The organism is Knoellia remsis (genome assembly GCF_003002895.1).
Lineage (GTDB): Bacteria > Actinomycetota > Actinomycetes > Actinomycetales > Dermatophilaceae > Knoellia > Knoellia remsis.
Window position 1 is genome coordinate 56,603 of the sequence record NZ_PVTI01000005.1, and the last position, 57,671, is coordinate 114,273.

47 protein-coding genes and 1 tRNA gene (2 of these 48 running past the window's edge) are annotated in these 57,671 nt (G+C 71.0%); 31 read left to right on the top strand and 17 right to left on the bottom strand.

Annotation, left to right across the window (positions count from 1 at the left end; translation table 11 throughout):
* On the top strand, positions 1–308 hold the end of the coding sequence (gene hisF, locus BCF74_RS04525) for an imidazole glycerol phosphate synthase subunit HisF (protein ID WP_106296767.1). The gene continues 466 nt to the left of window position 1, outside the view; the window shows 308 of its 774 coding nt (coding positions 467–774); its start codon lies beyond the left edge, outside the window; its stop codon occupies positions 306–308.
* 9 nt (positions 309–317) lie between these two features.
* Here hisF and BCF74_RS04530 read toward each other — a convergent pair whose 3' ends face one another.
* Positions 318–980, bottom strand: coding sequence for a TIGR03085 family metal-binding protein (locus BCF74_RS04530; protein WP_245889208.1), 663 nt, complete (start codon positions 978–980; stop codon positions 318–320).
* A gap of 36 nt (positions 981–1,016) precedes the next feature.
* Between BCF74_RS04530 and hisI the strand changes: the two genes are divergently transcribed.
* The 13 genes from hisI (at position 1,017) to BCF74_RS04595 (ending at position 16,494) form a co-directional block, all read left to right on the top strand.
* Positions 1,017–1,388, top strand: coding sequence for a phosphoribosyl-AMP cyclohydrolase (gene hisI, locus BCF74_RS04535; RefSeq protein ID WP_106296769.1), 372 nt, complete (start codon positions 1,017–1,019; stop codon positions 1,386–1,388).
* Positions 1,389–1,390: 2 nt separating this feature from the next.
* Entirely contained in the window at positions 1,391–2,968 is a 1,578-nt protein-coding gene (locus tag BCF74_RS04540) for an anthranilate synthase component I (RefSeq protein WP_106296859.1), read from the top strand.
* Entirely contained in the window at positions 2,965–3,699 is a 735-nt protein-coding gene (locus BCF74_RS04545) for a Trp biosynthesis-associated membrane protein (protein ID WP_106296770.1), read from the top strand. The genes BCF74_RS04540 and BCF74_RS04545 overlap by 4 nt, the downstream gene beginning before the upstream one ends.
* An 86-nt stretch (positions 3,700–3,785) precedes the next feature.
* The gene (locus BCF74_RS04550) at positions 3,786–4,019 is read left to right on the top strand and encodes an HGxxPAAW family protein (RefSeq protein WP_106296771.1); all 234 of its coding nucleotides are present in this window, start codon (positions 3,786–3,788) and stop codon (positions 4,017–4,019) included.
* Between the two features lie 5 nt (positions 4,020–4,024).
* The gene (trpC, locus tag BCF74_RS04555) at positions 4,025–4,846 is read left to right on the top strand and encodes an indole-3-glycerol phosphate synthase TrpC (protein ID WP_106296772.1); all 822 of its coding nucleotides are present in this window, start codon (positions 4,025–4,027) and stop codon (positions 4,844–4,846) included.
* Positions 4,843–6,099 (top strand): tryptophan synthase subunit beta, encoded by a 1,257-nt coding sequence (gene trpB, locus BCF74_RS04560; RefSeq protein ID WP_106296773.1) that lies wholly within the window; start codon positions 4,843–4,845, stop codon positions 6,097–6,099. The genes trpC and trpB overlap by 4 nt, the downstream gene beginning before the upstream one ends.
* Positions 6,096–6,959, top strand: coding sequence for a tryptophan synthase subunit alpha (gene trpA / locus BCF74_RS04565; protein ID WP_106296774.1), 864 nt, complete (start codon positions 6,096–6,098; stop codon positions 6,957–6,959). The genes trpB and trpA overlap by 4 nt, the downstream gene beginning before the upstream one ends.
* Before the next feature lie 79 nt (positions 6,960–7,038).
* Entirely contained in the window at positions 7,039–7,944 is a 906-nt protein-coding gene (gene lgt, locus BCF74_RS04570; RefSeq protein WP_425432800.1) for a prolipoprotein diacylglyceryl transferase, read from the top strand.
* 163 nt (positions 7,945–8,107) lie between these two features.
* Positions 8,108–12,652, top strand: coding sequence for a glutamate synthase large subunit (gene gltB, locus BCF74_RS04575; protein WP_106296775.1), 4,545 nt, complete (start codon positions 8,108–8,110; stop codon positions 12,650–12,652).
* Complete coding sequence (locus BCF74_RS04580) at positions 12,645–14,105, top strand: glutamate synthase subunit beta (RefSeq protein ID WP_106296776.1); 1,461 nt, start codon at positions 12,645–12,647, stop codon at positions 14,103–14,105. Before gltB ends, BCF74_RS04580 begins: the two co-directional genes overlap by 8 nt.
* 122 nt (positions 14,106–14,227) lie before the next feature.
* A complete protein-coding gene (gene pyk, locus BCF74_RS04585) occupies positions 14,228–15,697 on the top strand; it encodes a pyruvate kinase (protein ID WP_106296777.1) in 1,470 nt (489 codons plus the stop codon).
* 42 nt (positions 15,698–15,739) lie between these two features.
* Positions 15,740–15,825: transfer RNA gene (locus BCF74_RS04590), tRNA-Leu, on the top strand.
* Between the two features lie 78 nt (positions 15,826–15,903).
* Positions 15,904–16,494 (top strand): ANTAR domain-containing response regulator, encoded by a 591-nt coding sequence (locus BCF74_RS04595; RefSeq protein WP_106296778.1) that lies wholly within the window; start codon positions 15,904–15,906, stop codon positions 16,492–16,494.
* Between the two features lie 175 nt (positions 16,495–16,669).
* On the opposite strand, the gene BCF74_RS04600 is transcribed toward BCF74_RS04595, so the two are convergent.
* On the bottom strand, positions 16,670–17,455 hold the full coding sequence (locus tag BCF74_RS04600; protein WP_106296779.1) for a DUF554 domain-containing protein: 786 nt from the start codon (positions 17,453–17,455) through the stop codon (positions 16,670–16,672).
* A 115-nt stretch (positions 17,456–17,570) separates the two neighbouring features.
* Between BCF74_RS04600 and BCF74_RS04605 the strand changes: the two genes are divergently transcribed.
* Positions 17,571–18,143, top strand: coding sequence for a GNAT family N-acetyltransferase (locus tag BCF74_RS04605; protein ID WP_106296780.1), 573 nt, complete (start codon positions 17,571–17,573; stop codon positions 18,141–18,143).
* Positions 18,144–18,149: 6 nt separating this feature from the next.
* Here BCF74_RS04605 and BCF74_RS04610 read toward each other — a convergent pair whose 3' ends face one another.
* Entirely contained in the window at positions 18,150–18,596 is a 447-nt protein-coding gene (locus BCF74_RS04610; RefSeq protein ID WP_106296781.1) for a hotdog fold thioesterase, read from the bottom strand.
* Between the two features lie 95 nt (positions 18,597–18,691).
* Between BCF74_RS04610 and polA the strand changes: the two genes are divergently transcribed.
* Positions 18,692–21,394, top strand: a complete 2,703-nt coding sequence (gene polA, locus BCF74_RS04615; RefSeq protein ID WP_106296782.1) for a DNA polymerase I — start codon at positions 18,692–18,694, stop codon at positions 21,392–21,394.
* On the opposite strand, the gene BCF74_RS04620 is transcribed toward polA, so the two are convergent.
* Both BCF74_RS04620 and BCF74_RS04625 read right to left on the bottom strand, forming a co-directional pair.
* A complete protein-coding gene (locus tag BCF74_RS04620; RefSeq protein WP_106296783.1) occupies positions 21,388–22,626 on the bottom strand; it encodes a lipopolysaccharide biosynthesis protein in 1,239 nt (412 codons plus the stop codon). The two genes, polA and BCF74_RS04620, sit on opposite strands and share 7 nt — an antisense overlap.
* A 7-nt stretch (positions 22,627–22,633) precedes the next feature.
* On the bottom strand, positions 22,634–23,776 hold the full coding sequence (locus BCF74_RS04625) for a glycosyltransferase family 4 protein (RefSeq protein WP_245889209.1): 1,143 nt from the start codon (positions 23,774–23,776) through the stop codon (positions 22,634–22,636).
* A gap of 62 nt (positions 23,777–23,838) precedes the next feature.
* On the opposite strand from BCF74_RS04625, the gene BCF74_RS04630 reads away from it, so the two are divergent.
* Complete coding sequence (locus BCF74_RS04630; protein ID WP_245889210.1) at positions 23,839–24,603, top strand: class I SAM-dependent methyltransferase; 765 nt, start codon at positions 23,839–23,841, stop codon at positions 24,601–24,603.
* Entirely contained in the window at positions 24,600–28,712 is a 4,113-nt protein-coding gene (locus BCF74_RS04635) for an alpha-(1->3)-arabinofuranosyltransferase domain-containing protein (protein ID WP_170070128.1), read from the top strand. The genes BCF74_RS04630 and BCF74_RS04635 overlap by 4 nt, the downstream gene beginning before the upstream one ends.
* Here the strand turns inward: BCF74_RS04635 and BCF74_RS04640 are convergent.
* Together BCF74_RS04640 and BCF74_RS04645 are read right to left on the bottom strand one after the other, a co-directional pair.
* On the bottom strand, positions 28,654–29,757 hold the full coding sequence (locus tag BCF74_RS04640; protein ID WP_170070129.1) for an acyltransferase family protein: 1,104 nt from the start codon (positions 29,755–29,757) through the stop codon (positions 28,654–28,656). The genes BCF74_RS04635 and BCF74_RS04640 overlap by 59 nt on opposite strands.
* 86 nt (positions 29,758–29,843) lie before the next feature.
* Entirely contained in the window at positions 29,844–31,724 is a 1,881-nt protein-coding gene (locus BCF74_RS04645; protein ID WP_146132875.1) for a DUF2029 domain-containing protein, read from the bottom strand.
* 92 nt (positions 31,725–31,816) lie between these two features.
* On the opposite strand from BCF74_RS04645, the gene BCF74_RS04650 reads away from it, so the two are divergent.
* The 3 genes from BCF74_RS04650 to pgfA all read left to right on the top strand — a co-directional run bounded on the left by BCF74_RS04650 (position 31,817) and on the right by pgfA (position 34,714).
* Positions 31,817–33,508: an MmpA family trehalose lipid delivery protein gene (locus BCF74_RS04650; protein ID WP_146132876.1), complete on the top strand. Its 1,692-nt coding sequence runs from the start codon at positions 31,817–31,819 to the stop codon at positions 33,506–33,508.
* A gap of 10 nt (positions 33,509–33,518) precedes the next feature.
* Positions 33,519–33,659 carry a hypothetical protein gene (locus BCF74_RS17260; protein WP_170070130.1) on the top strand — a complete coding sequence of 47 codons (141 nt, stop codon included), beginning with the start codon at positions 33,519–33,521 and terminating at the stop codon, positions 33,657–33,659.
* A 71-nt stretch (positions 33,660–33,730) separates the two neighbouring features.
* Entirely contained in the window at positions 33,731–34,714 is a 984-nt protein-coding gene (gene pgfA / locus BCF74_RS04655) for a cell envelope lipid trafficking protein PgfA (RefSeq protein ID WP_106296789.1), read from the top strand.
* Between the two features lie 13 nt (positions 34,715–34,727).
* Here the strand turns inward: pgfA and rfbD are convergent, their stop codons facing one another.
* Both rfbD and rfbB read right to left on the bottom strand, forming a co-directional pair.
* Positions 34,728–35,588 carry a dTDP-4-dehydrorhamnose reductase gene (gene rfbD, locus BCF74_RS04660; RefSeq protein ID WP_106296790.1) on the bottom strand — a complete coding sequence of 287 codons (861 nt, stop codon included), beginning with the start codon at positions 35,586–35,588 and terminating at the stop codon, positions 34,728–34,730.
* The gene (gene rfbB / locus BCF74_RS04665) at positions 35,588–36,595 is read right to left on the bottom strand and encodes a dTDP-glucose 4,6-dehydratase (RefSeq protein ID WP_106296791.1); all 1,008 of its coding nucleotides are present in this window, start codon (positions 36,593–36,595) and stop codon (positions 35,588–35,590) included. Before rfbB ends, rfbD begins: the two co-directional genes overlap by 1 nt.
* Positions 36,596–36,658: 63 nt before the next feature.
* Between rfbB and rfbA the strand changes: the two genes are divergently transcribed.
* The gene (gene rfbA, locus BCF74_RS04670; protein ID WP_106296792.1) at positions 36,659–37,537 is read left to right on the top strand and encodes a glucose-1-phosphate thymidylyltransferase RfbA; all 879 of its coding nucleotides are present in this window, start codon (positions 36,659–36,661) and stop codon (positions 37,535–37,537) included.
* Positions 37,537–38,136 (top strand): dTDP-4-dehydrorhamnose 3,5-epimerase family protein, encoded by a 600-nt coding sequence (locus tag BCF74_RS04675; protein ID WP_106296793.1) that lies wholly within the window; start codon positions 37,537–37,539, stop codon positions 38,134–38,136. Before rfbA ends, BCF74_RS04675 begins: the two co-directional genes overlap by 1 nt.
* 152 nt (positions 38,137–38,288) lie before the next feature.
* Here the strand turns inward: BCF74_RS04675 and BCF74_RS04680 are convergent, their stop codons facing one another.
* Positions 38,289–39,092: a class I SAM-dependent methyltransferase gene (locus tag BCF74_RS04680; protein ID WP_106296794.1), complete on the bottom strand. Its 804-nt coding sequence runs from the start codon at positions 39,090–39,092 to the stop codon at positions 38,289–38,291.
* A gap of 202 nt (positions 39,093–39,294) precedes the next feature.
* Between BCF74_RS04680 and rpsA the strand changes: the two genes are divergently transcribed.
* The 3 genes from rpsA to coaE all read left to right on the top strand — a co-directional run bounded on the left by rpsA (position 39,295) and on the right by coaE (position 42,552).
* Complete coding sequence (gene rpsA, locus BCF74_RS04685; protein ID WP_106296795.1) at positions 39,295–40,797, top strand: 30S ribosomal protein S1; 1,503 nt, start codon at positions 39,295–39,297, stop codon at positions 40,795–40,797.
* A 104-nt stretch (positions 40,798–40,901) separates the two neighbouring features.
* Entirely contained in the window at positions 40,902–41,372 is a 471-nt protein-coding gene (locus BCF74_RS04690; protein WP_106296796.1) for a PPOX class F420-dependent oxidoreductase, read from the top strand.
* A 4-nt stretch (positions 41,373–41,376) separates the two neighbouring features.
* Positions 41,377–42,552 carry a dephospho-CoA kinase gene (gene coaE / locus BCF74_RS04695; protein ID WP_106296797.1) on the top strand — a complete coding sequence of 392 codons (1,176 nt, stop codon included), beginning with the start codon at positions 41,377–41,379 and terminating at the stop codon, positions 42,550–42,552.
* Between the two features lie 7 nt (positions 42,553–42,559).
* Here the strand turns inward: coaE and BCF74_RS04700 are convergent, their stop codons facing one another.
* Both BCF74_RS04700 and BCF74_RS04705 read right to left on the bottom strand, forming a co-directional pair.
* The gene (locus BCF74_RS04700; protein WP_106296798.1) at positions 42,560–43,606 is read right to left on the bottom strand and encodes a Gfo/Idh/MocA family protein; all 1,047 of its coding nucleotides are present in this window, start codon (positions 43,604–43,606) and stop codon (positions 42,560–42,562) included.
* Positions 43,607–43,710: 104 nt separating this feature from the next.
* Positions 43,711–44,922 carry an MFS transporter gene (locus BCF74_RS04705; protein WP_245889211.1) on the bottom strand — a complete coding sequence of 404 codons (1,212 nt, stop codon included), beginning with the start codon at positions 44,920–44,922 and terminating at the stop codon, positions 43,711–43,713.
* A 122-nt stretch (positions 44,923–45,044) separates the two neighbouring features.
* On the opposite strand from BCF74_RS04705, the gene uvrB reads away from it, so the two are divergent.
* The 3 genes from uvrB to BCF74_RS04720 are packed head-to-tail and all read left to right on the top strand — an operon-like array spanning position 45,045 to position 48,449.
* Complete coding sequence (gene uvrB, locus BCF74_RS04710; protein ID WP_106296799.1) at positions 45,045–47,159, top strand: excinuclease ABC subunit UvrB; 2,115 nt, start codon at positions 45,045–45,047, stop codon at positions 47,157–47,159.
* Between the two features lie 49 nt (positions 47,160–47,208).
* On the top strand, positions 47,209–47,553 hold the full coding sequence (locus BCF74_RS04715; protein ID WP_106296800.1) for an MmcQ/YjbR family DNA-binding protein: 345 nt from the start codon (positions 47,209–47,211) through the stop codon (positions 47,551–47,553).
* Positions 47,550–48,449 (top strand): oxygenase MpaB family protein, encoded by a 900-nt coding sequence (locus BCF74_RS04720; protein ID WP_106296801.1) that lies wholly within the window; start codon positions 47,550–47,552, stop codon positions 48,447–48,449. Before BCF74_RS04715 ends, BCF74_RS04720 begins: the two co-directional genes overlap by 4 nt.
* A 48-nt stretch (positions 48,450–48,497) precedes the next feature.
* Here BCF74_RS04720 and BCF74_RS04725 read toward each other — a convergent pair whose 3' ends face one another.
* Positions 48,498–49,400, bottom strand: a complete 903-nt coding sequence (locus BCF74_RS04725; RefSeq protein WP_245889212.1) for an alpha/beta hydrolase family protein — start codon at positions 49,398–49,400, stop codon at positions 48,498–48,500.
* A gap of 459 nt (positions 49,401–49,859) precedes the next feature.
* On the opposite strand from BCF74_RS04725, the gene BCF74_RS04730 reads away from it, so the two are divergent.
* Positions 49,860–50,846, top strand: coding sequence for a TerC family protein (locus BCF74_RS04730; protein ID WP_106296863.1), 987 nt, complete (start codon positions 49,860–49,862; stop codon positions 50,844–50,846).
* Positions 50,847–50,900: 54 nt separating this feature from the next.
* On the opposite strand, the gene BCF74_RS04735 is transcribed toward BCF74_RS04730, so the two are convergent.
* From BCF74_RS04735 to BCF74_RS17265, 4 genes are read right to left on the bottom strand one after another with little or no spacing between them, the layout of a single operon-like run.
* Positions 50,901–51,776 (bottom strand): EamA family transporter, encoded by an 876-nt coding sequence (locus BCF74_RS04735; RefSeq protein ID WP_106296803.1) that lies wholly within the window; start codon positions 51,774–51,776, stop codon positions 50,901–50,903.
* Between the two features lie 24 nt (positions 51,777–51,800).
* Complete coding sequence (locus BCF74_RS04740) at positions 51,801–52,505, bottom strand: MBL fold metallo-hydrolase (RefSeq protein ID WP_106296804.1); 705 nt, start codon at positions 52,503–52,505, stop codon at positions 51,801–51,803.
* 2 nt (positions 52,506–52,507) lie between these two features.
* Positions 52,508–53,200: a maleylpyruvate isomerase family mycothiol-dependent enzyme gene (locus BCF74_RS04745; RefSeq protein WP_170070131.1), complete on the bottom strand. Its 693-nt coding sequence runs from the start codon at positions 53,198–53,200 to the stop codon at positions 52,508–52,510.
* 5 nt (positions 53,201–53,205) lie between these two features.
* A complete protein-coding gene (locus BCF74_RS17265; RefSeq protein ID WP_170070132.1) occupies positions 53,206–54,387 on the bottom strand; it encodes a hypothetical protein in 1,182 nt (393 codons plus the stop codon).
* A 58-nt stretch (positions 54,388–54,445) separates the two neighbouring features.
* On the opposite strand from BCF74_RS17265, the gene uvrA reads away from it, so the two are divergent.
* Positions 54,446–57,671 carry the 5' portion of an excinuclease ABC subunit UvrA gene (gene uvrA, locus BCF74_RS04750; RefSeq protein WP_106296806.1) on the top strand. It continues 17 nt past the right edge of the window, so only the first 3,226 of its 3,243 coding nucleotides appear in the window; the start codon lies at positions 54,446–54,448; the stop codon falls past the right edge of the window.

Consider the following 57,671-nt stretch of genomic DNA (forward strand, 5'->3'; position numbering starts at 1 on the left):
GCACCGGTCTCGACGCCATCGAGTGGTGCGCCCGTGCAGCCACGCTGGGGGCCGGCGAGATCCTGCTCAACTCGATGGACGCCGACGGCACCAAGACCGGCTTCGACCTCGAGCTCATCGAGCGGGTGCGGCCGGAGGTGTCGATCCCGGTCATCGCGAGCGGTGGTGCCGGCGCCGCGGCCGACTTCCCGCCGGCCGTGCGCGCGGGCGCCGATGCCGTCCTCGCCGCGAGCATCTTCCACTTCGGTGAGGTGCGCATCGGCGAGGTCAAGAGCGCGCTGGCCGCGGACGGCATACCCGTCCGCTGAGCGAGCCGCCTAGAGACCGAGGTGGGCGGTGGCGAAGCGCGCCACCGCCTCGTCGGGTCCGCTCACCTCGACGTCGGCGACCCCGCGTCGTCCGTATGCCGTGAGCAGGACTTCCAGCGGCGCGCCCGTCACGCGGACGGTCGCCTCGCCGCCGCGCACGGTGAGCGGGTCGCGGCCGGGTGCATGCAGCTCGACGCCGTCCTCGACCCGTCGGAAGAGCAGCCGACCCATGCGGGACAGCAGTCCCCACACGGCCGCCTCGAGCTCGGCGGACGGTGTCCTCCTCGGGCCGGGTGCGCCGTCGCCGCGCAGGACGTCCTCGTGGTGCACGACCATCTCGGCGAGGTTGACGACCTCGTCCACGGGACCCAGCCGGGTCGGGTGCCACACGGGGGGACCCGTCCGCACGGTCTCGACGAGTTCGCCCCATGGCCGGGACGCGACCCGGGACTGCGCTCGTTCGGTGCGGTCGGCGAGGAACGGTACGACGATCCCGGCTGCGAGGTCGGGTCGCTGCTCGCGGACGACGAGGTGGGCGGCGAGGTCCCGGGTGGTCCACGGGGTGCACAGGGTCGGTGCGTCCGGCCCGACCGACGCGAAGGTGTCGCAGAGCGCGAGCCGCTCGGCGTGCGCGAGCGAGCCGGACGGCATACCGGGAAGAGCGGGAGACATGGACCCATCCTCGCGCCCAGACAGGTGCGCGGCACAATGGCCCGTGTGCCCGACCTCGACCCCAGCATCGCCGACCGGCTGAGCTTCGACGACCGCGGCCTCGTTGCCGCCATCGTCCAGCAGCACGACACCGGCGAGGTCCTCATGCTCGGCTGGATGGACGCCGAGGCGCTGCGACGCACCCTGACCGAGGGGCGGGTGACCTTCTGGTCGCGCAGCCGCGAGGAGTACTGGCGCAAGGGCGACACCTCGGGTCACGCCCAGCTCGTCCGCTCGGTCGCCGCCGACTGCGACGGTGACGCGCTGCTCGTGCGGGTGCACCAGGTCGGTGCGGCCTGCCACACCGGCGACCGCACCTGCTTCGACGCCGGGGACCTCGGTGCGACCGTCGGGCCCGAGGCGCCGTGATGATGTCCTCTGACGCCGCGCAGCCGAGCCCGGACCTGTCCTTCGGGACGACGTGGCCGTCGCTCGACGTGTTCTCGGTTCTCGCGCAGGACCGCCGCGTCATCCCCGTCGTCCGCCGGCTCATGGCCGACGCCGAGACACCGGTGGGGCTCTACCGCAAGCTCGCGCAGAACCGGCCCGGGACCTTCCTCCTCGAGTCCGCCGAGCACGGCGGCGTGTGGTCGCGCTACTCGATCATCGGGGCCGCCAGCCGGGCCACCCTCACCGAGTCCGGCGGTGAGGCGCACTGGATCGGCGAGCCGCCGGTCGGCGTGCCCACGACGGGCCCCGCCACCGAGGCACTGCGGGACACCGTGGCCGCTCTGGCCACCGACCCCGTGCCCGGCCTCCCGCCCCTCACCGGCGGCATGGTGGGGATGATCTCCTACGACGCCGTGCGGCGCTGGGAGAAGGTGCCGCAGGTGGCGCCGGACGTCCTCGGCGTCCCCGAGATCGCGATGATGCTCGCGACCGACCTCGCCGTCCTCGACCACAGCGACGGCTCCGTCCTGCTCATCGCCAACGCCGTGAACTACGACGCCACCGACGAGCGGGTCGAGGAGGCGTGGGCGGACGCCGTCGACCGCCTCGACGCGATGACGCGCGATCTCGGCGCCTCGGCCGAGAGCACGGTGGCCGTCGTCGACGCAGCCGCGGTCGACGAGGCACTCACGGAGGTCACGAGCAACCTCACCCGCGACGAGTACGAAGCCATGGTCGAGAGTGCCAAGGAGGACATCCGCGCCGGCGAGGTCTTCCAGGTCGTTCTCTCGCAACGGTTCTCGATGCCCTGCCCGGCCGACGCCCTCGACGTCTACCGGGCGCTGCGGGCCGGCAACCCGAGCCCCTACATGTACCTGTTCCGGTTCACGCGACCGGACGGGACGGCATACGACGTCGTCGGCAGCTCACCGGAGGCGCTCGTCAAGGTGACCGGCACCCAGGCCATCACCCACCCCATCGCCGGCTCCCGTCCGCGCGGCAAGAGTCCCGAGGACGACGTCCGGCTCGCCGACGACCTCCTCGACGACCCCAAGGAGCGCTCCGAGCACGTCATGCTCGTCGACCTCGGCCGCAACGACATCGGCCGGATCAGCCGGCCCGGCACCGTCGACGTCGTCGAGTTCATGGACGTGCGCCGCTACAGCCACGTCATGCACCTCGAGTCGACCGTCGTCGGCGAGCTGCGGGACGATGTCGCGGCCTACGACGTGCTCGTGTCGACCTTCCCGGCGGGGACGCTCTCGGGGGCGCCGAAGCCGCGGGCGCTCTCGCTCATCGAGGGCTACGAGCCGTCGCGGCGGGGCGTCTACGGCGGGGTGGTCGGCTACCTCGACTTCCATGGCGACCTCGACATGGCCATCGCCATCCGCACTGCGCTCATCGACAGTGGGACCGCCCACGTGCAGGCCGGTGCCGGCATCGTCGCGGACTCGGTCCCGCGCACCGAGCACGAGGAGTGCATCGCCAAGGCGACAGCCGTCCTGCGTGCCGTCGCCACCGGATCGGCACTGCGCACGACGACGGGGATGGGCGTATGACCCTGCTGCGCCGCCGGGGTGTCCTCGTCCTCCTCGTCGCGCTCGGTGCGCTCGTCGTCGTCGTGACCGCGTCGCGCACCTGGGTCGCGGGGACGGTCAATGATGCCGTGCTCGGTCGCCAGGCCGTGAGCGCGACCGGATCGGAGTCCGCGACGGGGGTCGTCGGCATCGCGCTCGTCGTCGCCGCCGGGGCGGTTGCCTCGGCTGCCGCGGGTCGCAAGGCGCGGGTCGTGGCACTCGTGCTGACCGGGCTGGCCGTCCTCGCCGGCCTGCTGAGCATCGGTCGGGTCGTCACCGACCCCGAAGGGGTGCTCGGTCCCATCGCCGCGGCCGCTGCCGGCCGGAGCGGATCGCTCGAGACGAGCGCGACCCTCGGGCTGTGGCCGTGGGTCGCCGCGCTGGGTTTCGTGCTGTCGGGCACCGCCCTGCTCACGCTGGCGTTCGCGGTGGCCGACCGACCCGCCGGGCTGTCGTCGCGCTACGACGCCCCGGCCTCACCCACGGGAGCCGAGGACGCCGAGCGCGCCAGGGCAGCCCGCGGGGCGAGCACCTGGGACCAGCTCACCGCGGGGGAGGACCCGACCGACGAGACCGACGCACACGCGGACAAGACCCACGCACACGCGGACGAGACCGGCATACGCGCCGACGACACTGACGCACGGGCCGACGACGCCGGCATACGCGCCGACGGCGACGAGACCGATGTCCACCGCGGCCCGCGAACCTGACACAATGACGAGCGAGCCCTGACCTGCACGCACGCACGCAGCGGGCACCCCACGAGACCCGCACCGACACCACACCGGAGGCACCCATGGCCGAGCAGCACGAGGACCACCACGGCAGCAGTACCGCCGCCTGGGCGCTCGTCGGCATCGTCCTGCTCGGGTCACTCATCATGTCGATCGCGGTGGCGTTCCCGAACGTGCCGCTCTTCATCGGCGGCGTCGTCGTCGTCATCCTCGGTCTCGTCGTCGGCAAGGTGCTCGCCCTCGCCGGTTACGGCGTCGACGGCCAGGTCGCCCGCCGCGACACCAACTCGGCCTGAGCCCCATGACCACCGTGCTCGACGCCATCGTCGCCGGTGTGCGTGAGGACCTCGCCGCGCGCCAGGAGCGCGTCGCCCAGTCCGAGCTCGAGCGCCGCGTCGCCGAGCGGGGGGCCCCGATCGACGCCGAGGAGCGGCTGCGCGCTGACGGCCTCTCGCTCATCGCCGAGGTCAAGCGGGCCAGCCCGAGCAAGGGTGCCCTCGCGGACATCGCCGACCCCGCAGCCCTCGCCGCCACGTATGCCGAGGCCGGAGCCACCGCCATCAGCGTCCTCACCGAGCAACGCCGCTTCTCGGGCTCGCTCGACGACCTCGACGCCGTGCGCGACGCCGTCTCGATCCCGGTGCTGCGCAAGGACTTCATGGTCACCGACTACCAGCTGTGGGAGGCACGCGCCCACGGCGCCGACCTCATCCTGCTCATCGTCGCGTCGCTCACCGACGACGAGCTCGTCCGGATGCACACCCTCGCCCAGGACCTCGGCATGACGGCCCTCGTCGAGGTCCACGACGAGGGCGAGACCCAGCGCGCGGTCGACGCCGGCGCCCGGGTCATCGGCGTCAACGCGCGCAACCTCAAGACGCTCGAGGTGCACGCCGACACGTTCTCCCGTCTCGCCCCGCTCATCCCGCCGGGGGTCGTCCGGGTGGCCGAGTCGGGCATCTCCGGTCCCGAGGACGCCGCGATGTATGCCGCCCAGGGCGCCGACGCGGTGCTCGTCGGGGAGGCGCTCGTCCGCGGTGACGACCCGGCCGCCGCAGTGCGCGCCATCGTCGAGGCGGGCACGTCTGCGGCACAGGGCGTCTCGCGCGCCCCGCAGCGATGACGGCCGGACGTTTCGGCGACTTCGGCGGACGTTACGTCCCCGAGGCGCTGATCCCGGCCCTCGACGAGCTCGACGAGGCCCGACGCTCGGCGATGGCGGACCCGACGTTCCTCGACGAGCTCGACCGGCTGCACCGCACCTACACCGGCCGGCCCAGCATCATCACCGAGGTGCCGCGATTCGCCGAGCACGCCGGCGGCGCCCGCATCATCCTCAAGCGCGAGGACCTCAACCACACCGGCTCGCACAAGATCAACAACGTTCTCGCCCAAGCCCTCCTCACCAAGCGGATGGGCAAGACCCGCGTGATCGCCGAGACCGGCGCCGGCCAGCACGGAGTCGCCACGGCGACGGCCGCGGCACTCATGGGCCTGGACTGCACCGTCTACATGGGCAAGGTCGACACCGAGCGTCAGGCGCTCAACGTCGCCCGCATGCGGATGCTCGGCGCCGAGGTCGTCCCCGTCGACCACGGCAGCGCCACCCTCAAGGACGCCATCAACGAGGCCCTGCGCGACTGGGTCGCCGCCGTCGACACGACGCACTACCTCATCGGCACCGTGACGGGTCCGCACCCGTTCCCGGAGATGGTGCGCGACTTCCACCGCATCATCGGCGTGGAGGCGCGCGAGCAGGTCCTCGAGCACACCGGCCGCCTGCCCGACGTCGTCGTCGCCTGTGTCGGGGGCGGGTCCAACGCCATGGGCATCTTCCACCGCTTCATCGAGGACGAGGGCGTGCGCCTCGTCGGCGTCGAGGCCGGGGGAGAGGGCCTCGAGGGGCGGCACGCGGCACGCTTCGCGTCGGCGACGCCCGGCGTCCTCCACGGGGCGATGAGCTACCTCATGCAGGACGAGGACGGCCAGACCGTCGAGTCGCACTCGGTGTCGGCCGGCCTCGACTACCCCAGCGTCGGCCCGGAGCACTCGTACCTGCGCGACACCGGCCGCGCGGAGTACGTCTACGCCACCGACGACGAGGCGATGGAGGCGTTCGCCCTCCTCTGCCGCACCGAAGGCATCATCCCGGCGCTCGAGTCCGCCCACGGCCTCGCCGGTGCGCTGCACCTCGGGCGCGAGCTCGGCCCCGACGCGATCATCCTCGTCAACCTCTCCGGGCGTGGGGACAAGGACATGCACACCGCCGCCGAGTGGTTCGGGCTCGTCGACGACGTCGTCGAGGACGACGAGATCGTCCCGCCCGGTGAGTCCGACGACCCGGGCGCGACCGGTGACGGGAGGACCCAGCTGTGAGCACCGAGGTGACGGCCTCCGCAGAGCCGGGCACCGGCGACACCGACCGGGGTGTCGCCTCGGTCATCGAGCGCTGCCGCGCCGAGGGTCGCGCTGCCCTCGTCGGCTACCTGCCCGTGGGCTTCCCCGACGTCGAGACCTCGATCCGCGCCATGGTCGCCATGGTCGAGTCCGGTGTCGACATCGTCGAGATCGGGTTGCCCTACTCCGATCCGGTCATCGACGGCCCGGTCATCCAGCGCGCCACCGAGGCGGCGCTGCGAGCCGGCACCCACGTCGTCGACGGCTTCCGCGCGGCGCGCGCGGTGCGCGACGCCGGCGCGCCACCGCTCGTCATGAGCTACTGGAACCTCATCCTGCGGCGTGGCGTCGACCGGTATGCCGCCGAGCTCGCCGCCGCGGGTGGTGCCGGGCTCATCACCCCCGACCTCATCCCGGACGAGGCTGCCGACTGGATCGCGGCGAGCGACCGCGAGGGACTCGACCGCGTTTTCCTCGTGGCGCCCAGCTCGACCCCAGAGCGGCTGTCCCGGGTCACGGCCGCGAGCCGCGGCTTCGTCTACGCCGCGTCGACGATGGGGGTCACGGGCGAGCGCGCCAGCGTCGGTCCCGCGGCGCGCGACCTCGTCGAGCGAACTCGCGCGCTGACCGAGCTGCCCGTGTGCGTCGGCCTCGGGGTCTCGAACGGCGACCAGGCCGCCGAGCTCGCCGAGTACGCCGACGGTGTCATCGTCGGCACCGCCTTCGTGCGTGCCCTCACGGGCGACGGGCAGGACGGTGACGTCGAGGCCCGGCTCGAGGCGGTGCGCGAGCTGGCCCGGGACCTCGCCCGCGGGGTGCGGGAGCGCCGGCAGTCGTGACCGTCGGGCGCAGCAGCGGCCGGCGTGGCAGTGGCGGGCGCCCGGTGGGCTCACAAGGACGGAGGCCATGATGGTCCCCATGACCACGCTGGCCCTCGCGGCGCTCCCGGCCGACATCCCGAGCCCGACGACGGGAGCGATCAACCTCGGCCCGTTCCCGATCCGCGGGTACGCGCTGTGCATCCTCCTCGGCATCGTCGTCGCCGTGTGGATCACCGACCGCAGGATGCGCACGCGCGGAGGTGAGCCGGGGCAGGTGCTCGACGTCGCGGCATACGCGGTCGTCGCCGGGATCATCGGCGGCCGGCTCTACCACGTCATCACGACGCCCGACCCGTACTGGGGGCCGGACGGCAACCCGGTCGACGCGCTCAAGATCTGGCAGGGCGGCCTGGGCATCTGGGGCGCCATCGCCCTCGGCGCGCTCGGCGCCTGGATCGGGTGCCGCCGCGCCGGGGTGAGGTTCCTCGACTTCGCGGACGCCGCTGCGCCGGGTGTCGCCGTCGCGCAGGGCATCGGCCGCTGGGGCAACTGGTTCAACAACGAGCTCTACGGCGCGCCGACGGACAAGCCGTGGGGCCTCGTCATCCACGAGTGGGACCAGGGCGCCGGTCGGGCCGTGCGCGATGCGGAGGGCAACGCCGTCGTGCTCGGCACCTACCAACCGACCTTCCTCTACGAGTCGGTCTTCGTCCTGCTCCTCGCGGTCGCGCTCCTGCTCATCGAGCGGCGCTTCCGGCTCGCGCGCGGTCAGCTCTTCGGGTTGTACGTCGCGGGCTACCCGATCGGGCGGATCATCATCGAGAAGATGCGCACCGACGAGGCCGAGCTCATCCTCGGGCAGCGCCTCAACGTGTGGACGAGCATCCTCGTCTTCCTCCTCGGGCTAGCCATCGTCTGGTACACCGGCCGACGCGCCCGGAGGACGCCCGAGGACGCGGCCGCGGACACGGAGGACCCGGCCCCGCAACCATCCACGATGTGAGATTCATCCGCTCGCATTGCAAGATGACTGTGGGCTAGCATCCATCCACACGTGGCCACCGCTGTCCGCGTCCGATGCCCTCCCTGAGCCGGAGCCGCCCTTCGCCCGAGCCGGCGAGGGCGACGTCCGGACCTGACCTCCCCGAGGACGGTGACCCGCCGCCATGTCTCCGACGCGCTTCTCCGCCCACCCGGCCGACGTCGGCCTCTACCGCCGGTCGAACGAGCACGACGCCTGCGGCGTCGCCATGGTCGCCACGATGCGCGGCACGGCCGGTCACGACATCGTCGACCACGCGCTGACGGCGCTGCGCAACCTCGAGCACCGCGGCGCCACCGGGGCGGACCCGCTCGTCGGCGACGGTGCGGGCATCCTCACGCAGGTCCCGGACGAGTTCTTCCGCGGCGTCCTCGACGTCGAGCTGCCGCCGGCCGGGTCGTATGCCGCGGGCATGGCCTACCTGCCCCAGGACGACGCCGAGCGCGCGGCCGCCGAGGAGCGCATCGGCGCCATCGCCGCGGAGGAGGGCCTCGAGGTCCTCGCCTGGCGCGACGTGCCGGTCACCCCCGACCTCGTCGGCGAGATGGCCCGAGCCTGTATGCCGGTCTTCCGCCAGCTCTTCGTCGCGGCGCCCGGCGGTGCCGTGAGCGGGATCGAGCTCGACCGGCTCGCCTTCTGTCTGCGCAAGCGGGCCGAGCGCGAGGCCGAGGTCTACTTCCCGTCGCTGTCGGCGCGCACCATCGTCTACAAGGGCATGCTCACGACCGGGCAGCTCGAGCCGTTCTTCCCCGACCTGTCCGACGAGCGGTTCGCGACCGAGCTCGCGCTCGTGCACTCGCGCTTCTCGACGAACACCTTCCCGAGCTGGCCGCTCGCGCACCCCTACCGGCTCATGGCCCACAACGGGGAGATCAACACCGTCAAGGGCAACCGCAACTGGATGCGCGCCCGTGAGAGCCAGCTCGTCTCCGACGCGTTCGGCGGCGACCTCGAGCGGCTCTTCCCGATCTGCACGCCCGACGCGTCCGACTCGGCGAGCTTCGACGAGGTCCTCGAGCTGATCCACCTCGCGGGCCGCTCGCTCCCGCACGCCGTCCTCATGATGATCCCGGAGGCCTGGGAGAACCACGAGGAGATGGACCCCGCCCGCAAGGCGTTCTACGAGTTCCACTCGACGTTCATGGAGCCGTGGGACGGCCCGGCGTGTGTCGCCTTCACCGACGGCACCCTCATCGGCGCGGTGCTCGACCGCAACGGCCTGCGCCCCGGGCGCTACTGGGTCACCGAGGACGGCCTCGTCGTCCTCGCGTCCGAGGCCGGCGTCCTCGAGCTCGAGCCCGACAAGGTGGTCCGCCGCGGGCGCCTCCAGCCCGGCCGGATGTTCCTCATCGACACGGCGTCGGGGCGCATCGTCAGCGACGACGAGGTCAAGTCCGAGCTCGCCGCCGAGCACCCCTACGAGGAGTGGCTGCACGCCGGCCTCATCACCCTCGACGAGCTGCCCGAGCGCGAGCACATCGACCACACCCCAGCGTCGGTCGCGCGCCGCCAGCGCACCTTCGGCTACACCGAGGAGGAGCTCAAGATCATCCTCGCGCCGATGGCTCGCACCGGTGGCGAGGCACTCGGCTCGATGGGCACCGACACCCCCGTCGCCGTCCTCTCGGACAAGCCGCGGCTGCTCTTCGACTACTTCACCCAGATCTTCGCGCAGGTGACGAACCCGCCGCTCGACGCCATCCGCGAGGAGCTCGTCACCTCGCTCGGCACGGTCATCGGGCCCGAGGGCAACATGCTCGAGGCAACTCCGGTGCACGCCCGTCAGGTCGTCCTGCCTTTCCCGGTCATCGACAACGACGAGCTCGCCAAAATCGTCCACATCAACGCCGACGGCGACCTGCCCGGCTACGCGACCCACGTCGTGCGCGGCACCTACCTCGTCGACGAGGGTGAGGCCGCCCTGCGCCGACGCCTCGACGAGATCCGCGCCGAGGTGAGCGACGCCATCGCGCGCGGCGCCCGGTTCGTCGTGCTCTCCGACCGCGACTCCGACCGCGACCACGCGCCGATCCCGTCGCTGCTCCTCACCTCGGCCGTCCACCACCACCTCATCCGCGAGAAGACCCGCAACACCGTCGGTCTCCTCGTCGAGGCCGGCGACGTCCGCGAGGTGCACCACGTCGCCCTGCTCATCGGCTACGGCGCGGCCGCGATCAACCCCTACCTCGCGATGGAGACCGTCGAGGACATGGTCCGCACCGGCGCCGTCACCGGCGTCACCGCGGAGCAGGCCGTCAAGAACCTCATCAAGGCGCTCGGCAAGGGCGTCCTCAAGGTCATGTCCAAGATGGGCATCTCGACCGTCGCGTCCTACCGCGGCGCCCAGGTCTTCGAGGCGCTCGGCCTGTCGCAGGAGCTCGTCGACGAGTACTTCACCGGCACCGTCTCGCAGCTCGGCGGCATCGGCCTCGACGTCATCGCCAAGGAGACCGCGGCCCGGCACGACTCGGCATACCCCACCGACGGCGTCATCCTCGCCCACCGCAAGCTGCGCGTCGGCGGCGAGTACCAGTGGCGCCGGGAGGGCGAGCCGCACCTCTTCGACCCCGACACCGTCTTCCGGCTCCAGCACGCGACCCGGCAGCGGCGCTACGACATCTTCAAGCAGTACACCCAGCGCGTCGACGAGCAGTCCGAGCGGCTCATGACCCTCCGCGGGCTCTTCGAGCTCGGCGGGGAGAACCCGCGAGAGCCGATCTCGATCGACGAGGTCGAGCCGGTGAGCGAGATCGTCAAGCGCTTCAACACCGGTGCGATGAGCTACGGGTCGATCAGCCAGGAGGCGCACGAGACGCTCGCCGTCGCGATGAACCGCCTCGGCGGCCGGTCCAACACGGGCGAGGGCGGTGAGGACCTCGAGCGCCTGCTCGACCCCGAGCGGCGCTCGGCGATCAAGCAGGTCGCGTCCGGCCGCTTCGGCGTCACGAGCGTCTACCTCACCCACGCCGACGACATCCAGATCAAGATGGCCCAGGGCGCCAAGCCGGGGGAGGGCGGCCAGCTGCCAGGACCCAAGGTCTACCCGTGGGTGGCCCGCACCCGGCACAGCACGCCCGGTGTCGGCCTCATCAGCCCGCCGCCGCACCACGACATCTACTCGATCGAGGACCTCGCCCAGCTCATCCACGACCTCAAGAACGCGAACCCGAGCGCGCGCGTCCACGTCAAGCTCGTCTCCGAGGTCGGGGTCGGCACGGTCGCGGCGGGCGTCTCCAAGGCGCACGCGGACGTCGTCCTCATCTCCGGCCACGACGGCGGCACCGGCGCCTCTCCGCTGACGAGCCTCAAGCACGCCGGCGGTCCGTGGGAGCTCGGCCTCGCCGAGACCCAGCAGACGCTCGTCCTCAACGGGCTGCGCGACCGGATCGTCGTCCAGGTCGACGGGCAGATCAAGACCGGGCGGGACGTCGTCATCGCGGCCCTGCTCGGTGCCGAGGAGTTCGGGTTCGCGACGGCCCCGCTCGTCGTCAGCGGCTGCATCCTCATGCGGGTGTGCCACCTCGACACCTGCCCCGTCGGCATCGCCACCCAGAACCCCGAGCTGCGCTCGCGCTACACGGGCAAGCCGGAGTTCGTCGAGACCTTCTTCGAGTATGTCGCCGAGGAGGTCCGCGAGCACCTCGCCGCCCTGGGCTACCGGAGCATCGAGGAGGCGATCGGCCAGATCCGTTCCCTCGACACGACCAAGGCCGTCGCGCACTGGAAGGCCGCCGGTCTCGACCTCGCGCCGATCCTCGCCGAGGTCGACAGTCCCGACGGCTCGGGCAAGCGGCACACGATCAGCCAGGACCACGGCCTCGAGAAGGCGCTCGACCACCAGCTCATCGCCGTGGCCCGCGAGGCCATCGACGACGGCACCCCGGTCACGGGCGAGTTCACGGTCCGCAACGTCAACCGCACCGTCGGCACGATGCTCGGCCACGAGGTGACCAAGGTCCACGCCGACGGGCTGCCCGACGGCACGATCGACCTCACCCTGCGCGGCTCGGCCGGCCAGAGCTTCGGCGCGTTCGTCCCCAAGGGTGTGACGCTGCGTCTCGTCGGCGACGCCAACGACTACGTCGGCAAGGGCCTGTCGGGTGGCCGCATCGTCGTCGCACCCGACCCGTCCTCGCCGCTCACGGCCGAGGACAACGTCGTCGCCGGCAACGTCATCGGCTACGGCGCGACGTCCGGTGAGATCTTCCTGCGCGGCCGGGTCGGCGAGCGGTTCTGTGTCCGCAACTCCGGCATCACCGCCGTCGTCGAGGGCGTGGGTGACCACGGCCTCGAGTACATGACCGGCGGGACCGTCGCCATCCTCGGACCGACCGGGCGCAACGTCGCCGCGGGCATGTCCGGTGGCGTCGCCTACGTCCTCGACCTCGACGGCGAGCGGGTCAACCGCGAGCTCGTCGACGTCTCCGGGCTGCGCGAGAGCGACGAGGCCGTCCTGCACGACCTCCTCGAGCGCCACCGTGAGCACACCGGCTCGACCGTCGCCGCGCGGCTCCTCGACGAGTGGGACACCGCCCGGGCGCGGTTCTCGCTCATCCTTCCCCGCGACTACCAGCGCGTCCTCGACGTCCGCGCCGCAGCCGAGGCCGAAGGTCTCGACCTCGACGGCACGCAGGTCTGGGACCGGATCATGGAGGCCTCCCGTGGCTGACCCCCAGGGCTTTCTCAAGACCCGCGAGCGCGAGCTCCCGGCCCGCCGACCCGTGCCCGTCCGCATCAAGGACTGGCGCGAGGTCTACGAGGAGCAGGAGCTCGGGCAGCTCCAGCGCCAGGCCGGTCGCTGCATGGACTGCGGAATCCCGTTCTGCCACAGCGGTTGTCCCCTCGGGAACCTCATCCCAGAGTGGAACGACCTCGCGTGGCGCGGTGACTGGCGCCAGGCCATCGAGCGGCTGCACGCGACGAACAACTTCCCCGAGTTCACCGGCCGCCTGTGTCCGGCGCCGTGCGAGACCGCGTGCGTCCTCGGCATCAACCAGCCGGCCGTGACGATCAAGCAGGTCGAGGTCACGACGATCGAGAAGGCGTTCGCCGACGGCGGTGTCGCACCCAAGCCGCCGGAGCGCCTCTCCGGCAAGACCGTCGCCGTCGTCGGCTCCGGTCCGGCGGGCCTCGCTGCCGCCCAGCAGCTCACCCGCGCCGGTCACACGGTCGCGGTCTACGAGCGGGCTGACCGCCCGGGTGGCCTGCTGCGCTACGGCATCCCCGAGTTCAAGATGGAGAAGTCGGTCCTCGACCGCCGCCTGCAGCAGATGCAGGCCGAGGGGACCCGCTTCCGCAACTCGGTGGACGTCGGCGTCGACGTCACGTGGGAGCAGCTGCGGGCCCGCTACGACGCCGTCGTCATCGCGATGGGTGCCACCGTGGCGCGCGACCTGCCCGTCGACGGCCGCGAGGGCGACGGCGTGCACCAGGCGATGGACTACCTGCCCGCCGCCAACCGCGTCGCCATAGGCGAGAGCGTCGACGGCCAGATCCACGCCCAGGACAAGGACGTCATCGTCATCGGCGGCGGCGACACCGGCGCCGACTGCATCGGCACCGCGCACCGCCAGGGGGCCCGCTCAGTGACGAGCCTCGAGATCATGCCGCAGCCGGGGGAGGAGCGCGCCGACGCCCACCCGTGGCCGACCTACCCGATGATCTACCGGGTCGCCTCCGCTCACGAGGAGGGCGGCGAGCGGTTGTATGCCGTCTCGACCCAGGAGGTGCAGCGCGACGAGTCCGGTGCGGTCACCGGCCTGCGGCTGCACGAGGTCGTCCGCGGCGAGAGCGGCTTCGAGTCCGTCGAGGGCTCCGAGCGGGTCCTGCCCGCGCAGCTCGTGCTGCTCGCCATGGGCTTCCTCGGTCCGCAGACCGAGTCCCTCGTCACCCAGCTCGGTGTCGAGCTCGACGAGCGCTCGAACGTCAAGCGCGGTCAGGACTACATGTCCTCCGTGCCCGGTGTCTTCGTCGCCGGCGACGCCGGCCGGGGGCAGTCGCTCATCGTCTGGGCCATCGCCGAGGGTCGCGCGGCGGCGCACCACGTCGACGCGTGGCTGTCGGGTGAGCCGTCGCGGCTGCCGCGCCCGGTCAACCCGACCGACCGTCCGCTCATGGTCTGAGCTGCGTCAACGGGACCACAGACGGAGGTATGCCGCGTGCGCGCCGCGCGCACGCGGCATACGGTCTCTCACGGTGTGAGCCGCGTCACCATGTAACCGGTTGCATCGATAGGGTTGCGCCCATGCGTCGCGCCAAGATCGTCTGCACCCTCGGCCCGGCGACCTCCACCCCCGAACAGCTGCGCGCCCTCGTCGCGGCCGGGATGGATGTCGCCCGATTCAACCTCTCCCACGGCGAGCACGAGGACCACGCGCGGGTCTACCTCGACGTGCGCCGGGCGAGCGACGAGACCGGTCACGCCGTCGGCATCCTCGCCGACCTCCAGGGCCCGAAGATCCGCACCGGCCGGTTCAAGGACGGTTCGGTCCTGCTCGAGGAGGGCGCCCGGTTCACCATCACCAACCGCGAGGTCGAGGGCACCAAGGAGATCGTCGGGACGACGTATGCCGGTCTGCCGGCCGACGTGTCCGCGGGCGACACGATCCTCATCGACGACGGCAAGCTCAACCTGCGCGTCGTCTCCTCCGACGGCACGGACATCGTCTGCGAGGTCGTCGAGGGCGGCGTCCTCAGCAACAACAAGGGCATCAACGTGCCCGGTGCCGCGATGAGCGTTCCGGCCCTGTCCGAGAAGGACGAGGAGGACCTGCGCTGGGCCCTCGACCTGCGGGTCGACATGATCGCGCTGTCGTTCGTGCGCAGCGCCGCCGACATCGAGCCGGTGCACAAGATCATGGACGAGAAGGGGATTCGCCTCCCGGTCATCGCCAAGATCGAGAAGCCGCAGGCCGTCGACAACCTCGACGAGATCATCCGCGCGTTCGACGGGCTCATGGTGGCCCGCGGCGACCTCGGCGTCGAGATGCCGCTCGAGACGGTGCCGCTCGTGCAGAAGCGGGCCTGCGAGCTCGGGCGCCGCAACGCCAAGCCGGTCATCGTCGCGACCCAGGTGCTCGAGTCGATGATCACCAACAGCCGCCCGACGCGCGCCGAGGCGAGCGATGCGGCGAACGCCGTCCTCGACGGCGCCGACGCGCTCATGCTCTCCGGTGAGACCAGTGTCGGCGCGCACCCCATCGAGGCCGTGAGCACGATGGCCCGGATCATCGAGAACACCGAGGAGCAGGGCCTGAGCCGGATCCGCCCGCTCGACACCAAGCCACGCACCAAGGGCGGTGCCGTCACCGCGGCCGCGGCCGAGATCGGCGCGCTGATCGGCTGCAAGTACCTCATCACGTTCACCGTCAGCGGTGACTCCGCCCGGCGGCTCGCCCGCGTCCGGCCGCGCATCCCGATGCTCGCGTTCACGCCGTTCCAGTGGACGCGCAGCCAGCTCGCGCTGACGTGGGGCGTCGAGACGTTCCTCACCCCGCCGGCGCGGCACACCGACCAGTTCGCGATGCAGGTCGACGAGGAGCTGCTCGCCTGCGGTCGGGTCGAGGAGGGCGACCTCGTCGTCATCGTCGCCGGCTCGCCGCCCGGCATCCCGGGCTCGACGAACGCGCTGCGCGTGCACCGCATCGGCGACGCGAAGAACCGCGTCGCACCGGCATACGAGGACGTCGCCGAGGTCGTCGTCGAGGACGCCTGAACCGGCGAGCACCCCGCAGCGCATTACACTGGGTGCGCCCTCGCCGGGGTGGTGGAATGGCAGACACGGAGCACTCAAAATGCTTTGCCCGCAAGGGCGTGCGGGTTCAAGTCCCGCCCTCGGCACCAAACCCTGTGGCCCTCGCGGCGGCTCTGCTGGCCTAGGCTGGCCCCGTGAGCGAGCAGACGTCCAGCGAGACCCCCGACATGCCCGAGAGCCGCACGGCCAAGCGCATCCTCGTCGCCGAGGACGAGGCGATCATCCGCCTCGACCTCGCCGAGATGCTCGGTGAGGCCGGCTACGACGTCGTCGGGCAGGCCAGCAACGGCGAGCAGGCCGTCGAGATGGCGACCGCGCTGCGCCCGGACCTCGTCATCATGGACGTGAAAATGCCTGTCCTCGACGGCATCTCCGCCGCCGAGCAGATCGGCAAGGAGCGCATCTGCCCGGTCGTCATGCTCACCGCGTTCAGCCAGACCGAGCTCGTCGAGCGCGCCCGCGACGCCGGCGTCATGGCCTACATCGTCAAGCCGTTCACCGCCACCGACGTCGTGCCCGCCATCGACATCGCGATGTCTCGCTGGAGCGAGCTCAAGACGCTCGAGTCCGAGGTCGCCGACCTCGGCGAGCGCCTCGAGACCCGCAAGGCCGTCGACCGCGCCAAGGGCGTCCTCATGGCCAAGCTCAAGATCACCGAGTCCGAGGCGTTCCGCTGGATCCAGAAGACCGCGATGGACCGCCGCATGGGGATGCGCGAGGTCGCCGAGGCCGTCGTCGCCGGCATGGAGAAGGCCTGACCACGGTCGCTTCGACGGCCCGACCGGCAGGTTCCCCCGCCTCCGCGCCGCCTCAGCATTATCGGGTGACCCGATAATCGCCTGCTCGACCCGACAAGCCTTCTCGGGTGGAGTGGGACGGTATCGGGTGACCCGATAATGCTGGGACTCCCCCGGCAGGTGGGGGAGACCGTGCTCACCGCAGGGCGACGACGACCTGGGTGAGCAGGGGAGCGACGACGAGGGCGGGCAGCATGTCCGCCACCGGCACGTCCTTGATCCGCAGCAGCCTCAAGCCGATGCCGGCGAGCAGCAACCCGCCGGTGGCGGTGAGCGCGAGGATGTGTGCCTCCGGCAGGATCGACCCGAGCAGCACCCCGACGAGGGTGAGTGCGCCCTGGACCACCGCGACGGACACCGCCGACAGCAGCACCCCGACGCCGAAGCTCGACGCGAAGGCCAGCGCGGCGAACCCGTCGAGCACCGACTTGAGCATGAGCTGGTCGACACCCCGACCGAGACCGTCCGAGAGCGAGCCGAGGATCGTCAGGGGCCCGACGCAGAAGAGCAGCGAGGCGGACAGCCAGCCCTCGATGAACTTCTCGCGCGCCGTGGGGCCGGCGGCGTCGTCGTGGTCGGCCAGTGCGGGCGACCGGCGTGAGAACCACGCCTCGATCGTGGCCGCGAGGCCCTCGAGCCGGTCGCCGATCCGCAGGAGCGACCCGGCGATGGACCCGATGAGCAGCGACCCGAGGACGATGAGCACCGGAGCGCCGGTCCCGGTCGCATCGGCGAGCGCGGCATCGGTGACGCTCACGGCCGACAGCCCCGCCATGAGCAGCGTCACGAGTCCGAGGCAGTCGGTGACGACCGAGCGGGTGCGGTCCGGGAGCCGGTGACCCACTGCCATACCGAGCAGCGCTCCCACGACGACGGTGACGACGTTGACGGCGGTGCCGAAGCCGATGAAGGGTGCGTCCACGCGCAAACTTTATGATTCACCGATCATTTCCCGCGAAGTCCTTCCGCGCACCGGGCAGGCCCCGTAGTGTCGGCACGTCAACCGAGCAGGGGGCTGTGAGGTCGAAGGAGGCGCCGTGGGGCGCAGCAATGTCGAGGTGGCCCCCGTCGAGAAGGCGGACCTGCCCGAGCTCGTCGGCCTCTGGCTGGCCTCGCGGGTCGACTCCGGTGTCCCGCTCGAGGTCGCGACCCGGTTCGCCGACGACGGACGCCTCGAGGCCGCATTGGACCGTGACGAGCTCACGGCCCACCTGGCCCGCCTCGACGGTCGCGCGGTTGGCTATGTCGTGACGAGCGAGAACCCGTTCGGTCTCCAGCCCGAGCCCGAGGTCGCGATCGAGCTGCTCTTCGTCGAGCCCGAGGCGCGTCGCCACGGCGTCGCGCGCGCCCTGCTCTCCACGGTCACGGCCCTCGCCGAGCGCGTCGGCTCCGACGTCGTCGTCTCCAACGTCCCCACGCAGAGCCGCGAGGCGAACCGCTTCTTCGCGCGCCTCGGGTTCAGCTCGGTCCTCGTGCGCCGCGTCGTCGGCACGACCCAGCTGCGCCGCCGGCTCACTCCGAAGCAGGCCACCGCGCGGACGGGTTCGGCCGTCGACCAGCTCATCCGCCGCCGCCGGTCACTGCGGGCTGTCGCCTCCCGCGCGAGCTGACCTCGCTCAGGCGCCGGGTGCGGCGTCGCGGATGAGGCAGGTGATGCGGGAGGTGCACACGCGCTTGCCGTCCTCGTCGGTCACGACGATCTCCCACGAGCACAGCGTCCGGCCGAGCGAGACGGGCGTCGCCACCCCGGTGACGAGACCGGAGCGCGCCGCGCGGTGGTGGGTGGCGTTGATGTCCGTGCCGACGACGATCCGGTCGACTCCGGCGTGGATCGCCGACCCGATCGAGCCCAGCGTCTCGGCAAGGACGACGGACGCGCCGCCGTGGAGCAGGCCGTAGGGCTGGGTGTTGCCCTCGACCGGCATCGTCGCGACGATCCGCGTCGGCGTCGCCTCGGTGACCTCGATGCCCATGCGGCGCATGAGCGAGTTCGGGTTGAGCTCGTTCATCTGCTCGACGAACGGCAGGACGTCGGTGTCGGGGGCGAGGTCGTGGGCAGTCATGGCGTCACTGTGTCATGCGGGGTATGCCGTCCGGTCGCCGATGTCCGCGAGGTCACGGTGTCGCGGTGTCGGGGGCGGGTCATAGGGTGGCTGGCGTGAGTCGCCTTCTCCTCCTCGACGGTCATTCGCTCGCCTACCGCGCGTTCTTCGCGCTGCCGGCGGAGAACTTCTCGACGAGCACCGGCCAGCACACCAACGGGGTCTACGGCTTCACCTCGATGCTCATCAACGTCCTGCGCGACGAGCAGCCGACGCACGTCGCCGTCGCGTTCGACGTGTCGCGCCAGACGTTCCGGTCCGAGGAGTACGCCGAGTACAAGGCGACCCGCTCCGCGACGCCGAGCGAGTTCCAGGGCCAGGTCGCGCTCGTGCGCGAGGTCCTCGACGCGCTGCGCATCAAGCACGTCGAGGTCGACGGGTTCGAGGCCGACGACGTCATCGCCACCCTGACGACGATGGCCGAGGCGGAGGACATGGAGGTGCTCATCTGCACCGGCGACCGCGACGCCTTCCAGCTCGTCACCGACAAGGTCACCCTGCTCTACCCGGTGCGTGGCGTCTCCGAGGTGTGGCGGATGACGCCGCAGGCCGTCGAGGACAAGTACCTCGTGGCTCCCGAGCGCTACAGCGACCTCGCCGCCCTCGTCGGCGAGTCCAGTGACAACCTGCCCGGCGTGCCCGGCGTCGGGCCCAAGACGGCCGCGAAGTGGCTCGGGCAGTACGGCGACCTCGAGGGCGTCGTCGCCCACGCCGACGAGATCAAGGGCAAGGCCGGCGAGAACCTGCGCGAGCACCTCAGCGGCGTCCTGCGCAACCGCCGCCTCAACCAGCTCGTGCGCGACCTGTCCCTGCCAGTGACGATCGCCGACCTCGAGCGGTCCACGTGGGACCGCGAGGAGGTGCACAAGGTCTTCGACGGTCTCGAGTTCCGGGTGCTGCGCGACCGGCTCTTCGAGACCTTCGACGCTGCGCCGGACGAGGCCGAGGGCGGGTTCGACCTCGACGCCTCCGTGCTGTCGTCGGCCGAGGTCGGGCCGTGGCTCGAGGAGCACACCGGCGGCCAGGACGCCGCGCCGACGGGCCTGCACGTCGTCGGCACCTGGGGACGCGGCACCGGCGACGTGAGCGCCGTTGCGCTCGCGACGGCCGGCGACGCGGCGGCATACGTCGACGTGACCGAGCTCGATGAGGCCGGCGAGAAGGCGCTCGCCGACTGGCTCGCCGACGAGAGCCGGCCCAAGGTCATGCACGACGCCAAGGGGCCGATGCACGCGCTCGCCGCGCGGGGTATGCCGGTGCGTGGCGTCACGATGGACACCGCGCTCGCCGCGTACCTCGTCAAGCCGGACCAGCGCAGCTTCGACCTCGCCGACCTCGTCGTGCGCCACCTCGGGCGCGAGCTCAAGGCCGAGGAGCAGCCCGGCGGGCAGGGGATGCTCGACCTCGTCACCGAGGACGAGGTGATCGGCCAGGACGCCATGGTGCGGGCGCGCGCCGTGCTCGACCTGTCCGGCCCGCTCGGGGAGCAGCTCGGGGCGACCGGCGGCACCGAGCTGCTGCGCGACCTCGAGCTGCCGCTCGTCGACATCCTCGCGACGATGGAGCGCACCGGCATCGGCGTCGACGAGGACGCGCTCAGCGCGCTCGAGGCCGACTTCGCCGCGAAGGTGCGCGAGGCCCAGCAGGACGCGTGGGACGCCATCGGAGGTGAGGAGATCAACCTCGGCTCACCGAAGCAGCTCCAGGTCGTCCTCTTCGAGACGCTCGGGCTGCCGAAGACGCGGCGGACAAAGACGGGCTACACGACCGACGCCGACGCGCTCAACGACCTCTACGCCAAGACCGAGCACCCGTTCCTCGAGGCGCTGCTCCGGCACCGCGACGCAGCCCGGCTGCGGGTGACGGTCGAGGGCCTGCAGAAGTCCGTCGCCGAGGACCAGCGCATCCACACGACCTACCTCCAGACCATCGCCGCGACCGGGCGGCTGTCGTCGACGGACCCGAACCTGCAGAACGTGCCGATCCGCACCGAGGAGGGACGGCGCATCCGTGAGGCGTTCGTCGTCGGGCGCGCGGGCGCGGGAGGTGACGGGACGGCATACGAGTCGCTGATGAGCGCCGACTACAGCCAGATCGAGATGCGGATCATGGCGCACCTCTCCGGCGACGCGGGGCTCATCGAGGCGTTCCGGACGGGGGAGGACCTGCACCGGTTCGTCGGTGCCCGCGTGTTCTCCGTGGCGCCGGAGGACGTGACGGCCGAGATGCGCAGCAAGGTCAAGGCGATGAGCTACGGCCTCGCGTACGGATTGTCGGCGTTCGGCTTGTCGAAGCAGCTGACGATCTCGACCGGCGAGGCGCAGGCGCTCATGGACGAGTACTTCAAGCGGTTCGGCGGGGTACGGGACTACCTGCGCGAGGTCGTCGCGCAGGCGCGCGGGACGGGCTACACCGAGACGATGCTCGGCCGCCGCCGCTACCTGCCGGACCTCAACTCGAGCAACCGGCAGCGACGTGACATGGCCGAGCGGATGGCGCTCAACGCGCCCATCCAGGGGTCGGCCGCCGACATCATCAAGCTCGCCATGCGCGGCGTCGACGGGGCGCTGCGGGACGCCGGTGCGAAGTCACACATGCTGCTCCAGGTCCACGACGAGCTCGTCCTCGAGATCGCGAAGGGTGAACGCGAGGACGTCGAGGCGCTCGTGCGGCGCGAGATGGGCGGCGCGATCGAGATGGACGTCCCGCTCGACGTGTCCGTCGGCGTCGGCCGCAGCTGGCACGAAGCCGCTCACTGAGACGCGGCCCGCGGAACCGCTGACGGGGCGGGCGTCGCAGGCGTCCCCACGCTCGTCAGCACCGCACCCGCGGCCGCGACCACGACAGCCGCGGCCACGAACGTCCACACGACCTCGTCCACGCTGCCGTGCCGCGTCGTGACGACGAGCAGCGTGGCCACGCCGACGGCGGCCCAGACGAGGTAACCGACGTGGTGCCGCCCGCGAGCGGCGCCCCAGTAGACGAGGACCTGGACCAGGGCCCACGCGCCACCGAGCGTCGTGAAGACCGGCACGAGAGAGGCGGCGTGTTCGTATGCCGTCCCGGCGGCGATGCGGATCAGGGGTGCCCGGAGCCACGTCGAGAGGGCGATGCCGACGGCGACGACGGCGCCCGTGCCGCCCAGGGCAAGCAGGAGCGGCCGGTGGCCTCTGGCTCGCGACATCCCCGGATAGAGGACGGTCGCGAGGAAGGCCGGGCCCCAGAAGGCGGCCTTGGTGAACAGGCTGAGGACGGCATACGTGCCCGAGTCGGTGGGGGAGAGGACGTGCCGGGCGACCAAGGTGTCGATCGTCGAGGCGACGAGGAGGGCGGACGTGCCCGCCATGCCCACGACGACCCTGCGCACCTGGTGCGGTCGGGCGTGACGGAGCGCTTCGGGCACGTCCGCGCGGACGAGCGCGAGGGCCGCCAGGGCCACGACCCAGGCACCCGCCGTGGTGAGGAGCATGACGCCGGTGACGCCCCACCCGGCCGCGGCGGCGAGGACACCTCCCGCCGTGCGGGCCAGGCTTCCCGCGACGTAGAGGACGGCCAGCGGGAGGAAGCGGTGAGCGCCCTGGAGGACCCCCTGCACGGCGAACGTGACGCAGGTGGGCAGGGTCGTGGCCGCCACGAGGAGCGCGGGAAGGATGCCGCCGAGGTGGAGGACGCCCGCGACGACGGGGCTGAGGACCGCCATGAGCAGTGCAACGCCGGCGCCGACGATCGCGCCCGTGCGCAGCGAGCTCGGGCCGGAGTCGGGGCGGCCGGTGGCCACACGCCATGCGGCGACGAGCTGGACCGACAGGGCGGCCACCCCGAGGATGACCACGAGACCGAGGAGCGAGGCGACCGCGCCGAGGTCGTCCGGGGCGAGCTCACGGTTGAGGACGAGGAAGAGGACGTAGCCGAGGACGTTCGCAACCATGCTTCCGGCGGCGACGGCTCCCGCCCCGATGGCGGTGCGCCGTCGGGTCCGTGATCCGGTCATCGCGCGCTCATGGCGCGGTCGTCATGCGCGCGTCGTCGGACGAGCTCAGGTGCTGCAGCAGGTCCTCCCACGAGTCGGTGGCGGCCGGCCAGGTGTAGGCCGCGGCATGCGCGGTGGCGGCCCGGGCCATCGTGGAGCGCAGCGGCTCGTCCACCAGGAGCCGGCGCACGGCCCGCGTCATCTCGTCGAGGTCCCTGACGAGAAGCCCGGTGCGCCCGTCGACGATGCTGTCGGACAACCCGCCCGCGTGGGAGTAGGCGACGGTCGGGACCCCGTGGCTGGCTGCCTCGACGACGCACAGGCCCCAGCCCTCCTTCACGCTCGGCGCGAGACCGACCCACGAGCGGGCGAGCTCGACGTGCTTCGTGTCCTCGTCGACGAACCCGAGGAGGTGGACGGCGTCGCTCACACCCGACCGCTCGGCGTGCTCGGCGATGCGGTCGTGCCACCACCCGTGCCCGACAACACGCAGGGAGAGGTGCGGGAAGTCCGGGCGAAGCCGGGCGAGGACGTCGATGGCGTGCTCGACCCGCTTGTGCGGGACGAGTCTCCCCAGCACGACGAGCGTGGGGTCGGGGGCCCGCTCGACGCCGAGCGCGCGTGGCACGTCGGTGCCGTTGTGGACGACGGTGACGTCGTCGGCGTCGACACCGAGCTCGGCCAGCTCACGCCGCGTCTCGTCCGAGACGGCGACGTACGGCCGGCCGCGGTAGAAGCGCGGACTGATCTGCGACTCGACGAACCAGCCGATGCGGCTGACGAGCGGCCCGAAGACGATGGGCCACTGCTCGCGGTGGACGTGGTGGCACAGCAGGACCACGGGGCTGCGTGTGGCCAGGGTCGAGAAGAACGGGACGCCGTTCTGCACGTCGACGACGGCGTCGTAGGAACCGTGCTTGCGCTCGTCGCGTCGCAGCGCGGCGAGGTTGCGCGGGTACACGCCGAAGCGGCCGCCCTGACGGCGGTAGGTGACGCCCCGGCGTACCTCGTGCGGGTTCGCACCCGGATGGGCCGCGCAGTAGATCGTGACCTCGTGCCCGCGCCCGGTGAGCAGCTCACCGATCGTCTCGATGTAGTGCTCGGCGCCACCGCCTTCGGGATGGGTCGAGTCCCGCCAGGAGAGGAAGGCAATACGCAATGACGACCTCACGCGGCGGATCAGGATCAGGGGGTGGTTGGCTTGGGACACTACCCCACAAATAAGGTGCCCTCGTGAGGATCCCGACGACGCTGCCGCCGACGGCGCCTCGTGGGTCTTTGCGCAGGTCGGTCGGCCTGTTCCGCGCCTTCCGTGTCGAGCAGACCGATCCCGACCGCTTCTACGGGCTTCTCGCGGCGGACTCCGTCGAGGAGGCGCGCCGATGGGTCGACCTGAGCGGCGCGAGCGTCCTCGACATCGGTGGCGGGCCGGGGTACTTCGCCGACGCGTTCACGGCGGCGGGTGCGCGGTATGCCGGCCTCGAGCCCGACGCGGGCGAGCTCACCGCGCGGGGCAGCGTCGGTGCGAACGTCGTGCGCGGCTCAGGCCTTCGGTTGCCGGTCGCGGACGCGTCGGTCGACGTCGCGTACTCGAGCAACGTGCTCGAGCACGTGCCGGACCCGGAGCTCATGGCCGACGAGATGCTGCGGGTGACCCGGTCCGGCGGCGTGGTGGTCCTGTCGTGGACTCCGTGGCTCTCACCGTGGGGCGGTCACGAGACGGCGCCGTGGCATTACCTCGGTGGTCGCCGGGCCGCGGACCGGTATGCCGGTCGCCACGGTCGTCGTCCCAAGAACGACTACGGAGTGAACCTGTTCGCCTGCTCGGTGTCCCGCATGATGCGTTGGCTGCGCCTGCGCGAGCGGGAGGGTGCCGTGGAGGTCGTCGAGGTCCTTCCCCGCTACCACCCCTCGTGGGCGAGGTGGGTCGTGCACGTCCCGGGCCTGCGCGAGGTCGCCTCGTGGAACGCCGTGATCGTGGTGCGCAAGTGCGGGTGACGGACGAGTCCGCGCGCGAGGAACGGTGGGTGTGGCGGGCGCGTCTCGCCGCGGTGTGCCTGCTCCTGACCGGCCTCGCCTTCCGGCAGCAACCGGGGCAGGTGGTCGCGGACACCAAGCTCGACCTCACGGTGTCGCCCTGGTCCTTCCTCGCGGACTCACTGCACCTGTGGGACCCGCAGAGCGCCTTCGGTCAGCTGCAGAACCAGGCCTACGGCTACCTGTGGCCGATGGGGCCGTTCCATGGCGTCCTGCTGTCGGCCGGGCTCCCGGCGTGGGTGGTCCAGCGGCTGTGGTGGTCGCTGCTGCTCTGCGTCGCGTTCGTCGGGTTCTGGAAGCTCGCGCAGGGTATGCGGATCGGTGGGCCCTGGTCCCGGCTCGCGGCCGCACTGCTGTACGCGCTGTGCCCACGGATCGCGAGCGAGCTGACGATCACGTCGGTCGAGGTCTGGCCCATGGCGCTCGCGCCGTGGGTGCTGTGGCCGCTCGTCGACCGGCGAGAGCGCTCGTGGCTCTGGCGGATCGGACTGTCCGCGGCGGCTGTGGCGATGTGTGGCGGCGTGAATGCCGTGGCCACCGGAGCGGTGCTCGTCCTGCCGACGCTGTGGTTCCTGACCCGCCGGTGGTCCTGGCGGACCCTCGGTGCGTTCGCCACGTGGCTGGCGGCCTCGGCGGTCGCGATCGCATGGTGGCTCGGTCCGCTCGTCCTGCTCGGTCGGTACAGCCCCCCCTTCGTCGACTGGATCGAGAGCGCCGGGGTCACGTCCTCGACGGCCAGTCCGTTCGAGGCGCTGCGGGGGACCAGTGCGTGGCTCGGGTTCCTGGCCACGCCGCTGGGACCGGAGTGGCCCGGTGGCTGGGCCTACGTCACTCTTCCCGTCCTCATCGTCGTCACCTCTCTGGTGGCGTCGACGGGTCTTGTCGGCGTAGGCATCCTGCGCACGGGAGAGAGTGCCTTCCTTGCTCTGGCGGTGATCGTGGGCCTTGGCCTCATGACGCTGGCCTGGACGGGACCGTTCGCCTCTGTGCTCGCCGACGGGGTCGCCGACGCGCTGGACGGTCCGTTGGCAGCGCTGCGGAACGCGCACAAGTTCGACGTTGTCCTGCGTATCCCGCTGCTGCTCGGCGTGGCGGTGGTGCTGACTCGCCTCGAGTCCCGGAGCCGGGCCCATCACGGTCTCCGGTCCCTCAGTCGGCTCGTGGTCGTCGCAGTCGTCGTGTCGGCAACGGCGCCAAGCATCGCGGCTGGACTGGCGCGAGACCAGGCGTACTCTGCGATCCCGGAGTACTGGCGCCAAACAGCGACGTGGCTCGATCGACAGCCGGGCACGGGCAACGTGTTGGTTCTGCCGTCCAGCTCCTTCGCTGACTTCGCCTGGGGATCGACGAAAGACGACCCGCTCCAGGCGCTGATGAAGCGACCGCTCGTCCTGCGGGACGCAGTCCCCCTCGGCTCCGCCGGTGCCACGCGCTTCCTCGACAGTCTGAACGAGTCCATTGGTTCCGGCCGGGCGACCCCTGGGCTCAGTACGACGCTGGCCATGGCCGGAATCGGGTTCGTTGTCGTGCGCAACGATCTGCGGCCGCAAGCGCAGGGTGATCCCGCGCAGGCCGTCCACGCTGCGCTCTGGGCTTCAGGTTTGAGCGTGGAGACCAGCTTCGGTCCCCTCATGGCCGACCCCCTGGAGAACGCTGACACCACGGTGGGGTACCGGACCCAGCTCCGGCGCCAGCTGGTCGACGTGTATCGCGTTCCCGGGGCGGTGTCGGCGAGCTTGACGCCGTGGTCCGAGGTCGGCCGGGCCTTCGGCGGGCCTGAGGACATCCCACGAATCCAGCGCGAGGTCGGGGCGTCGACGTTCGTTCTCGGGTCGGATGCGAGTGCGGCAGGCGTCGAAACCCCCGGTCGCTATGTCCTCACGGACGGACTTCGCCGTCGTGAGGTGAACTTCGGTGAGGTCACGGACAACACTTCACCAGTTCTCGGGGCCGATGAGTCGCCGCGACAGGACCGTCGCGTCACCGACTACGTCGCGGACCCTTTGGCCGCGCAGACGACGACCGCGTGGGACGGCATCCGCAGCGTGACGGCTTCAACCTCGGCATCGGACGTCGATGCGACCTTGCGAGCAGGTCCCTCGACACGACCAGCGGCGGCCTTGGACGGAGACTTCACCACTCGCTGGATCTCAGGGAACGCCGACGGAGGCGTGGGCGAGTGGCTGCGGGTCGAACTTGAGAAACCCGCTGTCGTGGCGCAGGCCGTGATCACCTTCTCGGACGACCCTCCGGTGTTCGGGGTGCCGAAAACGGTTCGCGTGACCAGCGAATCAGGGGAGAGGATTGTGCCGACCGGCGGCGCTCTCGGACCCATCACGGTGACCTTGCCTCCCGGCGAGACACGTTTCGTGCAGATCGAGCTCCTGTCCGTCGAGGGAGAGGCCAACAACGCCTTTTCCATTGCCGAGCTGGACTTGACCGGTGTGGACGCGCAGGAACTGTTGCAGCTGCCGGTCCCCACGCAGCAGCCAGACGACATCCTGCTCGCTGCAGGGCTGCCGGGGAGGGAGGGCTGTCTCGTTCTCGAGGGTCGGACGTTGTGCTCGCCGTCGTGGGAGCAGGCGCCCGAAGGCCCTTCGGCGCTGGTGCGCCGCCTGACTCTCCCGGAGTCCGGCCGCTACCGCATGTCGGGCACAGTCCGCGTTCGCCCCGGAAGCGCGGTGGAGGCCCTGTTGGCCCGCCCGGGTGCGAGTGCGACCGCCAGCTCGCGCCTCGTCTCGGGCGTTCTGGCCCGACCGGATGCTGTCTTCGACGGTGACGAGACGACGGCATGGGTAGCGTCCCGCTCGGACTTCTCTCCTTCGATGACGGTCACGCTGGCACAGTCCAGTGACATCGCGGGCTTGCAGTTCATCCGATCGTCCTCGGTGGCGGCGTCCGCGCCCAAGGTGGTCACACTCACCTTCGACGACGGCTCCAGAGTCCGTGGTGAGGTGGGTGAGGACGGCGTCCTGGAGTTCGAGGCACGAGAGTCCGCGACCGTGCGCATCGACTTCGGAGCGACCTATGCGCTCACGAACCTCGAACCCGGCAGCGGAGTCTCGACGTACGTCCCCGTGGGTTTCTCCGAACTCCGGGTCCTGGGCGCCAATGGACCAATCGGTCCGCTGAACGGCGGGTTGGCCACTGGCGCTCCCTGTGGCTACGGGCCGTCCCTGACCGTGGCCGGTAGAACGCATCCCACCGAGGTCCGTGGGACCTTGAGCGACCTCCTCGAGGACCGGCCGTTGACCTGGCGGACGTGTGACACGGGCGAGGTGGCACTGCCCGGTGGAGTGAGCGACGTGTCTGCCAAGGCGAGTGCGGAGTTCGTCCCGGACACTCTCAGCTTGACGGCAGCCGCGGCGCCGCAGTCGCCGTCGGTGCCCACCAAGCTCGAGGCGCAGCGTCCCTCAGCGGCACGACTGACGCTCGCTCTGCCTCACCGGACGGAGGCTTCGGTCGTCAGTGTCCCGCAGAACTACAACACCGGCTGGCGGGCCACACTGGATGGGGTGCAGCTCCAGCCCGTTCGCATCAACGGTTGGATGCAGGGATGGGTCGTGCCAGGGGGCGCTCCAGCCCAGGTTCGTGCCGAGTTCAGCCCCGACCGGACGTACCGATGGCTGCTGATACTGGGGGCCACTCTGACCTTGGGGCTACTGCTCTCGACCGCGGTCCTTCTCCGGACGAGGCGACGCGTGGCGCGATGGGCTGGTCCTCCCCCCGCGGTGGCCCCGCGCCACGCCGCAGTTCTCGGGATCGTCGCCTCGGGACTGGCGTGGTTCCCCATCGTGTCCGCCGTGTCGATCGGCCTGTGGATGGTGATTTCTGCTGGCCCTGGGTCCGCGCGGCGCGCGACCGCGATCGGCCTTGGTGCGCTCCCAGTGGTGGCTGCCTCCATCGTGGCCGTCGAGCCGTGGCCCGGGGGCCGCGCCAACCTGGACTCCTGGATCGTCCAGGCTGCTGTTCTGGTGGGGGTGGGCGCCACGAGTGCTCTCGCGTGGGGAGTCAGGAGGCAGAGACGACCTTCGACCCACGCGAGACACGCCGACGACCCCAACGCATGACGGGCCGCTCGAGCCAGTAGAAGCTCGCCGACGCCAGGGGGATCGTCAGTACGAGGGTCAGGCCCAGTCGTTCCCAGAAATGGCCGGTGAAGACTCCCAGGCCGGTGTGCTCGTCGATCAGCGCCAACACGATGACGTGGTAGGCGAAGACTCCGTACGAGATCGACCCCAGATACTTTGCCACCGGCCCGCCCAAGAGAATGCCCACGGTGGTGGACCGGCTGGGAACAATGGCGGGAACGACGATGAAAAAGCCCACGAGGCCGTAAGCGAGGCTCTTGAAGGCTGCCTCCGCAGCCGTCGGCTCCTCGAGCCCGTAGGGGCCTGCCACGGGGGAGGTCGCGATGACCAGGACGGCGGCGGCAAGCGCCCATGCCGTTCCCGGTCGGGCCGCGATCGCCTCGGCCGCGGACGGTCTCAGCAGGCCGAGCTCGCGACCCACTTGCCACGCGGCAAGCAGCATCCCCAGTGCGAACCATCCGAGGAACCCCGGCAGCCAGAGGCGCGCTTGGGGCTGGTCGTGGTTCACGGCCATCCAGATGGGAGAGGCCAGGACAGCGACGGCACAGATGCCCATGACTCGCCACACCCAGGCCGCGTCGCGCCGTCCGCGGCAGAGCACAAGCGCAATCACCGGAAGCGCGACATAGAAGGCCACCTCGGTTGCCAGGCTCCACATCTGGGTGAGCCCCACCAGGAACTGCTCGGAGACGTAGATGTGGATGAGGGTGGCGTGCTCGAGATAGGCGCTCAGTGGTGCGCCCTTGGTCGGCGCGAGGACCGCGGCGAGGCCGGTCGCGAGCCAAGCGACGGGCAGGATGCGGAGGGCGCGGTGCAGGAAGTAGCTCCTTGTCCGTGGACGGCGAGTGCGGGCGAGGTGAGCAACCGCATGTGGCCGAAAGAGCAAGAACCCCGAGATCACGAAGAAGACCGCAACCCCGACGTCGAGGCGGGCCAGGAGAGGACCGAAGGCGCTCGTCGTCGTGGTGCCGCTCTGGAACCCGACGTGGGTGAGCACCACCATCAACGCTCCGACTGCTCTCAAGGCATCGAGCATGGGGAAGCGGCGCGGCTCCAGGTCAGGGGCTGCCGGGACCGAGGGCTCGCGAAGGCGGGACCGAAGCTGAGTGGTCATCGCGGAGCCGGGTTGCCCACCGTGACGTCGCCGACGCACACCTGCGCCCATGGGTGGAGATCCTGGACGATGACAGAGGACGCAGTCCCCTGTAGCGGGACGATGACCTGTCCGGCTCCTTGGGTGAGGCGGACCGGGACCGAGTCGAGGCCGAGCGTGATGGTGGCGGACGTGTCGCTGTCGCTCACGTATCCGACTCGGACCACCCAGGTCCAGTCGAACACCCTGCTCTCCAGGGGAATCTCGATTCGGCCGTCCTCAGCGACGTAGCCGCAGCTGGTGCCGGGGACGCGCTTGGACACGGCCCCTTCGACCGTCATGGGGACGATGGACCCGTCGGTGGTGAGGTAGTACGGGTTCGTGTAGTAGGTCCGGTCGTACATGTCGCGTCTCTGCGCGGTCGTGGCGAACGGAGACAAGAACCGGCTCGTGCGGTTGTACTCGAGAGCGAGTGGACCAATGATGTCGACCGGCAGGGCTACGTCATAGATCTGGGCTTGCGCAGGCAGCGCACTGACGGAGGCCCGAGCCTTCTCAGTGAATGGTCGGTAGGGGTTGGCGGATTGAATCCGCGCATAGCCGTTGTAGGAGTTGAGGGAGAGCACGAAAACAGCGGTCGCAAGAAGAGATCCAGAGGTGATGCCGACGCGCCGTGCCAGTCCGGAGGGGAGCAACGTCGGCGACCTGTGCCACGGCCGCTGCTCGTTCGGAAGTGCCATCAGCACATATCCGACGGCGACGACAAGGGGGAGCGCAGCATCCGCGATGTAGCGCGGTTCCAGCCCAGCAGCCGAACCGATGACGAGAACTCGGCTGACGGCCAAGGTTGCCATTGAGGCAACCAGGTACGTGGCGAGTGACGCCCAAGCCCTACCGGCGCCACGCCGCACGGCGAACGTTGCGAGGACGCACAATGTCGCAACAACCCAGAAGAACCAGTCGAACGCTGGTGGCGACGAGGGGTAGCCAGTCCCGTAACTCACCGAGGTCCAGGACCATGGGCCGCCGAACGCGGCGGGCACGAAGTTCCGGAGCACCGCGAAGTAGGCGAAGGAGGAGAGGGTCGAAGCGGTCGGTGCGCCGATGGTTGCCGGGGTGTCGGATCTGCCGGCCGACCAGAGATAGATCCACACGAAACCCGCAGTAACTACTGCGTACCCGGCCCAGACGACCCAGGTCCGTCGGACCAACCGCAGGAGTGGACCGGGTCGGAGGCGAGTCTCGGGCACGAGTGCCAACGTGAACACCGCGACATACGGCAGGTACACGAGGAACTTCTCGAAGCTCACTGCTCCGAAGAGCAGCCACGCCGTCGCGCCGACGGCGTTCGCGACCCGCCCGTGGCGGACGTAGAGAACGTGATGTCGAAGGGCGCCGGCGATCATCGCCATGAGCGGGAGCCAGATGATCGCGGCGGAGAGCCACGTGAACGCGGGCAGGGTGAGCGGCGTGAGACAGTAGAGCGCGAACGGCACGAGGACGAGCGGTCGCCGCCCGAAGAGCGTGCACAGCAGCCGCCACACGAGCCACGCGACGACCACCTGCCCGGCGATGAGCAGGGCGACCGTCACGTTCCAGTCGAGCGGCGCGAAGTGCGCGAGCAGCCACATGACGGCGAAACCCACGGGCTCGAAGTGCCCCGTGTGGACGCGGGTGAGGTAGTCCCAGTCGAGGTCGTTCTCGAGCGCTCGGGTCGTGAGCATGAAGTCGTCGGTGATGAACCAGCCGTCCTTGAGGACGGTGAGCCGGAACGCCATCGTCACGGCGACGATGGTCAGCGCGGCGACCCGGATGGGATTGCGCACGACGAAACTGTCGGTGCCCTCCTCGTCGGAGGTGTCGTGGTCCGGGGGGACCGCCGTCACGGCTTCTGTCACCTGCACACCCCTTCATGCCCGCTCACCGGTTGGCAGCGGCGAGGCAAGAGTAGCCGCCCAGTGCACGGGCCCATGCTCGTTAGGCTGCGTCGGTGCGCCCGCCGCCCCCACCCCTCGTCACTGCCGGTGTCGCGGGTGCCGTCGTGACGGGAGTCGTCCTCGGACCGGCCCTCGGTCCCGGGCTCGTCCAGTCCTACGACCTCGTGTGGTCGCCCGACCCGACGGTCACACCGTTCGCCCTCGGTGTCGGCACTCCGGCGCCGCGGGCCGTGCCGAGCGAGCTCGTGGTGACACTGTTGGGCCTCGCCGTCTCCGCCGGAGTGGCGCAGAAGCTCGTGCTGTTCGGCATCCTGCTGCTCGCGGCGACCGGAGCGGCCGCGTTGCTGCTCTCCGTCCGGCCGGACGCCGGGCGGCTCCCCACCGTGACGACGGCGGTGGCCGCCTTGTGGAACCCGTTCGTCGCGGAACGTCTCGTCATCGGGCACTGGCCGGTTCTGTTGGGGTATGCCGTCCTGCCGTGGGCGCTCAGAGCCCTCCTTCGCGTTCCGTCAGCGGGCGTCCTGCCGCTCTGCGCCTGGGTCGTCGTCGCCGGCCTGGGTGGCGCGAACGCGTGGGTCGTCGTCGCCCCCCTCGTGGTCCTCGCCGCCGTCGCCCTCCGCATCGGGCTCGGGCCGGCAGCGACGCTCGCCGCCACCGCTCTGGGAAGCGCGGCCGTGTGGGCGGTCCCCGCACTCGCTTCGCGAGTGACCGGCGACGCCCGGGGTTTCGAGGAGTTCGCGCTGCGCGCCGACGGACCGGCCGGGCTCGTCGTCTCCGCCCTGGGTGGCGGAGGTCTGTGGAATGCGTCCAGCCACCCACCGGAACGGGCGGCGGGCCTGCTCTCCGTGGCGACCGCTGCCCTGCTCTGCCTCGGCGCGCTCGCCGTTGCCACCGACCGGACGACGCGCGGCCGCGTCGCCCTTGTCGGCGTCGCGGGCGCCGGCCTGGCCCTCGCGGTGCTCCCAGCGCTTGCGGGCCGTGCCGGGCTGTGGGACGTCGCGGCCGCCGTCCCCGGGGGAGCGCTCCTCCGCGACTCGCACAAGCTCGTCGCGGCGTGGGTCGCCGTGGCCGCTGTCGGCATCGGCGTCGGCGTCCACCGCCTCGTCTCACGCAACCACGCCCTGGTGCCGCTCGCGGCCCTTGCCCTGTTGGCCCTGCCCGCCATGCTCCCTTCGCTCGCGTGGGGAGTGGGCGGGCGCCTGTCGGCAGTGGCGGTCCCCGAGGACCTGAGCGAGGCGGCACGGGTGGCCTCCGGGGCAGGGGACGGCGCCGTTGCCCTGCTGCCGTGGGGCCAGTTCCGTCGCTACGAATGGAACGACCGCCGGGTGTCGCTCTCGCTCGTGCCCCGCATGGTCGACAGCCCCGTCGTCTTCGACGACTCGCTGCCGCTGTCGTCCGGCCGGGTCCGAGGGGAGGACCCCGTCGCGGCGGAGGTGACGGCCGCTCTCGACAGTGGGGCCGACCCGTGGCGCGTCCTGGCCGACCAGGGCATCCGGTACGCCGTCGTCGAGCGTGGCCCCGGCGTCGCCACGACGCCGGACCCGCCGAGAACCGCCTCGACCCTATGGTCGTCCGACAGTGCGCTCGTGGTGGACCTCGGACCCTCCGTCGACGGGCTCGACCGTGAAGCGACCAACAGTATCCTCGTCGGTTGGGGCATCGCCCTCGTCACAACGGTTTTCGTCCTCGTGGGGCTGGCGCGCCGTGTGCTCGAAGGCGCTGGTGGCAGGCGTACCAAGTGGTAACGTTCGCGCCATGAATCCCGCTGTCAACCGTGTGGTCGCGTTCGTCGTCGGCGTCATCCTCGCCCTCTTTGCGATCTTCGCAGCGGTCTCCGCTCTCTCGTCCTCGTCCTCGGCGAGCGACACCGAGGTCGTCCAGTACGACGCTCCCTGAGAGCTCGCCGGCGCCTCGAGGAGGCCGCCGAGGTCGGGACTGCCCGACACCACCAGTCACGAAGGAGTGAAATGCGTCGTCTCATCGGTCCGCTGGCATTCGGCCTGGCGGGCTTCCTGCTGTGTGCGGCGGTCCTCCTCCTGACCTGGGCGCCCGGCCAGCTCAAGCGCACGCCGACGGACATCAAGTCCGAGACGAGGCTGAGCGGCATGGGCAACGTCCTGCCGACCGGTGACGCGGCTCCGGTCAAGGCCATCAGCTACACCAAGGCCGACGGCGAGAAGTCCGACAGTGACGTCGTGGTCTTCGACACCTTCACCTGCCTCATCAAGGACCCGGACGGCACCGCGCCCGACTGTGTCGACGCGCAGGATCCGCAGCGGCGCCTCGTCAACGCCTCGACCGACCGGTTCGCGACCGACCGCCGAGTGGCGACCTCGGTCAACGAGACGAAGTACACCGGGAACTCCCCGGCCCACGAGGGGGTCGTCAACAAGCTCCCGTTCGACGTGGAGAAGAAGACCTACCCGTACTGGGACGGGCTGCTCGGCCGTGCGGTGGACCTCACCTACGAGGGCACCGAGCGAGTGTCCGGCCTCGAGACCTACAAGTTCCGCGCCGTGTCGCAGGACGAGCCGGCCGAGATCGCCAAGGGCATCCAGGGCACCTACAGCAGCGACAAGACGATCTGGGTGGACCCTGTCACGGGGTCGTTCATCAACCAGCGGGAGAAGCAGGTCCGCAAGACCGACACCGGGCAGACCGTTCTCGACCTCGACTTCGGCTTCACCGACGAGACGGTTGCCAAGAACGTCAAGGACGCGAAGGCCAACGGCTCCCGACTCGGGATGCTCGGCACGCTGCCGTGGATTCTCGGCGCCCTCGGTCTGGTCAGCCTCGCCGTCGGGATCGTCGCCTGGATGGCGGGCCGCGGTGAGACCGTTCCGGCCAGGCGCCGCGAGACCTACGACTCGACGGATGACATCTTCGGTGACCCCGACGACCTCGCGGCTGACACGACGACGCGCAGCCGGTCGGACCTGCACCGCCGCTGACCAGCTCGCGCCGTCAGTTTCTTCCGGTGCCCAACACCGTCGGTGCTGCACGCCGCAGCGCGTCCCGCCAGTCAGGCAGGCCCGCAATGCCCGCGCGCTCCCAGCGCACATGTGACAGAACGGAGTTCGCCGGTCGCTGCGCCGGGCGCGGATACGCGTCCGAAGTCGTCGGCTGCACCCGTTCCGGGTCCAGCCCGAGCTCCTCGAACACCGCGCGCGCGAACCCGAACCACGTCGTCGCGCCGGCACTCGTCCCGTGCCACACCCCACCGGCCGCCCCGCCGTCGACGAGTCGCACGATCCCGTCCGCGAGGTCGGCGGTCCACGTCGGCTGTCCGCGCTGGTCGTCGACGACGGACAGGGTCTCGCGCTCACCGGCGAGCCGCTGCATCGTCGTCGCGAAGTTCGGCCCACCGGCCCCGTAGAGCCAGGCCGTCCGGACGACGAGCGCGTCGGGTGCCGAGGCAAGCACAGCCCACTCGCCGGCCGCCTTCGTCCGTCCGTATGCCGTCCGCGGCCCGACCGGGTCGTCCTCGCCATAGGGCTCGGCGGAGTCCCCGGAGAAGACGTAGTCGGTCGACACGTGGACCAGCCGCGCACCGACAGCCGCCGAAGCGCGTGCCAGATGAGCCGCCCCCACGGCGTTGACCGAGAACGCCTGCGGCTCAGCGGTTTCCGCGTCGTCCACCGCCGTCCACGCAGCAAGGTTCGCGACAACGTCGTGACCCTCGACGGCCTCGGCACAGGCAGCCGCCGACGTCACGTCGAGGTCCGCCCGGCCCAGCGCCGTCACGGAGTGCCCGGCTGCCTCCAGCCGGGGCAGCAGGTCAGCGGCGAGCATCCCGCCAGCGCCGGTGACGAGCCAGCGCGCCATCAGCGCGCGACCACGGTCTGCGTCGCGGCGTACTTCTCCTCGGTCGCCGCCTTCATCGGCCGCCACCAGTCCTCGTTGTCGCGGTACCACTCGATCGTCGCCGCGAGCCCGTCCCGGAACGAGCCGAACTCCGGCGTCCATCCGAGCTCGGTGCGCAGCCGTGTCGAGTCGATGGCGTAGCGGCGGTCGTGCCCGGGGCGGTCGGTGACATGGTCGTAGTCGTCGGCGCCGCGGCCCATGAGCTCGAGGATGTCGCGCACGACGGTCTTGTTGTCGACCTCTCCGTCGGCGCCGATGAGGTAGGTCTCGCCGATCGCACCGCGGTCGATGATCGTCCACACGGCGCGGTTGTGGTCGTCGACGTGGATCCAGTCGCGCACGTTGAGCCCGTCGCCGTAGAGCTTGGGTCGCACCCCGTCGATGACGTTGGTGATCTGGCGGGGGATGAACTTCTCGACGTGCTGGCGCGGCCCGTAGTTGTTGGAGCAGTTCGAGATCGTCGCGGCGACGCCGAACGAGCGCACCCACGCGCGCACGAGCAGGTCCGACCCCGCCTTGGTCGAGGAGTACGGCGACGACGGGTTGTAGGGAGTCGTCTCGGTGAACCGCGCCGGGTCGTCGAGCTCGAGGTCGCCGTAGACCTCGTCGGTGGAGATGTGGTGGTAGCGCACGTCGTGGCGGCGCACCGCCTCGAGCAGCGTGAAAGTCCCCACGAGGTTGGTCTGGACGAACGGCCACGGGTCGTCGAGGGAGTTGTCGTTGTGCGACTCCGCCGCGAAGTGCACGACCGCGTCGGACTCACGCACGAGCGGGTCGACGACCGAAGCGTCCGCCACGTCACCCTCGACGAGCCGCACTCGGTCGTCGACGCCCGCGAGCGAGGCGCGCGAGCCGGCATACGTCATCGCGTCGAGGACGGTGACCTCGACGTCCGGCCGCGTCGCCACGGTGAGATGGACGAAGTTCGAACCGATGAACCCGGCTCCGCCGGTGACGAGGATGCGCACCGCCTCAGGGTAGCGACGCCCAACCCCGTCCGGCCGCCGCCCGCGATCGTTAGGGTTGCCGCCATGAAGGGGATCATCCTCGCGGGAGGCTCGGGCACGCGGCTGCACCCGATCACGCGCGGCATCAGCAAGCAGCTCATGCCGATCTACGACAAGCCGATGGTCTACTACCCGCTCGCGACGCTGATGATGGCGGACATCCGCGAGATCCTCGTCATCACGACCCCGCAGGACCAGGAGCAGTTCGTGCGGCTTCTCGGGGACGGCTCGCCGTGGGGGATCGAGATCTCGTATGCCGTCCAGCCCAGTCCCGATGGGCTCGCCCAGGCGTTCCTCATCGGGGCCGACTTCATCGGCGACGACAGCGTCGCCCTCGTGCTCGGCGACAACATCTTCTACGGCACCGGCCTCGGCCGCTCGCTGCGCGCACTGACCGACGTCCGCGGCGGACACGTCTTCGCACACCACGTCGGCGACCCGACGGCATACGGCGTCGTCGAGTTCGACACCGACGGGCGCGTGATCTCGATCGAGGAGAAGCCGGCCGAGCCGAAGTCGAGCTATGCCGTACCCGGCCTCTACTTCTACGACAACGACGTCATCGACATCGCGCGCAACCTCACGCCCAGTGACCGCGGCGAGCTCGAGATCACCGGCGTCAACGACGCCTACCTCCAGCGCGGCGACCTCACCGTCACGGTGCTGCCGCGAGGCACGGCGTGGTTCGACACGGGCACGTTCGAGGGCTTGATGGACGCGAGCCAGTTCGTCCACCTCATCGAAGCGCGACAAGGCACCAAGATCGGCTGCGTCGAGGAGATCGCCTGGCGCGCGGGCTGGATCGACGACGCACAGTTCAGCACCCTCGGCGACGCCCTCGTCAAGAGCGGCTACGGGGCCTACATCCACGGGCTGCTCGCGCAGGGCCGGGAGGCCTTCTGATGGACATCGTCCCCCTGTCGATCGAGGGTGCGTTCGTCGTCACCCCGCGCCAGTTCCCCGACGCGCGCGGCGTCTTCCTCGAGTCCTTCCGCGGCGACCGGCTCGCCGAGCAGCTCGGACACCGCCCGGACATCGTGCAGACCAACATCTCGGTGTCCTCGCGGGGGACCGTGCGCGGTGTGCACTTCGCCGACATCCCGCCGTCGCAGGCGAAGTACGTCACGGCGGTGACCGGTTCGCTCGTCGACTACGTCGTCGACCTGCGGGTGGGGTCGCCGACGTTCGGGCGGGTCGAGGCGGTGCGGCTCGACGCCGTCGACCGTCGGGCGGTCTATCTCACGGAGGGGCTCGGCCACGCCTTCTGCGCGCTCGAGGACGACACGACGGCGATGTACCTCTGCAGCGCGGCCTACGACCCCGAGCGCGAGCACGGCGTCCACCCGCTCGACCCCGAGCTCGGGCTCGAGCTGCCCGAGGGGATCACGCCGACGCTCTCCCCGAAGGACGAGGCCGCGCCGACACTCGCCGCGGCCCGCGACAGTGGGCTGCTGCCGACGTACGCCGCGTGGCAGGAGCACGTCGCGACCCTGCGCCACTGAAGCGAGCGCCGCGCCCCAGCATTATCGGGCCACCCGATAATCGCCCACTCGACCCGACAAGGCTTCTCGGGCGGAGCGGGAGGGAGTCGTCCGGGCCACCGGTCGTGAGCTGCACGGCGACTGCAACCAGCCACCGGGGCGCCACCCCGCCCTCAGCTGGCCGGCTTGTGGCAGACGAAGATCGCCGTTCCCGGCAGGATCGCGCCGCGCAACGGCGACCAGCCGCCCCACGTCGCCGTGTTGTCCGCCGGCCACTCCGGCTCGACGAGGTCCTCGAGCACGAGCCCCGCCGCGACGACCTCGCGCACCCGGTCGCCCAGCGTGCGGTGGTGCTCGACATACGTCGCCCGCCCCGAGCCGTCCGACTCGACGTACGGCGTGCGGTCGAAGTAGCCGTGCCGGGCGACGAGCCCGCCCTCGCCGGGGTCGTCGGGGAAGGCCCACCGCACCGGGTGCGTCGTCGAGAAGACGAACCGCCCGCCGGGGCGAAGCACCCGCGACACCTCACGCAGCACCGCCGCGCTGTCCGCGACGAAGGGCACGACACCGTATGCCGTGTAGACCGTGTCGAAGACCGCGTCACCGAAGGGGAGGGTGAGGGCGTCGCACTGCAGCAGCGGGGGAGCGACACCGGTCCGCTCGCTCACGTCCCGGCCGACGGCGAGCATCCCGGCCGAGAGGTCGCTCGCGACGACGCGCGCCCCCACCTCGCGGGTGAGCCAGCGGGCGCACTGACCGGCGCCGGCGCCGATCTCGAGGATCACCTGGTCGGACGTCGCGGAGAGCAGCCCGAGCTGCTCCTCGGTCCAGCCCTCCGGCCCCCAGACGAACTCCTCGTCCCCGAGGAAGGCGCCGTGCTCGGCGTAGTAGTCGGCGGCCTCACCGTCCCACCACGAGCGGTTCGCCGACTGGGTCTCGGGGGTGCCGACCTCACGTCGCCCCACCGACCCCGTCACGCGCGCCCCCACAGCGGGACTTTGCGCAGGTCACGAAGGGGAGCGGACGGCATACGACCGTTTTGACCACGCACAGACAGGCTCGGTAGGCTGGACGAGCATTCGTGTGCGTTCATGCATGCCCGTCGGGCACTGCGCAGGCACGCGACGCGTCCAGAACCATCCCATCGATTCCATCTGTCCACATCGGAGTTCCTACTACATGACTGCCAGCACGGTCGACACGACCGCCCCTCAGATCGCCATCAACGACATCGGCTCTGAGGAAGACCTTCTCGCCGCCATCGACGCCACGATCAAGGACTTCAACGACGGCGACATCGTCGAAGGCCACATCGTCAAGGTCGACCGCGACGAGGTCCTGCTCGACATCGGCTACAAGACCGAGGGCGTCATCCCCTCGCGCGAGCTGTCCATCAAGCACGACGTCGACCCCAACGAGGTCGTCTCCGTCGGCGACGAGGTCGAAGCCCTCGTCCTCCAGAAGGAGGACAAGGAAGGCCGCCTCATCCTGTCCAAGAAGCGCGCCCAGTACGAGCGCGCCTGGGGCACCATCGAGAAGGTCAAGGAGGAGGACGGCGTCGTCACCGGCACCGTCATCGAGGTCGTCAAGGGCGGCCTCATCCTCGACATCGGCCTGCGCGGCTTCCTCCCCGCCTCGCTCGTCGAGATGCGCCGGGTCCGCGACCTGCAGCCGTACGTCGGCCAGCAGATCGAGGCCAAGATCATCGAGCTCGACAAGAACCGCAACAACGTGGTCCTGTCGCGCCGCGCCTGGCTCGAGCAGACGCAGTCCGAGGTCCGCACGACCTTCCTCAAGGAGCTCCAGAAGGGCCAGGTCCGCTCCGGCGTCGTGTCCTCCATCGTCAACTTCGGTGCGTTCGTGGACCTCGGCGGCGTCGACGGTCTCGTCCACGTCTCCGAGCTGTCCTGGAAGCACATCGACCACCCGGGTGAGGTCGTCGAGGTCGGCGACGAGGTCACCGTCGAGGTGCTCGACGTCGACATGGACCGCGAGCGTGTCTCCCTGTCGCTGAAGGCGACCCAGGAGGACCCGTGGCAGCACTTCGCCCGCACCCACGCCATCGGCCAGGTCGTGCCGGGCAAGGTCACCAAGCTCGTCCCGTTCGGTGCGTTCGTGCGCGTCGAGGACGGCATCGAGGGCCTCGTCCACATCTCCGAGCTCGCCGAGCGCCACGTGGAGCTGCCGGAGCAGGTCGTCACCGTCGGCCAGGACATCTTCGTCAAGGTCATCGACATCGACCTCGAGCGTCGTCGCATCTCGCTCTCGCTCAAGCAGGCCAACGAGGACGGCGCCGGGCTCACCGAGTTCGACCCGACCCTCTACGGCATGGCCGCCGAGTACGACGAGCAGGGCAACTACAAGTACCCCGAGGGCTTCGACCCGGAGACCAACGAGTGGCTCGAGGGCTACGAGAAGCAGCGCGAGGCCTGGGAGAAGCAGTACGCCGAGGCGCACGCCCGCTGGGAGGCCCACCGCACGCAGGTCGAGGAGGCCGCCAAGGCCGACGCCGAGGCCGCGACCGGTGGCGACACCCCGACCTCGTACAGCAGCGACTCGTCCGCCGGCTCGTCCTCCTCGGACGAGGGTGCGGCTGCCCGTCCGGCCGCGCCCGCGAACGAGGGCACCCTCGCCTCCGACGAGGCCCTCGCCGCGCTGCGCGAGAAGCTCACCGGCAACTGAGCGCAGCGGCATACGCCCGTATGCCGTGAGCGCACCTGAGAGGCCCGGTTCCCCTGCGGGGGAGCCGGGCCTCTCGGCTGTCGCCGAGCGTCTAGGGTCGAGTCATGGCACGCAGCATCGCGACGAACACCGAGGTCGACCTCGACGGGCTGCTCGAGTTCGTCCGTCCGCGACACCACATGATCCTGCTCACCGAACGCTCGGACGGGCGGCCGCAGGGCTCACCCGTCACCGGCGGAGTCGACGACGCCGGGCGGATCGTCATCTCGACCTACCCCGAGCGCGCCAAGACCGCGAACGCCCGACGCCGGCCGCGAGCCACCGTCCTCGTGCTCTCGGACGACTTCGGCGACGCGTGGGTCCAGGTCGACGGCGACGTCGAGGTGCTCGACGCGCCCGAGTCGGTCGAGCCGCTCGTCGAGTACTTCCGCAACATCTCCGGAGAGCACCCCGACTGGGACGAGTACCGGCAGGCCATGGTCGACCAGGGCAAGTCGATCCTGCGCATCACGCCGACGCGCTGGGGACCGATCGCCACCGGAGGCTTTCCCGCACGACTCGCCGACGAGGCCTGAGGTCGTGCTGCGGGTCGGGCTGACCGGGGGGATCGGGTCGGGCAAGTCGACGGTCGCGCGCGCCCTGCGCGACCTCGGCGCCGTCGTCGTCGACGCGGACGCCGTCGCGCGCGAGGTCGTCGAGCCGGGTATGCCGGCCCTGGCCGCCATCCGGGAACGGTTCGGGGACAGCGTGTTCGGCGCCGACGGCGCACTCGACCGACCAGCGCTGGGTCGCGTGGTCTTCGCCGACCCGCAGGCGCTGGCCGACCTCGAAGGCATCACCCACCCGGTCATCTGGGCGCGCACCGCCGATCTCATCGCGGCCGCGCCCGACGACGCCATCGTCGTGCACGACATGCCGCTCATCGTCGAGAAGGGCATGGGCGCCGACTACCACCTCGTCCTCGTCGTCGGGGTCGACGCCGAGACGCGGGTCGAGCGGCTCGTCCGCGACCGGGGCATGACGCCGGAGGACGCCCACGCCCGCATCGCCGCCCAGGCCGACGACGACGCCCGGCGCGCCGCCGCCGACGTCTGGCTCGACAACAACGGCACCCCGGAGCAGCTCGACGTCTCGGTGCGGCGCCTCTGGGCGGAGCGTCTGGAGCCCTTCAACGAGAACCTGCTCCACGGCATACGGGCCGCTCGCACCGACCGGCTCGCGCTGACCGAGCCACGTGAGGACTGGCCCGCACAGGCGGCTCGGCTCGTCGCGCGCATCGAGAAGGCCCTGGGGGAGCGGGCCGTCGACGTCGAGCACATCGGCTCGACCTCGGTGTCGGGGCTCGTCGCGAAGGACGTCATCGACCTGCAGATCGGGGTGAGGAGCCTCGCGGACGCCGACGACCCGGACTTCGTCAAGGCGTTGTCCCGCAAGGGTTTTCCGCGCGTCGAGGGCAACGACCGCGACAACGGCAAGGACGGGACCGAGTGGCCCAAGCGGTTCCACGGCACGGCTGACCCCGGCCGCCCGGCGCACGTCCACGTTCGTGAGGTCGGCTCACCGGGTTACGAGTGGGCGCTGCGGTTCCGCGACTGGCTGAGGTCGGACGAGGCGGCGCGCGAGGAGTACGCCGCACTCAAGCACGAGCTGCTCGGGCGGGGACTCGGGGTCTCGGACTACGCCGACGCGAAGGAGCCGTGGTTCGACGCGGTCCACACGCAAGTGACCGGCGCACGCCTCGACGGCGACGGCTGAGTCACCGTCACTCGCCGGGGTACCGGACCCCCACCTGCGACCGGACGTCGTCGAGGACCTCCATGATCCGCAGCGTCTCGGCAGCCGGGAGCAGCGGGCTCTCGGTGAGCCCGGCGTCGATGCACCGCGCCGCCTCGCACGCCTCGAAGTGCAGCCCGTGGGTGCGCTGCTCGGGCTCCCACACGGCGACGTCCTGCGCGTCCCGGGACGTGAACCGGATGCCGGTCGGGGCGTACCAGCGCCCGGTCGGGTCGTCCGGGTCGCCGAGGTCGAGCCGTCCCGCCGTCCCGATGACGCTCGCCGTCGTCGGGGTGCGCGAGGTCATCGTCGCGTGCAGGATGCCCGTGCCGCCGTTGCGGCCGGTCGCGACGATCGTCTCCTCGGCGTCCACGCCTTCCTCGGTGAGCCGCCCGGTGGCTGTCACCGAGTCGATGCCGTCGAGGACGAAGCTCGCGAACGACACCGGGTAGATGCCGAGGTCGAGCAGCGCGCCACCGGCGAGCTCGGGGTCCCAGAGCCGCTGCGGCCCGTTCGGGTGCAGCGGCTGCCCGTGGTCGGCGAAGACGTTCTCGACCTCACCGAGCAGCCCGTCCTCGAGGCACTGGCGCACGACGTCCGTGCCGGGGAGGAACCGGGTCCACATCGCCTCCATGGCGAAGAGCCCGCGGCCCCGCGCAGTGTCGAGGATGTCGCGCGCCTCGGCGGCGTTGCGCGCGAACGCCTTCTCGACGAGGACGGGTTTGCCGGCGTCGAGCGCGAGCCGCGCGTGCTCGCGGTGCTCCGAGTGCGGCGAGGCGACATAGACGATGTCGACGTCCGGGTCCGCGACGAGCTCGTCGTAGGAGCCGTATGCCGTGTGCGCGCCGAACTCGTCCGCGAACCCTTGCGCTCGGGCGAGGTCGCGTGAGCCGACGGCCTGGATGACCTGCTCGGTCTCGGCGCGCAGCGCCGACGCCATCGTGCGGGCGATGCCGCCCGGGGCGAGGATGCCCCAGCGCAGGACGGGCGCGGTGCGAGGGTCGGGGGTGCGGGGGCTCGGGAGAGTCGTCGTCACCGTCCCATCGTGTCATCCCCATCGCGGACCGACGGACATGCAATGGGGTCGCGGGTGGCCGGCCGACGTGCTTGTCCGAGCAGCCTCGCGTCCGGCCGGACTGGCTAATGCATGTCCGTCGGCTCACCCGGCGGGTCCCCGGGCACGAGGGGCAATGCGGCAGCGGCGAACGCGGCCGCGGAGGCGAACGCGACGGCATACCCGCTGCGGGCGATGAGCGCGCCGGCGACGGGCGGCACGAAGGCGGCGACGAGGTACTGGCCGGAGTTCTGGATGCCGAGCGCGCGCCCGGACCAGAACGGCCCGGCCCGCTCGGCGACCGCCGTGAACGCGAGCCCGTTGTCGGCGACGGTGGCGCCGGTCGCGGCGACGAGGAGGGCCACGGCGAGAGGGGACCCGAGGGTCGCCGTCAGGCCGAGCCCGAGCATGAGGACGACCACGCAGAGCGCGACCCAGCGCAGCGGGCGCATCCGGCTGCCGACCCGGTCCGACAGGGCACCCGCCGCGATGCGGGAGAAGGCACCGACGAGCTGGGCCACCGCGACGAGCGCGCCGGCGGCACCCGCGCTCCAGCCGCGGTCGGTGACGAGCCAGGCCAGTGCATAGGACCACACGAGGAACTGGGGGACGACGAGGAGGACGGAGACGAGGTGCACGCGCGCGAGGAAGCGGTCCGCGGCATACGGGTTGGTCACGGCGACGGTCGCGCGGTCCGGGCGCGGTGGGTCGGCGACGATGACGGCGACGGCGACCAGCGCGACGAAAGCGACGAGAGCGGGCAGGGCGATGGCCGTGCGGATGCCGAATCTCTCGGCGGCGACCGCGAGGGTGGCGGCGCCGATGCCGACGCCGAGGGGCTGAGCCATCTGCCGGATCCCCATCGCGGTGCCGCGGCGGTGCGCGGGGAACCACCCGACGACGACCCGGCCGCTCGCGGCGTTGGCCGAGGCGGCGAAGGCGCCGGCGAGGACGAGCCAGCCGAACCACCACCAGGGTCCGTCCCCGAGTGCTGCCACTGCGGTCGCGACGGTCGTGCCGGCGAGCCCGGTGACCAGGGCGAACCGTTCCCCGCGCCGGTCGACGACGAGACCCCACGCGACGAGGGTGAGGAGCACGCCGACCATCGGAGCGGCGGCCACGAGACCGGCCTCGGGGAGGCTGAGCCCGGGGCCGGTGGCTCGGTCGGTGAGGGCCGGGATGAGGAAGGGCGGGCCGTGGACGACGACGGCCGACGCGGCCTGGGCGAGCGTGCTCACGGCGAGCATGAGCCAGTGACGTGCCGTCACGCCCTGGGTCGTCGCGGTGCCGTGGTCCACCGGTCCAGTCAACGCGAGGGTTGCCGCGTCCGCTCGCCCGTCTCACCCGTGGGCGGTGGTTGGACCACCTCGCAAGGCGACCACGGCGGCGGCTGTCGGTGGCACGGCATACCGTTGTGGGTATGCGTCCCACCACCGACCTCAAGCGCACCGTCGCACCCTTCCGGGTCGAGTCGGAGTTCGAGCCCGCCGGTGACCAGCCGGCGGCGATCAAGGCCCTCGCCGAGCGGATCAACCGCGGCGAGCAGGACGTCGTGCTCCTCGGCGCGACCGGCACCGGCAAGTCGGCGACGACGGCCTGGCTCGTCGAGCAGGTGCAGCGCCCCACGCTCGTCATGGCGCCGAACAAGACGCTCGCCGCGCAGCTCGCCAACGAGTTCCGCGAGCTGCTCCCGCACAACGCGGTCGAGTACTTCGTCAGCTACTACGACTACTACCAGCCCGAGGCCTATGTCCCGCAGACGGACACCTACATCGAGAAGGACTCCTCGATCAACGACGAGGTCGAGCGGCTGCGGCACTCCGCGACGAACTCGCTGCTCACCCGCCGTGACGTCATCGTCGTCGCGTCCGTGTCGTGCATCTACGGTCTCGGCACGCCGCAGGAGTACGTCGACAAGATGGTCCCGCTGCGCGTCGGGGACGAGCTCGACCGCGACGACCTGCTGCGCCGGTTCGTCCAGATGCAGTACACGCGCAACGATCTGGCCTTCACCCGCGGCACGTTCCGGGTGCGCGGCGACACGGTCGAGATCATCCCGATGTACGAGGAGCTCGCCGTGCGCATCGAGTTCTTCGGCGACGAGATCGACAAGCTCTACACGCTGCACCCGCTCACCGGCGAGGTGGTGCGCGAGGAGAGCGAGATGTACGTCTTCCCCGCGTCGCACTACGTCGCGGGACCCGAGCGGATGGAGCGCGCGATCCACGGCATCGAGCTCGAGCTCGCCGACCGGCTCAAGGTCCTCGAGGGGCAGGGCCAGATGCTCGAGGCCCAGCGGTTGCGGATGCGCACGACCTACGACATCGAGATGATGCGCCAGGTCGGGTCGTGCTCCGGCATCGAGAACTACTCGATGCACCTCGACGGGCGCCTGCCCGGCTCGGCACCGAACTGCCTCCTCGACTACTTCCCCGAGGACTTCCTCCTCGTCATCGACGAGTCCCATGTCACCGTCCCGCAGATCGGTGCGATGTACGAGGGTGACATGTCCCGCAAGCGCACCCTTGTCGAGCACGGCTTCCGGCTCCCGTCGGCCATGGACAACCGCCCGCTGAAGTGGGAGGAGTTCCTCGAGCGGATCGGACAGACGGTCTACCTCTCGGCGACCCCGGGCGCCTACGAGCTGGCCAAGAGCGACGGCGTCGTCGAGCAGATCATCCGCCCGACCGGTCTCGTCGACCCCGAGGTCGTCCTCAAGCCGACGAAGGGCCAGATCGACGACCTGCTCCACGAGATCAACGAGCGGACCAAGCGTGACGAGCGGGTCCTCGTCACGACGCTGACGAAGAAGATGGCCGAGGACCTCACCGACTACCTCCTCGACAAGGGTGTGCGGGTTCGCTACCTGCACTCCGACATCGACACCCTCCGCCGCGTCGAGCTGCTGCGCGAGCTGCGGCTGGGGGAGTACGACGTCCTCGTCGGCATCAACCTGCTGCGCGAGGGTCTCGACCTGCCCGAGGTCTCGCTCGTGTCGATCCTCGACGCGGACAAGGAGGGCTTCCTCCGGTCGACGCGTTCACTCATCCAGACGATCGGCCGTGCCGCGCGCAACGTCTCCGGGCAGGTGCACATGTATGCCGACACGGTCACCCCCTCGATGCAGGAGGCGGTCGACGAGACCGCACGCCGCCGCGAGAAGCAGATCGCCTACAACACCGAGCGCGGCATCGACCCGCAGCCGCTGCGCAAGAAGATCGCCGACATCACCGACATGCTCGAGCGCGAGGACGCCGACACCGAGTCGTTGCTCGGGTCCGGTCGGGCCGTGTCCCGCGGCAAGGCCGACGGTGGGCGCGGTGGCCGCGGGGCGCTGGCCGCCGACGCGGTGACGGTGGGCGCGGACCGGCTCGGCGAGATGGCCGCGGGCGACCTCGCCAACCTCATCCAGGAGCTGTCCACGCAGATGCACCAGGCTGCGGCCGACCTGCACTTCGAGCTCGCCGCGCGGCTGCGTGACGAGATCGGGGACCTCAAGAAGGAGCTGCGCCAGATGACCGAGGCGACGAAGTGAGCCGCAGTCATGGGGCCGGGTGGTCCTGCACCGAGGAGACGGGCGCGCGATGACCCCGGACGACCTCGCGGCACACGCCCTCGGCAAGCCAGGCGCCTGGGCGGACCAGCCCTGGGAGGGCGACCACGTCGCGAAGGTCGGCGAGAAGATCTTCGCCTTCCTCGGCCGCGACGGCGTCGGCGTCAAGCTCGGGTCGCGCGCGGAGGCCGACGAGTGGCTGGAGGAGTTCCCGGACGACGCGACCGTCATGCCCTACATCGGTCGCCACGGCTGGAACACGCTGTCGCTGACCGGCGCGATCCCCGACGACGTGCTGTTCGAGGCCGTCGACACCTCGTACGAGCTCGTCGTCGCAAAGCTGCCTCGGGCGCAGCGCCCGGACGGTGCGTCATGAGCGCCGTCGACGTCGTCAGTGGGGTCCTGGGGCCGGTGCGCAAGGGTGTCGGCAACGCCCTGCGATCGCGGGTGGCCGGGTCCGACCCGGTGGAGCGGTCGGCGCGCATCTGGGGTGCGCCGGGGGAGCGCTGGTTCCGCGAGGGCGACCCGATCTGGCGGGTCCACGGTGACGGCTCGATGTTCGTCGCGGGCATCCGCGCGCTGCTCCTGCAGTCCCTCCACCCGCTTGCGATGGCCGGGGTGGCCGGGCACTCGGGCTTCCGTGGCGACCCGTGGGGACGGCTGCAGCGCACGAGCACCTTCATCGCGACGACCACGTACGCGCCCGCCCCGGACGCCGAGCGGCTCATCGCCAGGGTCCGCGGCATCCACCGCCGCGTCGTCGGTGAGGACGAGCAGGGTCGTCCGTATGCCGCGAGTGACCCGCACCTGCTCGCGTGGGTCCACGCGGCGGAGACCGACAGCTTCCTCACCTGCTTCCAGCGGTTCGCGGTGCGTCCGCTCGGATCGGCCGAGGCGGACACGTATGTAGCCCAGACCGGTGAGATCGCCGCTCGCCTCGGCGTGGTCAACCCTCCGCAGACCGTGGCCGAGCTGGACGCGGTCATCGAGACGTTCCGTCCCGAGCTCGAGACGACCGCCGCGGCGCTCGACGCGGCCGACTTCCTGTTGCGGCACCCGCCCCTCGATGCGGTGTCGCGCCTCGGGTACGCCCCGTTGGCCGCGGGTGCTGTCGGCCTGCTGCCCTCGTGGGCGCGCACGATGCTGCACCTGCCGGGGCCGGACCTCGTCCACGAGCAGGTGGGCGTGCGCGTCGGTCGTGGCGCCGCGCGACTCGTGACGTGGGGGTTGACGCACCCGGACCTCGCCGCGGAGCGGAAGGTCCCGGCCTGACGGCCCAGGCCAGGCCCGCGACACCGACGGGCGCGTCGGGTCCGCCCGTCAGCCGTTCGCGGCGGCGAGGCCGTCGAGGAGCTCGAGCTGGCGTGCCCAGACCTCGCTCGTGGTGTCGATGACGACGAAGTGGTCACCGTTGACGAGCTCGACCGTGGCGTCGGCGCCCTCCGCGGTCGCCGCCTCGACGTAGTCCGTCGACTGGCTCAGCGGCACGGTGTCGTCGCTGCGGCCGTGGATGCAGCGGACGGGGACCTCGAGCGGTACCTGCTGTCGCGGGTCGACGGCGGCGTCGGCGTCGGTGACGGCGTGCCCGACGAACGCCTGGGCCGCGCCGCTGCCGAGGTCCTCATGGTCCGCGGCGACGAGGTCGAGCACCCCGGCCTGCGACACCGCTCCGGTGACGGGCACCGTGGGGTCGGACCACGCGGCATACCGGCCGCGCCCGGCGGCCCACACCGCGAGGTGACCGCCCGCGGAGTGCCCGAGGGTGATCACCGTGGAGAGGTCGAGGCCGTCGACGGAGGCGAGCCGGTCGATGGCGGCGTGGATGTCGTCGAGGGTCTGCGGGACGCCACCGCCGTTGCCGACGCGGCGGTACTCGATGTTCCAGGCGGTCCAGCCGTTCTCGGCGAGGCTGGCGGCGAGGGGACGGCCGAGCTCAAGGTCGTACTCCGCCTTCCAGAAGCCGCCGTGGATGACGACGACGACGCCCTTGCTCGGGCCGTCGGGGCGGGTGAGCTCGCCGAACTGGCTCGGGTCGTCGCCATAGGTGAGTCGCATCGGGTTGCCCTCCTGCACTGGTTCGGGGGAGTCCGGGGTGCTGCACGCCGCGAGCGTGGCCGCCGGAAGGGCGAGCACCACGCGACGAGTGAGCACATCCTCGACCCTATGCCGAGAGGTGACCGTCCCGTCCGCCTTCGCCATCGCCTTCGCCCGCGCCCGGCTCACCGACCGCTTCTGGCGACTTATTGCGCACAGTTCGCATGCTCGCTGGGGCTCGCATGCGAACTGTGCGCAATAAGTCGGCTGTCCGAGCGGAGGGCGGGCCCACTCCGCGACTCAGGAGTTCATCTCACGAGCGAAGCCGTGCCGAGCGGAGGGCGGGCCCACTCCGCAGTGGTTGATTGAGTCAATGCGCGGAGCGCCATGCGGAGGGCGGGCCCACTCCGCAATCGCTGATTGCGCCATCGTGCCGTTCGCGTGACAGAATCAGCGATTGCGGAGGGGAGTATCCCCACCTCACGCGGTGTCCTCGTCATCACGGTCCAGCTCGTCCGGGCCCGGGGAGCCGGCCCGGCAGCGCGACTCGTTCCGGGTGGGAGAGACCTCCGGGCCATCCGTTGACCCCAACCGTGAAAGGTTGTCCGCGTGCACGCACTGCCCAACCTCGCCACCGCGACCGCGTCGATGAACGTGCAGCCGTGGCAGTGGTACCTCACGATCGGTATCGCCGCCGCGATCCTCATCTTCGACGTCATCATGATCGCGCGGCGGCCGCACCGCCCGACGACGCGCGAGCTCAGCGTGGCGCTGACGTTCTACGTGGGCGCGGCGATCGCCTTCGGCATCTGGGTCTGGATGAGCCACGGCAGCCAGCTCGCCGGTGAGTTCTATGCCGGCTGGCTGACGGAGTACTCGCTCTCCATCGACAACCTCTTCATCTTCCTGCTCATCATGGCGAGGTTCGGGGTTCCGGAGAAGTTCCAGCAGACCGCCCTCATGTGGGGCATCATCATCGCCATCGTGCTGCGCGGCATCTTCATCGCGGTGGGCGCGGCGGCGATCAACAACTTCGCCTGGGTCTTCTACATCTTCGGCGCGTTCCTCATCTACACGGCCATCAAGCTCGCCAAGGAGGGGGAGTCTCACGACGAGGAGTACGAGGAGAACGCCTTCATGCGGTGGGTCGAGCGGACCTTCCCGTCGACGAAGGAGTGGAGCACCAAGCTCATCACGAAGGAGAACGGCAAGCGCGTCATCACGCCGCTGTTCATCGTCGTCGCGGCCCTCGGCACGACCGACCTGCTCTTCGCGCTCGACTCGATCCCCGCGATCTACGGCCTGACCCGCGAGCCCTACCTCGTCCTCACCGCGAACCTGTTCGCCCTCATGGGTCTGCGGCAGCTGTACTTCCTCATCGGCGGCCTGCTGCAGAAGCTCGTCTACCTCAGCCTCGGCCTGGCCGTGCTGCTCGCCTTCATCGGCGTCAAGCTCATCCTGCACGCCCTGCACGAGAACAACCTGCCGTTCCTCAACAACGGCGAGGGCTTCAAGGTCCCGGAGATCCCGATCGCCGTGTCGCTCGGCGCCATCGTCGTCATCCTCGGCATCACGACCATCGCCAGCCTGTGGAAGTCCCGCAGGGAGGCCCGCGAGGGCGCGTCGCACGGCTGAGGCGCGCACCCGGCATACGCCACGAACGACGCCGGCCACGACGGCCGGCGGGCGTCAGGACCCCGTCGACTCGGCGGGGTCCTTGCGCGCTCCGAGGCCGAGCACGATCGCCGAGGCGGTGACGACGCAGGCCATGCCGACGAGCTGCATGGGCTGGAGCCGCTGCCCGAGGATGAGCAGCCCCGCCAACGCGGCAACCGCCGGCTCGAGGCTGAGCAGGATCCCGAACACCTGCGCCGACAGCCGCCGCAGCGCGACGAGCTCGAGCGAGTAGGGCAGCACCGAGGACAGCAGCGCGATCCCGAGCCCGCGCGCGAGGACCGACCCGTCCCACTGCGGCACCGACGCCACCCCGAACGGCAGGGTCACCACGGTCGCCACGACCATGGCGAGGGCGAGGCCCTCGAGCTTGTCGAACTCGGCGCCGGTGCGTCCCGAGAGGATGATGTATGCCGCCCAGCAGGCTCCCGCGGTCGCGGCCAGTCCCAGCCCGGTCCAGCTGAGCTCGTCGAGCGGGACGGAGAACGCCTCCGAGATGAGCAGCACGCCGATGCCGGCCACGAGCACCGCGACAAGGTCGAGGGCGCGGCGGGACAGGGCGGCAGCGAGCAGCAGCGGTCCGAGGAACTCGATCGTCACGGCGACGCCGATGTCGAGGTGCGCGAGAGAGCCGTAGAACGCGAAGTTCATCAGCCCGAGCGCGACACCGAACGCGACGACCGTGGCCCACGCCCGACGCGAGTGTCCGCGCCAGCGCGGTCGCGCGATCGCGAGCAGGATGACCGTCGCGAAGAGCAGCCGCATGACGACCGACCCGCCGGCGCCGATCTCGGGCACGAGCGTCGCCGCGAGCGCCCCGCCGAACTGGACCGAGACGATGCCCGCGAGGACGAGCAGCGGCGCGGGGACGGTCGAGGGGCGGCGGCTCACCCGGTCAGGGTAGAGCCGCCCGGGTCACCAGCCGCGCTCGCGCCACTCGCCGAGATGTGGCCGCTCGACGCCGAGGGTGGTGTCGTCGCCGTGGCCGGGATAGACCCACGTGTCGTCGTCGTAGACGTCGAAGACGCGCGTCGTGACGTCCTCGATGAGCGAGTCGAAGCTCTGGCCCGGGTTCTTCGTGTTGCCGATGCCGCCGGGGAAAAGCGAGTCGCCCGTGAAGAGGTGCGTGCGACCTCCCGGCGAGGGGTCGGCATACGCCAACGCCACCGACCCGGGGGTGTGTCCGCGCAGGTGCACGACGTCGAGCTCGACCTCACCGAACCGGACCGTGTCGCCGTGGGCGAGGCGGACGTCGGGCCGTACCGGGAGGGCGTCGGCGTCGTCGGCTCCGGCATGGGTGCGAGGGTGGAACGCGTCGACGACGTCCTTCAGCGCACGGACGTGGTCCCAGTGCTGATGTGTCGTCACGAGCGCGTCGAGGCTGCCGCTGCCCTCGCGGACAAGGGCGGCGATGCGCGTGGGGTCGTCGGCGGCGTCGATGAGCAGCTGCTCGCCGGTGCGGCGGCAGGTGAGCAGGTAGACGTTGTTCGACATGTCCGAGACGGCGATCTTGCGGATGACGAGATCGTCGAGCTCGCGTACGTCCGTGTCGCCGCCCGGGGTGACGGAGCCGGTGTAGTCGTCGGTGCCGCTGCCGCCGTCGGTGTCGGGGTTCGTCATGCTCAGAGTCCCTTCGTGAGCTCGGGGAGGGTGTCGGCCCGCACGCCGGACGGGTCCTGGCGGGCGAGCCAGGTGAGGATGCCGGCGCGCGAACCGGTGACGTGGGCGTCGGCGTCCCCGATGGACCAGATGTCGCCCTCGTCGCTACGGATCGTCATCGAGGGCGCCACGGGAGCGCCCTTCTGCCGCTTGAGCTCGTTCTCGATGAAGAGCACCTGCAGGGCACCGTCGAGGTCGCCGAACCCGAAGTCGCTCGCGAGGTCGACGTGGTGGTAGACGACCTCGCGCAGTCGGAGGAAGGGCAGCATGCCGGCCGTGAATGTCGGCCCGCCGGGGGTGCGCTCGAGGACGATGTCGGCATGCTCGTCACGGAGGCGCGCGAGCTCGGGTGCGAGCGCCGCGGCCGTCGTCTCGACGTCGCCGACGACCTCGCCGAGCGGTCGCCCCACACCCTCGTCGATGTCGGCGTCACGACCCTCGGGGGAGTCGTACATCGTCTCGCCGGTCCCGTCGACAGCGGCGCGCACGAGCCGCACGAGGGCATCGGCGTTGCGGGCGACGTGGTTCAGGACGTGGTCCCGGCTCCAGCCGGCACACAGGCTGTCCGCGCCGAGGTCGCCGGGCGCGGCGAGCTCGCGGGCGTCGGCGACGAGACGCGTCGTCTGGTCGTCGATGGCGGCGAGGAGGTCGGTCACGGTCGTCACGTTACGCGCGCCCGCCACAGTGCGCCGCGGTCCGCGCCGTCGGACGTGACCACCCACAGCTCGCCGTCGTGCAGCACCGCAGAGACGGGTATGCCGTCCGGTCCCGGTGTCGTGGTCCACGCGTCACCGCGGCCTCGCAGCACGACACTGCCCGTGTCGGTCGCCGTGACGAGCAGGAGGTCGTCGCCGACCGTCAGCGGTGCCGGCGGTGCTGCCTTCTCGGGCACGGTGATCGGGGGTATGCCGGGTGGCTGGCTCGCGGTGTCCGTCGTGAGCTGCCACATCGTCAGCTTCCCCTCCGTCGTGCCCGCGAGGACGCACTCAGTGGCGTCGCACGTGGCGGCCTGCGCGACGGAGATGCCGGAGTCGCCCATCCGGGGGAGGTCTTGCCGCGTCCAGGGACCACTGGGCCCGGGAGAGGACCACGTGGAGGGCGTGACCGTGACCGAGCCGTCGGTCAGCCCGGTCACCGAGCCAGCGAGGAGGAGGCCCTCGCCCCGGGGGACGATGGCGCGGGCGTCGAGGAGCGCCTCAGGGGTGCTGCCGAGGGCCGTGCCGGTCGAGGGCTGCCGGGCCCACCGGTCGCCCGTCTTGGTCCAGGTGGCGATGTCGAGCCCGGTGGACTCGCTCTGCCAGGCGCCGAGCACGACAGGCGACGCACCGGCATACGCAACGCCCACGAGGTCTCCCGCCCCGTAGCTGCCGAAGACACCGAACGGCTGCTCCTGCTCGGCCACCCCGCTGAGCGAGCCGGACCAGGTCTGCCAGCGGTAGTTCGCGTGCGCGCCGCCGCGGGCGCCGCTCACCGCCTCGATGCGGTCGCCGCGGACGGCGAGCTGGAACCACCGTGCCTCGAAGCCGTAGGGCGAGCGCGGGGTGACCGGGACCTCGCGCAGGGTGTCTGCGGAGGGGCCGGCGAGGATCCTCGGACGGACCCGCTGACCTTCGGGGGCGATGGCACCGACGACGACGGTGTCACCGTCGGCCGCGCGCGAGGCGGTGGCGAGGGTGACGGGGGAGAGGCCGGCGGGGAGGGCGACGGCGGTCCAGGCCAGCGGCTCGCCGGCCCCGGCGGTGGGCTCAGGCGGGGACTCGGCCGCCGGTGAGCAGGCGGCGGCCAGCACCCCCGCGAGGGCCGTGGCCGCGACGGCGCGGCCGGCTCGTGACCGAGATCCCACGGTCCGACCCTAGGCCCCGAACCGGCGGCGGAGGTGGCTGTCGGTGGCCCGACCTAGCATGGGGACCGTGACTTCTGCCGCGACATCTTCGCCTGCCCGCCGCACCGGCAGCGCCGGCCACGACCACCTCGTCGTCCGAGGCGCCCGAGAGCACAACCTCAAGGACGTCTCCGTCGAGCTGCCCCGTGACTCGCTCGTCGTCTTCACGGGCCTGTCGGGGTCCGGCAAGTCCTCGCTGGCCTTCGACACGATCTTCGCGGAGGGGCAGCGGCGCTACGTCGAGTCCCTGTCGGCGTATGCGCGGCAGTTCCTCGGGCAGATGGACAAGCCCGACGTCGACTTCATCGAGGGCCTGTCGCCGGCCGTCTCGATCGACCAGAAGTCGACGAACCGCAACCCGCGCTCGACCGTCGGCACGATCACCGAGGTCTACGACTACCTGCGCCTGCTCTTCGCGCGGGCGGGTCGGCCGCACTGCCCGATCTGTGGCGAGCCGATCACCCGGCAGAGCCCGCAGCAGATCGTCGACCGGCTCCTCGAGCTGCCCGAGCGCACCCGGTTCCAGGTGCTCGCGCCGGTGGTGCGCGCCCGCAAGGGCGAGTACGTCGACCTCTTCGCCGAGCTGCAGTCCAAGGGCTTCGCGCGGGCCCGGGTCGACGGTGAGGTCGTGTCACTGACCGATCCGCCCAAGCTCGAGAAGCAGGTCAAGCACACCATCGACGTCGTCGTCGACCGCCTCGTCGCCAAGGGCAAGGACGACGCCTCGTCGAAGCGCCGGCTCACCGACTCGGTCGAGACCGCACTCGGGCTCGCCGGTGGCGTCGTCGTCATCGAGTTCGTCGACGTGCCCGAGGGCGCGGGTGACGAGGTGTCCGAGGAGAACCCGCACGGGCTGCCGCGGGAGCGCCGGTTCTCCGAGAAGATGGCCTGCCCCAACGACCACCCGATCGCGATCGACGAGATCGAGCCGCGCTCGTTCTCGTTCAACAGCCCGTTCGGCGCCTGCCCGGTCTGCACCGGCCTCGGCACCGAGCTCGAGGTCGACGCCGAGCTCGTCGTCCCCAACGACGAGCTGACGCTCGCCCAGGGCGCCATCGCGCCGTGGGCGTCGGGCAGTGGCGCGTCGGAGTACTTCCAGCGCGTCGTCGGGGCCCTCGCCGACGAGATGAAGTTCGGGATGGACGTGCCGTGGCGGGCCCTGCCGGAGCGCGCCAAGCAGGCCCTGCTCCACGGGCACAAGCACAAGGTCCACGTCCGCTACCGCAACCGGTTCGGGCGCGAGCGGTCGTACACGACCGGCTTCGAGGGCGCGATCCCGTTCGTCAAGCGGCGGCACGCCGAGACCGACTCCGACTGGAGCCGGGAGCGCTACGAGGGCTACATGCGCGAGGTGCCCTGCCCGGCCTGCAACGGCAGCCGGCTGCGGCCGGAGTCGCTCGCCGTCCTCGTCGGCGGCAAGAGCATCGCCGACGTCTGCGCGCTGCCGATCTCGGAGTCGGCGCGCTTCCTCGACGGCGTCGACTTCTCCGTGCGCGAGGCGCAGATCGCCGAGCGGGTCATCAAGGAGATCGAGGCCCGCCTCGGGTTCCTCCTCGACGTCGGCCTCGACTACCTCTCGCTCGACCGGCCGGCCGGCACGCTCTCCGGTGGTGAGGCGCAGCGCATCCGGCTCGCCACCCAGATCGGCTCCGGCCTCGTCGGCGTCCTCTACGTCCTCGACGAGCCGAGCATCGGGCTACACCAGCGCGACAACCACCGGCTCATCGAGACCCTGACCCGGCTCCGCGACCTCGGCAACACCCTCATCGTCGTCGAGCACGACGAGGACACCATCGCGACGGCCGACTGGGTCGTCGACATCGGCCCCGGAGCGGGCGAGCACGGCGGCAAGGTCGTGCACTCCGGCCCGGTCGCCGACCTGCTGACCCACGAGACCTCACTCACTGGCAAGTACCTCTCCGGTCGAGAGGAGATTCCGGTCCCGGCCGTGCGCCGGCCCCAGGAGGAGGGACGCGAGGTCACCGTCGTCGGCGCGCGCGAGCACAACCTGCACGACGTCAGCGCGAGCTTCCCCCTCGGCAACCTCGTCGCCGTCACCGGCGTCTCCGGGTCGGGCAAGTCGACCCTCGTCAACGACATCCTCTACAACGTCCTCGCCAACAAGCTCAACGGCGCCCGGCACGTGCCGGGGCGGCACCGGACCGTCACCGGCCTGGAGCACCTCGACAAGGTCGTCCACGTCGACCAGAGCCCGATCGGCCGCACCCCGCGGTCGAACCCGGCGACCTACACCGGTGTGTTCGACGCGATCCGCAAGCTCTTCGCGACGACGACCGAGGCCAAGGTCCGCGGCTACCAGCCGGGCCGGTTCTCGTTCAACGTCAAGGGCGGTCGCTGCGACGCCTGCTCGGGCGACGGCACGATCAAGATCGAGATGAACTTCCTGCCGGACGTCTACGTCCCGTGCGAGGTGTGCCACGGCGCCCGCTACAACCGCGAGACGCTCGAGGTGCACTTCAAGGGCAAGACGATCGCCGACGTCCTCGACATGCCGATCGAGGAGGCCGCCGAGTTCTTCGAGGCCGTGCCCGCCATCGCCCGGCACATGAAGACGCTCAACGAGGTCGGGCTCGGCTACGTCCGGCTCGGGCAGCCGGCGCCGACCCTCTCCGGTGGCGAGGCCCAGCGCGTCAAGCTCGCCGCGGAGCTGCAGAAGCGCTCGACCGGCCGGACGATCTACGTCCTCGACGAGCCGACGACCGGCCTGCACTTCGAGGACATCCGCAAGCTCCTCGGTGTCCTCCAGGGGCTCGTCGACAAGGGCAACACCGTCCTCGTCATCGAGCACAACCTCGACGTCATCAAGAGCGCCGACTGGATCGTCGACCTCGGCCCCGAGGGCGGCAACAAGGGCGGCACCATCGTCGCGACGGGCACGCCCGAGGAGGTGGCCCAGAACCCGGACAGCCACACCGGCCGGTTCCTCGGCCCGATCCTCGCCAAGACCGCGCGTACGACTTCACGCCCCCCGAAGAAGAAGACGGCGGCAGCGGCGAAGTCGTCCGCCCCTCAGACCACGGCGACGGCCAAGCCCGCCGCGAAGAAGAGCGCCGCCTCCACGGCGTCGACGAGCCGTGCCAAGGGTGCCAACTCGAAGAGTGCTGGGGCACCTGGTGGATCGACGAAGGGCGCGGCGAAGGGCGCGGCCAAGAAGTCCGGCTCCACCAAAGCCGCCACCGCCCAGGCGAAGCCCCGGAAGTCGTCACCACGCAAGACGAGCCAGC

Excerpts from the sequence above, each read along its gene's own strand:
- rfbA (WP_106296792.1), top strand. The coding sequence starts at position 36,659 with ATGAAGGGGATCATCCTCGCGGGAGGCTCGGGCACGCGGCTGCACCCG.
- BCF74_RS04545 (WP_106296770.1), top strand. The coding sequence starts at position 2,965 with ATGACCCTGCTGCGCCGCCGGGGTGTCCTCGTCCTCCTCGTCGCGCTC.
- BCF74_RS04715 (WP_106296800.1), top strand. The coding sequence starts at position 47,209 with ATGACCCCGGACGACCTCGCGGCACACGCCCTCGGCAAGCCAGGCGCC.
- trpB (WP_106296773.1), top strand. The coding sequence starts at position 4,843 with ATGACGGCCGGACGTTTCGGCGACTTCGGCGGACGTTACGTCCCCGAG.
- pgfA (WP_106296789.1), top strand. The coding sequence starts at position 33,731 with ATGCGTCGTCTCATCGGTCCGCTGGCATTCGGCCTGGCGGGCTTCCTG.
- hisI (WP_106296769.1), top strand. The coding sequence starts at position 1,017 with ATGGCCCGTGTGCCCGACCTCGACCCCAGCATCGCCGACCGGCTGAGC.
- BCF74_RS04620 (WP_106296783.1), bottom strand. The coding sequence starts at position 22,626 with ATGACCGGATCACGGACCCGACGGCGCACCGCCATCGGGGCGGGAGCC.
- BCF74_RS04610 (WP_106296781.1), bottom strand. The coding sequence starts at position 18,596 with ATGACTGCCCACGACCTCGCCCCCGACACCGACGTCCTGCCGTTCGTC.
- BCF74_RS17260 (WP_170070130.1), top strand. The coding sequence starts at position 33,519 with ATGAATCCCGCTGTCAACCGTGTGGTCGCGTTCGTCGTCGGCGTCATC.
- BCF74_RS04740 (WP_106296804.1), bottom strand. The coding sequence starts at position 52,505 with ATGACGAACCCCGACACCGACGGCGGCAGCGGCACCGACGACTACACC.
- BCF74_RS04690 (WP_106296796.1), top strand. The coding sequence starts at position 40,902 with ATGGCACGCAGCATCGCGACGAACACCGAGGTCGACCTCGACGGGCTG.
- BCF74_RS04595 (WP_106296778.1), top strand. The coding sequence starts at position 15,904 with ATGCCCGAGAGCCGCACGGCCAAGCGCATCCTCGTCGCCGAGGACGAG.
- BCF74_RS04675 (WP_106296793.1), top strand. The coding sequence starts at position 37,537 with ATGGACATCGTCCCCCTGTCGATCGAGGGTGCGTTCGTCGTCACCCCG.
- rfbD (WP_106296790.1), bottom strand. The coding sequence starts at position 35,588 with ATGGCGCGCTGGCTCGTCACCGGCGCTGGCGGGATGCTCGCCGCTGAC.
- trpC (WP_106296772.1), top strand. The coding sequence starts at position 4,025 with ATGACCACCGTGCTCGACGCCATCGTCGCCGGTGTGCGTGAGGACCTC.
- BCF74_RS04530 (WP_245889208.1), bottom strand. The coding sequence starts at position 980 with ATGTCTCCCGCTCTTCCCGGTATGCCGTCCGGCTCGCTCGCGCACGCC.
- pyk (WP_106296777.1), top strand. The coding sequence starts at position 14,228 with ATGCGTCGCGCCAAGATCGTCTGCACCCTCGGCCCGGCGACCTCCACC.
- BCF74_RS04720 (WP_106296801.1), top strand. The coding sequence starts at position 47,550 with ATGAGCGCCGTCGACGTCGTCAGTGGGGTCCTGGGGCCGGTGCGCAAG.
- BCF74_RS04540 (WP_106296859.1), top strand. The coding sequence starts at position 1,391 with ATGTCCTCTGACGCCGCGCAGCCGAGCCCGGACCTGTCCTTCGGGACG.
- BCF74_RS04550 (WP_106296771.1), top strand. The coding sequence starts at position 3,786 with ATGGCCGAGCAGCACGAGGACCACCACGGCAGCAGTACCGCCGCCTGG.
- rpsA (WP_106296795.1), top strand. The coding sequence starts at position 39,295 with ATGACTGCCAGCACGGTCGACACGACCGCCCCTCAGATCGCCATCAAC.
- BCF74_RS04730 (WP_106296863.1), top strand. The coding sequence starts at position 49,860 with ATGAACGTGCAGCCGTGGCAGTGGTACCTCACGATCGGTATCGCCGCC.
- uvrB (WP_106296799.1), top strand. The coding sequence starts at position 45,045 with ATGCGTCCCACCACCGACCTCAAGCGCACCGTCGCACCCTTCCGGGTC.
- gltB (WP_106296775.1), top strand. The coding sequence starts at position 8,108 with ATGTCTCCGACGCGCTTCTCCGCCCACCCGGCCGACGTCGGCCTCTAC.
- lgt (WP_425432800.1), top strand. The coding sequence starts at position 7,039 with ATGACCACGCTGGCCCTCGCGGCGCTCCCGGCCGACATCCCGAGCCCG.